The 45,168-nt window shown below is 46.6% G+C and carries 41 protein-coding genes; 8 read left to right on the top strand and 33 right to left on the bottom strand.

What is annotated here, in order from left to right; genetic code table 11:
* The 14 genes from tnpA to BUB35_RS08570 form a co-directional block, all read right to left on the bottom strand.
* The coding region (tnpA, locus tag BUB35_RS08650; protein ID WP_143158963.1) for an IS200/IS605 family transposase at positions 1 to 217 on the bottom strand (217 nt) is incomplete at its 3' end.
* A 181-nt stretch (positions 218 to 398) separates the two neighbouring features.
* Entirely contained in the window at positions 399 to 1,457 is a 1,059-nt protein-coding gene (gene mreB / locus BUB35_RS08645; protein ID WP_242949224.1) for a rod shape-determining protein MreB, read from the bottom strand.
* A gap of 104 nt (positions 1,458 to 1,561) precedes the next feature.
* A complete protein-coding gene (locus BUB35_RS08640; RefSeq protein WP_072850883.1) occupies positions 1,562 to 2,740 on the bottom strand; it encodes a S41 family peptidase in 1,179 nt (392 codons plus the stop codon).
* A gap of 133 nt (positions 2,741 to 2,873) precedes the next feature.
* On the bottom strand, positions 2,874 to 3,776 hold the full coding sequence (gene ftsX, locus BUB35_RS08635) for a permease-like cell division protein FtsX (protein WP_072850881.1): 903 nt from the start codon (positions 3,774 to 3,776) through the stop codon (positions 2,874 to 2,876).
* Positions 3,766 to 4,452, bottom strand: coding sequence for a cell division ATP-binding protein FtsE (ftsE, locus tag BUB35_RS08630; protein WP_072850879.1), 687 nt, complete (start codon positions 4,450 to 4,452; stop codon positions 3,766 to 3,768). The genes ftsX and ftsE overlap by 11 nt, the downstream gene beginning before the upstream one ends.
* Positions 4,453 to 4,833: 381 nt before the next feature.
* The gene (locus tag BUB35_RS08625; RefSeq protein ID WP_022254748.1) at positions 4,834 to 5,925 is read right to left on the bottom strand and encodes a PucR family transcriptional regulator; all 1,092 of its coding nucleotides are present in this window, start codon (positions 5,923 to 5,925) and stop codon (positions 4,834 to 4,836) included.
* 295 nt (positions 5,926 to 6,220) lie between these two features.
* On the bottom strand, positions 6,221 to 7,078 hold the full coding sequence (locus tag BUB35_RS08615; protein WP_072850875.1) for a YitT family protein: 858 nt from the start codon (positions 7,076 to 7,078) through the stop codon (positions 6,221 to 6,223).
* Between the two features lie 27 nt (positions 7,079 to 7,105).
* A complete protein-coding gene (locus tag BUB35_RS08610) occupies positions 7,106 to 7,837 on the bottom strand; it encodes a WecB/TagA/CpsF family glycosyltransferase (protein WP_072850873.1) in 732 nt (243 codons plus the stop codon).
* A 17-nt stretch (positions 7,838 to 7,854) separates the two neighbouring features.
* The gene (gene csaB, locus BUB35_RS18510) at positions 7,855 to 10,086 is read right to left on the bottom strand and encodes a polysaccharide pyruvyl transferase CsaB (protein ID WP_084730623.1); all 2,232 of its coding nucleotides are present in this window, start codon (positions 10,084 to 10,086) and stop codon (positions 7,855 to 7,857) included.
* A 14-nt stretch (positions 10,087 to 10,100) separates the two neighbouring features.
* A complete protein-coding gene (locus BUB35_RS08590; protein WP_022254744.1) occupies positions 10,101 to 10,577 on the bottom strand; it encodes a DUF4330 family protein in 477 nt (158 codons plus the stop codon).
* Position 10,578: 1 nt separating this feature from the next.
* Positions 10,579 to 11,076, bottom strand: coding sequence for a DUF4330 domain-containing protein (locus tag BUB35_RS08585; RefSeq protein WP_072850870.1), 498 nt, complete (start codon positions 11,074 to 11,076; stop codon positions 10,579 to 10,581).
* Entirely contained in the window at positions 11,076 to 12,188 is a 1,113-nt protein-coding gene (locus BUB35_RS08580; RefSeq protein ID WP_072850868.1) for a glycosyltransferase family 4 protein, read from the bottom strand. The genes BUB35_RS08585 and BUB35_RS08580 overlap by 1 nt, the downstream gene beginning before the upstream one ends.
* Positions 12,170 to 15,319 (bottom strand): murein biosynthesis integral membrane protein MurJ, encoded by a 3,150-nt coding sequence (gene murJ / locus BUB35_RS08575; RefSeq protein ID WP_072850866.1) that lies wholly within the window; start codon positions 15,317 to 15,319, stop codon positions 12,170 to 12,172. The genes BUB35_RS08580 and murJ overlap by 19 nt, the downstream gene beginning before the upstream one ends.
* Positions 15,320 to 15,490: 171 nt before the next feature.
* Positions 15,491 to 17,842: a phosphodiester glycosidase family protein gene (locus BUB35_RS08570; protein WP_072850865.1), complete on the bottom strand. Its 2,352-nt coding sequence runs from the start codon at positions 17,840 to 17,842 to the stop codon at positions 15,491 to 15,493.
* 255 nt (positions 17,843 to 18,097) lie between these two features.
* On the opposite strand from BUB35_RS08570, the gene BUB35_RS08565 reads away from it, so the two are divergent.
* Together BUB35_RS08565 and BUB35_RS08560 are read left to right on the top strand one after the other, a co-directional pair.
* A complete protein-coding gene (locus BUB35_RS08565) occupies positions 18,098 to 18,715 on the top strand; it encodes a LolA family protein (RefSeq protein ID WP_072850863.1) in 618 nt (205 codons plus the stop codon).
* Positions 18,716 to 18,819: 104 nt separating this feature from the next.
* Positions 18,820 to 19,197, top strand: coding sequence for a type II toxin-antitoxin system PemK/MazF family toxin (locus tag BUB35_RS08560; protein WP_072850861.1), 378 nt, complete (start codon positions 18,820 to 18,822; stop codon positions 19,195 to 19,197).
* 51 nt (positions 19,198 to 19,248) lie between these two features.
* On the opposite strand, the gene BUB35_RS19045 is transcribed toward BUB35_RS08560, so the two are convergent.
* The 4 genes from BUB35_RS19045 to BUB35_RS08545 are packed head-to-tail and all read right to left on the bottom strand — an operon-like array spanning position 19,249 to position 22,686.
* On the bottom strand, positions 19,249 to 19,422 hold the full coding sequence (locus BUB35_RS19045; RefSeq protein WP_159432877.1) for a hypothetical protein: 174 nt from the start codon (positions 19,420 to 19,422) through the stop codon (positions 19,249 to 19,251).
* 11 nt (positions 19,423 to 19,433) lie between these two features.
* Positions 19,434 to 20,069 (bottom strand): uridine kinase, encoded by a 636-nt coding sequence (gene udk, locus BUB35_RS08555; protein WP_072850860.1) that lies wholly within the window; start codon positions 20,067 to 20,069, stop codon positions 19,434 to 19,436.
* Between the two features lie 20 nt (positions 20,070 to 20,089).
* Positions 20,090 to 21,439 (bottom strand): LCP family protein, encoded by a 1,350-nt coding sequence (locus BUB35_RS08550; RefSeq protein ID WP_072850859.1) that lies wholly within the window; start codon positions 21,437 to 21,439, stop codon positions 20,090 to 20,092.
* Positions 21,440 to 21,447: 8 nt separating this feature from the next.
* Positions 21,448 to 22,686: an LCP family protein gene (locus BUB35_RS08545; protein WP_072850858.1), complete on the bottom strand. Its 1,239-nt coding sequence runs from the start codon at positions 22,684 to 22,686 to the stop codon at positions 21,448 to 21,450.
* Positions 22,687 to 23,074: 388 nt separating this feature from the next.
* Between BUB35_RS08545 and BUB35_RS08540 the strand changes: the two genes are divergently transcribed.
* The 5 genes from BUB35_RS08540 to BUB35_RS08520 all read left to right on the top strand — a co-directional run bounded on the left by BUB35_RS08540 (position 23,075) and on the right by BUB35_RS08520 (position 27,377).
* On the top strand, positions 23,075 to 24,958 hold the full coding sequence (locus BUB35_RS08540) for an LTA synthase family protein (protein ID WP_072850857.1): 1,884 nt from the start codon (positions 23,075 to 23,077) through the stop codon (positions 24,956 to 24,958).
* Positions 24,959 to 25,064: 106 nt separating this feature from the next.
* Positions 25,065 to 26,315 carry a glycerate kinase type-2 family protein gene (locus BUB35_RS08535; protein ID WP_072850856.1) on the top strand — a complete coding sequence of 417 codons (1,251 nt, stop codon included), beginning with the start codon at positions 25,065 to 25,067 and terminating at the stop codon, positions 26,313 to 26,315.
* A 118-nt stretch (positions 26,316 to 26,433) separates the two neighbouring features.
* Entirely contained in the window at positions 26,434 to 26,685 is a 252-nt protein-coding gene (locus BUB35_RS08530; protein WP_072850855.1) for a spore coat associated protein CotJA, read from the top strand.
* Complete coding sequence (locus tag BUB35_RS08525) at positions 26,670 to 26,954, top strand: spore coat protein CotJB (protein ID WP_054330141.1); 285 nt, start codon at positions 26,670 to 26,672, stop codon at positions 26,952 to 26,954. The genes BUB35_RS08530 and BUB35_RS08525 overlap by 16 nt, the downstream gene beginning before the upstream one ends.
* A complete protein-coding gene (locus BUB35_RS08520; RefSeq protein WP_072850854.1) occupies positions 26,955 to 27,377 on the top strand; it encodes a manganese catalase family protein in 423 nt (140 codons plus the stop codon).
* A 13-nt stretch (positions 27,378 to 27,390) separates the two neighbouring features.
* On the opposite strand, the gene BUB35_RS08515 is transcribed toward BUB35_RS08520, so the two are convergent.
* The 9 genes from BUB35_RS08515 to BUB35_RS08480 form a co-directional block, all read right to left on the bottom strand.
* Positions 27,391 to 28,950: a recombinase family protein gene (locus BUB35_RS08515; protein WP_072850853.1), complete on the bottom strand. Its 1,560-nt coding sequence runs from the start codon at positions 28,948 to 28,950 to the stop codon at positions 27,391 to 27,393.
* 69 nt (positions 28,951 to 29,019) lie between these two features.
* Positions 29,020 to 29,166 carry a hypothetical protein gene (locus BUB35_RS19235; RefSeq protein WP_015573956.1) on the bottom strand — a complete coding sequence of 49 codons (147 nt, stop codon included), beginning with the start codon at positions 29,164 to 29,166 and terminating at the stop codon, positions 29,020 to 29,022.
* 455 nt (positions 29,167 to 29,621) lie between these two features.
* Positions 29,622 to 29,879, bottom strand: a complete 258-nt coding sequence (locus BUB35_RS08510) for a helix-turn-helix domain-containing protein (RefSeq protein WP_015573957.1) — start codon at positions 29,877 to 29,879, stop codon at positions 29,622 to 29,624.
* The gene (locus BUB35_RS08505) at positions 29,860 to 30,300 is read right to left on the bottom strand and encodes an RNA polymerase sigma factor (RefSeq protein ID WP_072850852.1); all 441 of its coding nucleotides are present in this window, start codon (positions 30,298 to 30,300) and stop codon (positions 29,860 to 29,862) included. The genes BUB35_RS08510 and BUB35_RS08505 overlap by 20 nt, the downstream gene beginning before the upstream one ends.
* Before the next feature lie 869 nt (positions 30,301 to 31,169).
* On the bottom strand, positions 31,170 to 33,527 hold the full coding sequence (locus BUB35_RS08500) for an ABC transporter permease (RefSeq protein WP_072850851.1): 2,358 nt from the start codon (positions 33,525 to 33,527) through the stop codon (positions 31,170 to 31,172).
* Positions 33,511 to 34,206, bottom strand: coding sequence for an ABC transporter ATP-binding protein (locus BUB35_RS08495; RefSeq protein WP_015573959.1), 696 nt, complete (start codon positions 34,204 to 34,206; stop codon positions 33,511 to 33,513). Before BUB35_RS08495 ends, BUB35_RS08500 begins: the two co-directional genes overlap by 17 nt.
* A gap of 64 nt (positions 34,207 to 34,270) precedes the next feature.
* A complete protein-coding gene (locus BUB35_RS08490) occupies positions 34,271 to 35,500 on the bottom strand; it encodes a sensor histidine kinase (protein ID WP_015573960.1) in 1,230 nt (409 codons plus the stop codon).
* Entirely contained in the window at positions 35,497 to 36,195 is a 699-nt protein-coding gene (locus BUB35_RS08485) for a response regulator transcription factor (RefSeq protein ID WP_015573961.1), read from the bottom strand. Before BUB35_RS08485 ends, BUB35_RS08490 begins: the two co-directional genes overlap by 4 nt.
* Positions 36,188 to 36,367, bottom strand: coding sequence for a helix-turn-helix domain-containing protein (locus BUB35_RS08480; RefSeq protein WP_015573962.1), 180 nt, complete (start codon positions 36,365 to 36,367; stop codon positions 36,188 to 36,190). Before BUB35_RS08480 ends, BUB35_RS08485 begins: the two co-directional genes overlap by 8 nt.
* A 170-nt stretch (positions 36,368 to 36,537) precedes the next feature.
* On the opposite strand from BUB35_RS08480, the gene BUB35_RS08475 reads away from it, so the two are divergent.
* Positions 36,538 to 36,891, top strand: coding sequence for a helix-turn-helix domain-containing protein (locus BUB35_RS08475; protein ID WP_072850887.1), 354 nt, complete (start codon positions 36,538 to 36,540; stop codon positions 36,889 to 36,891).
* 175 nt (positions 36,892 to 37,066) lie between these two features.
* Here the strand turns inward: BUB35_RS08475 and BUB35_RS08470 are convergent, their stop codons facing one another.
* The 6 genes from BUB35_RS08470 to BUB35_RS08445 all read right to left on the bottom strand — a co-directional run.
* On the bottom strand, positions 37,067 to 39,172 hold the full coding sequence (locus BUB35_RS08470; RefSeq protein WP_200777586.1) for a DNA topoisomerase 3: 2,106 nt from the start codon (positions 39,170 to 39,172) through the stop codon (positions 37,067 to 37,069).
* 582 nt (positions 39,173 to 39,754) lie between these two features.
* Positions 39,755 to 40,495, bottom strand: a complete 741-nt coding sequence (locus BUB35_RS08465; protein WP_015573971.1) for a DUF4366 domain-containing protein — start codon at positions 40,493 to 40,495, stop codon at positions 39,755 to 39,757.
* Positions 40,485 to 40,742 carry a DUF4315 family protein gene (locus tag BUB35_RS08460; protein WP_015573972.1) on the bottom strand — a complete coding sequence of 86 codons (258 nt, stop codon included), beginning with the start codon at positions 40,740 to 40,742 and terminating at the stop codon, positions 40,485 to 40,487. The genes BUB35_RS08465 and BUB35_RS08460 overlap by 11 nt, the downstream gene beginning before the upstream one ends.
* Positions 40,743 to 40,772: 30 nt before the next feature.
* Positions 40,773 to 42,842, bottom strand: a complete 2,070-nt coding sequence (locus BUB35_RS08455) for a C40 family peptidase (protein ID WP_015573973.1) — start codon at positions 42,840 to 42,842, stop codon at positions 40,773 to 40,775.
* Positions 42,843 to 42,877: 35 nt separating this feature from the next.
* Positions 42,878 to 43,837: a DNA-methyltransferase gene (locus BUB35_RS08450; RefSeq protein ID WP_015573974.1), complete on the bottom strand. Its 960-nt coding sequence runs from the start codon at positions 43,835 to 43,837 to the stop codon at positions 42,878 to 42,880.
* Positions 43,834 to 45,168 (bottom strand): VirB4-like conjugal transfer ATPase, CD1110 family (locus tag BUB35_RS08445; RefSeq protein ID WP_200777585.1); only part of this gene is annotated, 1,335 nt, incomplete at its 5' end. The genes BUB35_RS08450 and BUB35_RS08445, both read right to left, overlap by 4 nt.

Raw genomic sequence — 45,168 nt, 5'->3', positions numbered from 1 at the left:
GATATGGTGGTATACTTACTAACATATGGATATGGTCTGGGCAAGCTTGTGCTTCAAGAATCTCAACTTTCTTTTCTTCGCACAATTTTCTAATTATTTGTCCTATATCTGCTCTTAATTCTTTGTATATCACTTTTCTTCTATATTTCGGTGCAAATACGATATGATATTGGCATCTGTATTTAGAATGTGCTGTATTTTTTATTTCATTTTTCATGTCAAAAACCTCCTGATTTGTTTTAGTAATGCGGTCGCCAAACCTTCATTCTAAAATTATAATCAGGAGGTTTTATATACTAAAGTATTTTATTTACCCCTAGTAGAACTAGGGGTTTTGTTAAGCTAAAGCACCCAAAAGAAAACAGACATATTCCATAAGGAATATGTCTGTTGAAATGTCATCTTTTCTTGATTTTATCAAGAAAACCGGAGATGATGCCAGGGCGTTCTTCGTCAGGACCATTGTCTGACATGAATTCAATATATCTGCCCGTACCAATGGCTACGCAGCTGACAGCATCTTCCGCCACCATGGCATGGATGCCTGTTCTGCTCTGGATCAGCTTATCCAGACCATAGAGCAGACTGCCGCCGCCAGTCATAACGATGCCTCTTTCATAAATATCCGCTGCCAGTTCAGGTGGTGTTTTCTCCAATACACTGTGAACCGCTTCCGCAATGGCTTCTACGGATTCTTCCAGTGCTTCCAGCATTTCATCGCTGGTTACGGTGATATTCTTAGGCAGACCAGTAATCAAGTTTCTGCCGCGGACATCCAGTGTCACTGGCATAGTTCTTTCAAAAGCGGTGCCGATCTTGATTTTCAGTTCTTCTGCTGTCCGTTCCCCAATGAGTACGTTATGTTTTTTACGCATATAACGAATGATGGCATCATCAAAGTTATCCCCGGCAATCTTCAGGGAATAGCTTACAACAGTACCACCCAGAGAAATAACCGCAATGTCTGTAGTACCGCCGCCGATATCTACCACCATGCTGCCGCATGCTCTGGAAATATCAATACCGGAACCAATGGCTGCTGCAATGGGTTCTTCAATGATGTGCACACGTCTTGCGCCTGCCTGTCTGGTGGCGTCCTCAACGGCACGTTTTTCTACTTCTGTTACGCTGCTTGGTACACAAACTGCAATGGTGGGCTTCACGAAAGAACGTTTGCCCAATGCTTTTTCAATGAAATACTGCAGCATTTTTTCTGTTACATCATAATTGGAAATAACACCTTCACGCAAAGGACGAATGGCAACGATATTGCCTGGCGTTCTGCCCAGCATACGTCTTGCCTCTTCGCCCACTGCAAGAATGGAATTGCTGTCTTTGTCAATGGCTACCACGGAAGGTTCCCGAATGACGATGCCCTGTCCCTTGATATAAACCAAAACCGTTGCCGTCCCCAGGTCGATTCCGATATTCTCGCCAAAACTCATAAAGTCTAACATATCGTTTCTCCTTCGTCTATCTGCTCATACTCTTCTTATCAGTATACCGAAAACAAAGCCTGTTGAAAAGCCGTTTTTCCGAAAAAATCTGTTTTTTTACAATATTATATGTTTTTTTCCGACAAAACTTCCACGGCTTTCTGCAGCTGTGTATCTGCCTCAGCGGGAATGTTTGTCTGCTGTGCATATTCTTCCGGCAGTTCCACCTCATAATCTGGTGTGATGCCTACCCCATGGATAGAAGTACCATTGGGTGTATAGTATTTCTGAATGGTCACATTCAAACCGGAACCATCGGGCAATGTAAAGAGCCGCTGTACCAGACCTTTGCCAAAAGTAGTTGTACCAATGAGTTCGCCTCTGCCTGTATCCTGGATAGCGCCTGCCAAAATTTCTGCTGCACTGGCACTATTTCCATTGACCAGCACCACCATAGGCACATCGTTATAAACATCATCGCAAAGAGTATCTTCTCTGTTTCCTTCCTTATCCATGGTGTAAACCATGATGCCTTCCGGCAGCAGTTCTTCCCCGATTTCATGGGCGGATTTTACCAGACCGCCGGTATTGTTCCGCAGATCCAGCACCAGTTTTTCCATGCCTTCTGCTTCCAGCGTATCCAGAGCCTCTTTGAACTGATTGTATGTATTTTCCCGGAAGTTCGTAATGGAAATATACCCAATATTGTCATCCATCATACACCAGGAAACGGTCTGCACCTGAATATCCTGTCTGGTCACTGTTTTTTCCAGCACTTCTCCTGTGCTTTCCCGGAAAATGGTCAACGTCACATCTGTTCCTTCTTCCCCTTTTACCAAAGCAGAAACATCTGCTGCCGTCTTGCCGGTGATGCTTTCGCCATCCACTTCTGTGATTTTATCTTCTGCCAGAATGCCAGCCGCTTCCGCAGGACCGCCCGGTGTCACGCTGCTGACAACAATGTAGCCATCATCGCCTGCGTAAATTTCTACGCCAATGCCTACAAAATGCCCGCTGTTCTTTTCCACCTGTTCTGCCAAACTGTCTGCGGAAAGATAGTATGTATAAGGGTCCCCTACACCGGCAACCAGTCCCGTATACATCAATTCTTCCGCCAGTTCTTTGTCATAATCCTCTACATAATACGTATCCAGCATTTCTTCGATCTGACGTATCTTTGCCGTATTGCTCATGCCAAAAGGCAGTGCAATATTCATCTGTGCCAAAAACTGTCCCCCAAAATAAATCACTGCCAGTAAAACAAAGGCAGCCCCGAAGCCCTTCCAAAAATCTTTTTTCTGCAAATGTCATCGCCTCGCTGTTTTATCTTCTTTTATCCTTATGTCATGTTTTTGGGAAATATCCTCTTAGAAAATACAAAACCCTGTGGACGAATGATGCATACACATTTTCGACCACAGGGATTTTTTGTTTTGGTTATACCTGCAAATGCTTACGGATGGAAGTCACACTGCCTACCACACCCAGCAAAATGCCAAAAATCAGCGCCGCAGGCAGGACGAATGAAAATACATCGCCAACCACACGGAAACGAACGAAGTTTTCTACAAACGGAATATGGTTGTAGAACAGGCTTACGGTTTTGCCATACATGGGCATCCCCACCAGCATAGGCAAAATCGCGCCGATCAGACCAATGATAATCCCTTCGATGATGAACGGCCAACGAATGAACCAGTCTGTCGCACCAACATATTTCATAATGTTGATTTCCACACGACGGTTCATAACGGAGATACGAATGGTGTTGATGATGATCATAACGGAGATCACACCCAGCACCAGCATAACCAGAATACCAGCTACCTGGAATACGTTGCTGACGCTCATGAGCATTTCAGACAAAGACTGTCCGTATTCTACCTTATCAACGCCTTCGATTTTCTGCAGTTCAGCCAATACGGCATCCTGAGATTCGATCTGATCCAGTTCCACCTGGAAAGAGTGGGACAGAGGGTTATTGGTATCGTCCAGACCAATGAAAATATCTTCATCAGCCCCCCACTGTTCTTTCAGCTGATCCAGCGCATCTGCTGGAGAAATATACGTTACATTCGTCACATGATCCAGTCCGGAAATGGTCGTTTTCATATTTTCGATGTCCTCACTGGTCAGGTCACCCTTCAGAAATACGGAGATCCCAATGGAATCTTCCATCTGATCCAGCATATACTGCAGATTGCTTACCACGCAGTAGGAAAAGGACATGATGGAAATACAGGCCGCTACCGCAATGATAGAAGCCACGGTCATCAGCAGATTCTTTTTCAGCCCGCTGAAACCTTCTTTCAAAAAATATCGGATTGTACTAGGCCTCATCGTCATACCCACCTTTTTCTATGTCTCTGATAATATGTCCGCGTTTCAAAGTAACCACGCGTTTCTGCATGGCATCTACAATATCCTTCGCATGTGTTGCCATAACGATGGTAGTGCCGCGTTTGTTGATATCATCCAACAGCTGCATAATGCCCCATGCTGTATCTGGGTCAAGGTTACCTGTAGGTTCGTCACAGATCAGGATAGGCGGATTGTTTACAATGGCTCTTGCCAGTGCTGTTCTCTGCTGTTCCCCACCAGAAAGCTGGTTGGGATAGCTTCTGCCCTTCTGTCCCAGACCTACCAGTGCCAGTACCGCAGGCACGTTTCTGCGGATGATGCGGCTGGGTGCCTCAATAACTCGCATAGCAAATGCTACATTTTCATACACGGTCTTGTTGGGCAGCAGACGGAAATCCTGGAATACTACCCCCAGATTACGACGCAGATAAGGAATCTGCCGTCTGGAAAGCTCATTGGTTTTTACCCGGTTGATGATGATTTCCCCGGAAGTGGGGTCCAGCTCCTTCAAGAGCAGTTTAATCAAAGTAGATTTACCGGAACCACTGGAGCCTACGATAAATACAAAATCGCCTTTTTTGATATGTAAATTCAGTCCCTCAACGCCTTTTGAGCCATTGGGGTATACTTTTGTTACATCGTTAAGTCGAATCAAAACGTATCTCCCTTTCTTTACAAAATTTGACGGAAAAACAGCCAAATCTCTCTTTTTCCGTCCCAAACACCATAAAATTATAGCATAAAACAGGTACCCTCACAAGGGCAAAACCTTTGGCAAATATGAATTTTCCGTTAATTTCAGCGGTTTTTACCAAAAAAACGCAAAAAGACCGCCTTCCGTTTTCCCCGAAAGACGGTCACTCATTCGCCCCTGTTTTCAGTTGTGAAAGGCACATTTCGTGCTTTTTCGATTATATCACAGAAAAAAAGCAGGAACAACCCAATTTCCCCCTCCAGATTCTTAAGAATCCATGAATGTTTTTTCCATAAAAAATCTCCCGCCATTGATTGGCAGGAGATTTCAATACTTCTTTTCTTAATAAGCCATTTTGTCCATGTACATCATGTACTTGCTTACCATCAGTGTGATTTTGAAGATAATGGCATCATCAAAGTTTCTCAGATCCAGACCTGTCATTTTCTGCAGTTTATCCAGCCGATATACCAATGTATTTCTGTGGATATACAGCTGACGGCTGGTTTCGGATACGTTCAGGTTGTTTTCAAAGAATTTGTTGACGGTTGCCAGTGTTTCATCGTCGAAATCATCCATGGTCAAACCATGCAGCACTTCTTTGATGAACATTCTGCAAAGAGGCAGAGGCAGCTGATAAATCAGACGACCGATGCCCAGTTTTTCATAGTTAACGATATATTTGTCTGTTTCAAAGATTTTGCCAACTTCCAGAGCCATTTTGGCTTCTTTGTAAGAACGGGATACGTCTTTCAGGTCGCCTACAACAGTACCGCTGGAAATGTAAACTTTGCTGTTTGTTTCTGTGTTCAGTGTTTCTTCGATAACTTTCGCAATGCGGTCGATTTCGTCAGTTGCTTCTTTGTCACGGAGTTCTTTTACCAGAATGATGCTGTGTTCATCCACTGCTGTTACGAAGTCTTTTGTTTTTGCAGGGAAAATGCCTCTGACGATTTCCACAACATTCATTTCTTTGTCAATGTTTGTTTCAATCAGGTATACGATTCTGCTTACATTATTTTCAATATGCAGTTTTTTCGCACGGCTGTAGATATCTACCAACAGCAGGTTATCCAGCAGCAGGTTTTTGATAAAGTTGTCTTTGTCGTATCTTTCTTTATAAGCCACCAGCAGACTCTGAATCTGGAACGCTGCAATCTTACCGATACGGTAGCCTTCTTCATCTTCGCCTTTAACCTGTACCACATATTCGGGTACGCCGTTATCATAAATCTTGAAATACTGATAACCCAGAATCAACTGACTTTCAGCCTGAGAGCCCACAAAATTTTCCACCGCGTCAATCTGGCGTCCAATCATGTTTTCTTCCGTGGTAGCAATGACCTTGCCTTCCTTCTCCACGACGCTCAATTCTTTTCTCGTAATGTTTTTCAGTCCATCAATGGTACTCTGTAAAATCTGATTGGAAATCATGCGCTATCACCTCAAATGAATTATTTTTTCTCCTATGTGTCGCCTGCCTTTGAACAGACAGGATTCCTGTCAAAAGTGCCGAAAAACAGTATCGCCCTGTGTTATTCAAATAGCCTAAATACATTTTATAACAAAATGCTGAAAAAAGAAAGAGAATTTGCAAAAAAAACATACAAATTCTCTTTCGACCTTATTTTTTCATAAAAAACACAGCCTTTTTTTATCTAAACTGTCTTGATTTTTGTTCACGGAATGCCCAAAAGCCTTTTTTCCGGCTTTTTCGGCTTCGTCTTTTTTACTTATGAAATTCCGTATCCCCCAAAACATCCCGCATATCTGACAAGAGAAAGTATGCCTTTCTGTCAATATTCATGATAAGACTTTTGACCAGAGAAAGGTCTTTTTGCGAAAAAACACAATACAGCACATTTTGCCCTTTTTCTGGACAATTTTCCATATCCAAAAGTGACATAACCCCTCTGCCCCTGAGAGCAGAAAGCCCTTCCGCCACGGCTTTGCCTTCTTCTGTCACAATAACTGCTGCCCGTACAGCACTGCCGCCTTCTGCCACACGATCCATAACCTTCTCCATAATGCCCACAGCAAGAATGGCATAGAGGGTATGGGTAGGACCAAAAGTCACCAATCCCAGCAATATGATGGAGCCATCCAGAAAAAGCACCAGCCTTGCCACAGAAACATGATGGAAAAACCCGTCATGAAGCAATGCCGCCACCAAATCCACGCCGCCTGTGGTCGCGCCGCCCCGCAGCACCAATCCCAGACCAGCCCCCATAAACACACCGCCATAAGCTGCCGCTGTCAGCAAATCCCCATGATACATAGGAAATCTTGCCGCAATGTAAAGCATCACAGAAAACAAAAGGGAAGTCAGTATGGTTTTCCCCAAAAACTGCCTTCCCTGTGCGTACCACGCCAAAAGAAACAGCGGCACATTCAGGGCTGTATTCACCAGCCACAGGGGAACAGCCGGACCGCCCAGCCTGCGGGATACATCATCCAGAATCATCCCCAGACCGGAAATCCCCCCTGCCACCAATTCCATAGGTTCCAGAAAATTCTGAACGCCTACAGCCAGCAGTGCCGTTCCTGCCAAAAGCATACCATATGCCGCATATTTCTTTTTCTCCATATTCTGTTCGCCGCCTTTTTCCCGAGATTATCTCTTTTTCTGTTTTCTCAGGACTGTCAGCGCAAATTTCGGCAGACGCATCATACGCCGCCATCTGGTGGGCTGTGTGATGAGGCGGTAGAACCATTCCAGACCTAATTTCCGGAACAGCTTCGGTGCCCGTTTCACATTGCCTGCCATAACGTCAAAACTGCCGCCAACGCCAATGGCAACCTTTGCACCCACTTCTTCCAGATGTTCGTAAATCCATTTTTCCTGTTTGGGTGCGCCCAGTCCTACCAATAGTATGGACGGAGAAAGACGTTTTATGTCTGCAATGATTTTCTTTTCTTCTTCTGCGTCAAAATAACCGTTATGTCCGCCGACAATCTTCAGACCGGGATAGACTTTTTTCATCTGTCTTGCGGCAGTGGAAGCCACGCCCGGTGCACCGCCGAAAAAGTATACACTTTCATTCTTTCCGGCAATGCGGCTGAAAATATTCTGTGTCAGGTCATAGCCTGCCACTCTTTCTGTCAGCAAAATTTCACTGTAGCGACTTGCCCATACAACGCCGATGCCGTCGGGCACTACCAGGTCCGCTTCCCGCAGAATCTTCATCAACTCTTTGTCATGCTGCGCCTCCATAACGATTTCCGGGTTGGGTGTGCAGATGTAATGCTGTTTATCATCTGCCAAAAATACCATGACCTTTTCCACAGCCTCTGCCATGGTCAAAGCGTCAAAAGGCACATCCAAAATCTGTGTCATTTTTCTCATAACTGCCCTTGTCCCCCTTATTTCCGTTTCTCCAGCAGGCGCATGAGGTATTTCTCATTGCGGTGTGCCATCTGGTTCAGGTGTTTTGCCTTTTCTTCCAGTTTTGCCACATAAGCCTGTTTGTTTTTCACAATATCATCAATGAGTCCCAGTGTATGGTCCATATCAAAGCTCTTCAGATCGCCGCCGCTGGGCATTTCCAGTTTTTCCAGATAGTATTCAATCTTCGGATCATATACAAAGCCCACCAGAGGCACATGCTGTCTTGCTGCAAAAATCAGTGTATGCAGACGCATGCTCAGAATAAAGTCTGCTGTGGAAATGATGCCCATGACTTCGCTGGGGGTATAGCTGCCCCGCAGGATATAAGCAGGCTGTTCCATTTTCTTCTGGACTTTCTCACTGATGGTAATATCGTTTGGCATTTGCATTGCCAAAAAGACGATATTCCGGTTATATTTTTCCACAATGGTATCGCAGAGTTTTGCGAATCGAGAAATGAATTTATCCATATCCCGCCAATTTCTTACAGAAACCACTACCAAAGGTTTATCCTGCGGAATACCTTCCTTATCCAGCAGACGGTATGCATCTTCTTTTGCAATGCCGTCCATAGTGAATACAGGGTCAGCGGTCACAAAGCATTTCTTCGAGTTCACACCCATGCTCAGCAATTCTTCGTAGGAATTTTCTTCTCTCAATGTAATGAGGTCAGCCTTGTTCACCACCTGTTTCACCAGTCTGCGGTTGCGCTTGCCGGAAACAGGACCAATGCCGTTGGCATAAAGCATGACTTTTTTCCGCATGAATTTCGCCGCCGCTGTAATGGAAAGGTAGTACATCAAAGAACGTGTGCTGGTGCTGTCCTGAAGCAGAGATCCGCCGCCGCTAAGGAGGGCGTCGCTCTGGTGGATGGCACAGAGCACATCCCGCACACCAAAACGATAAACGGCTTCAATGCCGTATTTTTCTCTTGTTTCCACTGGTTTGTTGGACAGTACCGTGATGTGGTAATTGTCCCCCAATTCCTGAATGTTCTTGTGCATAGAAAGCATGATAGCTTCGTCACCTGTGTTATTGAAGCCGTAATAGCCGCTCATAACCACATGATACTGTTTTTCGTGGCTTTCCTTCCAAGCTGCGTCATAAGCCTTTACACTATCCTGTGCCATTCTTGTCACAGAGTAATAACGGAAGATCACTTCTCTGCCGTAAGCGCCGGCTTTTTCTCTTTCTTCCGGTGTCATGTTGCAGAAAGCGTATACGGTATCTCTGTAGAGCTTGTCCTCTTCAGACATTTCGCATCCACGGCAGCAGAAGTTGTTTTCCTGTGCCATAGCCAGTTTATCTTCGCCAAACAGACCAATATAGCCTTCATTCCCCGCAACGATAACCGTCTTGCCGGCCGCCATAGCTTCCAGTGCCGCACGGCTCACACCGACAAATACGTCTGCCACAGAAACCAGTTCGTTGATATCCGTTCTTGCGCCAGTCATGGTGATGCATTCTCTGCCCAGCTTCTTGTTGACACCTTTGCTCTTTTCCAGCAGTTCGTCAAAGACATCGCCGCCGCCTACGATGATGATACGCAGACCGGGAATCTTTTCTGCCAGCTTTGGTGTAATCTCAATGAGCTGTCTTGCCACCATGGCACGGCTTTCATCCATACGGCTCACATAAACCAGTGTGGGTTCTTCCCCTGTCAGATGGAATTCCTGACGGACTTTGGTGCTGTCTGTTTCGGGAGAAAACTTGTCTGTGTCAATACCGTTGATAGTTACAAAAATATTTTCGCTGCGCACATGATAGTTGTCCATCAAATACTGCTTGATGTCCTCACTGACAGCAACCACTTTCTGACCCCAGTTGGTCAGATATTTCAGCCCCATCCCTGTGTAAAATACCCAGTGTGCAGAGGTGACAAATGTAAATTTCAGTTTCTTTTTCAGCATGCCGCAGATAAAGCCGGGGATTCTGGCATGAGAATGGACAATGTCCGGTTTTTCCTTGCGGATGATCTTTTTCAGAAGCATATAAGATTTCAACATTTTCATTACATTGCGCTGATTCATGGGCACTTTGTAATGACGGATCCCCGCTTCCGCCAGTTCCTGTTCGTAAACACCACCATTGGATGCAACGATGATGTCATAGCCCTGTTTTTTCAGTTCTTTGGAAAGTTCCACTACATGAGTTTCCGCACCGCCGATATCCAATCCCATCAGCGTCATCAATACTTTATATTTCATATTCGTCCCACCTGTCAAATATCAATTGAAGTTACTTTCATCTTGGGTTGCGCATATTTCGTATAAACTTCCATTTCGGAATTGGCTTTCAGTTCCACAGTGCCTTCTGCGAAGTAGCCGTCTTCCTTTTCAATGATATTGCCTTCCAGCGTCAGAGTAACCCCGTAATATTCGGGATATTCCACCAGAATGGTGTTGCCGCTGTTGTCAATGACGTTTTTCATCTTTGGCGCATACTGCACATCGGTAATGGTGCCGATGTAAGTATTTGTTTTTGCGTCGTACATGGTATCCCCCACATGCAGGGCATTGACTGTTGCCATACGCACATCGTCAATAAAGGCTGTATAAGTCACTTTGGATGCTTCTGCTGTTACGCCGGCAGATTCCTTCTGGTTGACAACGCCGAATTTGTATACCCCTACAGCAACCAGCGCCACCACAACCACCAGAATCAGCAAATCTATGATATTGGGTCGTCTTTTTGCCACATTACTCACCATCCCTTACTTCTACAATATAACCCTTGAAGGCGTATCCTTTGCCTTTCACATTTTGTTCCTTGCCGACCTTTACCACATTGCCCTCTACGGTAATGTCCTGATCGGTTTCTGTGCCGCTGCCTTCAATTTCCACATAAATATTGCAGTAGCCGGGTACCGGCAGCATTTCATACTTGTTTGTGGTACGATTGAAATTCACTTCCCGGAAAGGTTCTGTCCAGCAGCTTTTCACTGTTCCCAGATATGCGGAGCTGGTGCTGTCAAAGACCTTGCCCCCTTCTTCAGGGAAGTTTGCTGTTTCGTTCAAAACCTGTCTGCCTTCCACCACATAGGTGTATGTTTTGGTTTCTGCTGCAGCGCCGCCGCCGTTTTTTCCGCCGGCAACCCAGTACACACCGAATGCCACTGCCGCCAGCAGAACCAGAATGATCAAAATATCCAGACCGTTGAACAGACCGAATATCTTTCTGCTTTTTGTCTTTTCCATCACTTTCTTGCCTCCGCATACAGTTTTTCCATTTTTGCCGCCATCAATTCTGCTGTGAACATTTCTCTTGTCCACGCCATGGCTTTTTTGCTCATGCTTTCATACAGACTTCTGTCGGAAAGGATTTCCAGAATCCGTCTTGCCAGATCCTCGTCATCCCCTACTGCCACCAGATAGCCGTTTTCCCCGTGGCGCACCACTTCGCTGACGCCGCCGCTGTCTGTGCCCACGGCAGGCACCCCTGCGCTCATGGACTCAATAAGGGAAAGGCACAGGGCTTCTTCTTTAGATGTGATAACAGCCACATCCAGTGCCGCTTCCAGCCGTTCCACAGCGGAAACAAAGCCTGTGAACAAAATCTTTTCTGTCAGCCCCATCATTTTCACATCCGCCTTCAGCCGTTCCATCTGGCTGCCTGTGCCCACAATGAGGAATGTGATATCCTGCCGTTCTTTGCAGATGCGTTCTGCCGCCCGCAGGAAGGTATCATGGTCTTTCACTTCTTCCAGTCTGGCAACGATGCCCACAACTTTCTGACCTTCGGGCACACCGTATTCCGCCAGTACCGCCCTTTTTTCCTCCGGTGTCAGAGGGGAAAGCATTTCAATGCCATTGTAGATAGTCACAATCTGTTTCGGGTCTGTGCCGCCGGCAATCATGCTCTTTCTTACGGCTTTGCTCACGGCAATGACTCTGTCACTGTAACGATGGTTCACCATCCGTTTTGCCAGTCTTTTCATTGTGTTTCCGCTGACGTTTTCCATACAGTGTTTTGTATGGAAGATACGGGGCACACCTGCTTTTTTCGCTGCCATTCTGGCTGTCAGGCTGGCATGGGTATGCACCACATCGGGCTTGTCCTTGCGGAACAGTTCTGTCAGAGGTGCCAGTGCCTTTTTGTCATAAGAGCTGTCTGCCATGGCATCCATTTTGATGACGGGAATGTCCAGACTTTCCACCACAGGGCAAAGCTGGCTGTCCGCAGGCAGTACCACCCGTACATCGTATGTTTCCCGGTTGCAGTATTTCAGGTAGTTCAAAAGCCACCGTCCCGCGCCGCCGATATTGCGGTCTGTCAATACATGATAAATTTTCAGTTTTTCTTTCTCCATGATTTTTCTCCCAATCTCACGGCTGCCATACCGATGCCCAGTACACACCAGAACAGCAGCACAATGCTGTAATCAAACCAGATATGGTCTGTCATCCCCTGTAACAAAATACCTGCAAAGCCGCCGAATACTGCTGCCAGAATGAAGCGGTATCTTCTTGCAGCTCTTGCCATGGTGCTGTAAATCTTCTGGAAGAACAGCAGCACCAACGCCAAAAATACACTGAAGCCCACAATGCCCAGTTCGATGAATTCCTGTAAGAATAAATTATGGACATGGTAAGCATTTGCCGCTTCCAAAGAGAACAACGGATAAATCTCATTGAAGGCATCCACGCCGATACCTGTCACCCAGTAATGACGAATCATGTCAAAGCCCGCCTGATAAATGGACAGACGATACTGAGAAGACGAGTCGCTCATGGTAACGGAACTGAGCAGTCGTTCCCACAAACTACTTGGCAGTATGAAAGGCATTGCCAGCAGCGCTACAATCCCAATGGGAATGAGCCGCCGTTCTGCCAGCAGTACGAAAAGCCCTGCGGCAAACATGAGCCCCAGCATAGCTCCGCGGGAGTTGGTAGCCAGCAGACCCAGACATAAAATGCCAAAGCAGCCTGTGTAGAACAGTCTGCCTGCCCAGTTGCGGCATTTCCACATCATCCCTGCCGCCAAAGAGCCGATAACAATGAGATATTCCCCTAATACGTTGGGGTTATTGAATGTGGCATAAGCGCGTGTGGTGATGTCGAAGCTTTCGGCGTCTACCCATGCTTCGTCCATTTCCACGCCCACCACATATTGGAAAATGGCATACAGGGCAATGAGCACCCCTGTAGCAATCAAAACAAACAATACCAGATTCAGTTTTTCTTCTGTGTCAATGCAGTCTCTGCATACGAAGAACACAGAAAGGAATACCAGAAAAATGCCCATGACCATCACAGCTTTAGGGAAGTGATAACTGGTCAGCGCCCCATATACCACGCAGAGGGCAAAGAGCCCTACCAGCACCCCTACCAGAGCTGTCCGCTGCATACGAATGCGTCCCATCCATACGTTAATAACGTACAAGGCAAAGGTGCCTGCCGCCAGTACCGCCTGTAGCATAGTCGGCAGTATGGGAATGGCAACTGCCAGCGCGCAGATGCAAATGATGAGGAAATTCTGGTTACACAGCCGCAGGATGGCGCTTTCTGCCACCATGGTAGCCGCGAAGCCTTTTTCTTCCTGCACTGCCACAGCGCATCTTTTGGCAGGGCCATGAAGCAGATGGGGCAGCCGTCCCCTTGCGGAACGAATCCAATAGTCCCAGTTATGACGCAGGAATGTAAAGATACCGCTTTCCCAGAAAGCTCTGCCCACAGCCTGTCCTAGTCTGCGGTAAGCCCGGTAAGTCAAACTCTGAGACCAGATGCCCCAGAACCAGATCACAAAACCATGAATCAGGCGGAAGAAGAAGCTGTCCTCGATATAAAGAGAGATTTTGTCCGTCATACCCTCCCGTCCTTTCTGTTGTTGGGTATTTTCTTCGGATTTCTTTTCCGGTGTGCCCCCTGTGGGAGGATTGCCGCCGCCCCGGTGGAGGAATTTTCCTACCAGAGAGAACGCAAAACGACTTTCATCTACCCGCAGCACATAAGTCAGCACCATATATATGGCGATACCAATACAGGTAGGAACGCCCACCAGAATCACCCGTGGAATGAGCCCATCGCCCATTCTTGCTGCCAAGAAATGATAAGGCAGATATACACAGAACAGCATCACCAAAGCGGATACTGCCATTTTACACAAATCCGCCGCCAGTTTTTTATCCAGAATCCCCGGATACTGTTTGACTGTCGGCACAAACAGAATCAGCGCTGCCACTGTGGAAGACACAGCGGAAGCCAGCGCCAGACCACCCAGCCCTATGGGCTTCATGAGCAGCCAGCACAAAGCGGCATTGACACCGATGGAAATGATGCCAGCCACCAGAGGCATTTTTCCTTCCTGCTTTGCGTAGAACACACGGCTCAAAATGGTCTGCACACCATAGCCAATCATGCCCACCGCAAAGAAGCACAGAGCCGTTCCTGTCATTTCTGTTCCCAGGGCGTCAAAACTGCCTCTTTCGTAAATGAGTTTTACCAGTGGTTTGCTCAATACCATGAGCCCAACCATCATGGGAATCAGGAAAAACATCATAGACCGCAGGGTCACTCGTACGGTCTGTCCAAAGCCGTCCCCTTCTGCATCATCTGCCATACGGGAAAGTTTCGGGAAAATCAGATTGGCAATGGCTAGAACAAATACCCCAACAATAATGGTATATAAGTTGTTTGCATACTGTAATGTGGTTACCCCCATATCCAGATGGGAAGCAAACTGGTTATTGATAATCAGGTTGATGGGCTGAATCCATGTGCCTACCATAACAGGCAGCATGAGAATCAGAATCTTCCGTATGCCTTCATCCCGGAAACGAAAATCCGGGCGGTAGAAATACCCTTTTTTCATCATGGAAGGAATCTGGATGATGGCCTGCATAGCCCAACCAATGAGGAAAGCCACTGCCAGACCATATACACCAAAACGGTCATTCCAGAAAATATAATACAGGATGATCACGGCGTTAGAAGCCACACTCAAAGCCGCCGGCACGTTAAATTCATCCAAAGACTGCAAAATCCCCACGAAAGAAAAGGCAATGCCCGTAAAGAAAATGGTCGGGAACATCACATGGGACAGCTGTGCCGCCAGTGCTGCCGTTTCGTTGTCATAGCCTGCCGCAAAAAGCCATACAAACCGGCTGGAGAAAATCTCGCATACCACCGTCATGAGCAGTGTCACCAATCCCATAAGGGTAATGAAACGATTGGAAAGAGCAAATGCCTCTTTCTTCCCTTTTTTCTTCAGATATTCATTGAATATGGGAATGAAGCTGGCGGATATTGCCGAAGCGAATACCGCATCAAAAAAGGTTCGCGGCATCAAGCTGGCTGTGGTGAATGCCTCCGCCGCCATGCCGTTGCCGTAATTGGCTGCCAAAAGCTGATCTCGCACCAACCCCAGCACTTTTCCCACCAGAGTAATAAGCATCATAAAGCTGACCGCTTTCACGGCGCTGTTTTTTTTCTGAGTCGTCATTTTGTTTCTCCTGAAGTTTCTTTGATTTCTCTTTTTCTTTCCCCGAAACACAAGGAAAGGTGGATAGAGAATATCTACCCACCTTATACTACCGTATTCTTACTGATTTTACAAGAAACATGGGGGAATTTTAAGAAACTTCTTCTATTTTCCCACTGTTTTTCATGATTTTCAAACTTTCACAGGCTGATATGTCACGCCGTCATCTGCAATGCGGAATTTCAGCATATATACATTGCTGTTTGCTGTGCCGTCTGCTCTCCACAGGTCAGGCAGATTGATGTAACGCACACCGTCCTTTGTGGAAGCCCAGTAAGCATTGCCGCTGCAGGATACCACAAAGACTGTTTTGCCGTCTTCCACATATTTGTTCAGAATTGCGCGGAAGTAATCTGCTTCTGCTGCGGAAGGATAATCGGAAGGTGTTTTATCTGTGACAAAAATGATGGTGTCATTGCCTGCCGCTGCAATATCCTGTGTGAAACGTCCGTACTGAGAAGGATCTGTCTTACGGATACCCTGACTTGCTGCCAGCAGTACCACGGAAGCGCCATCTCTGTTCATGAAGCGGTAGCTGCCGTTCCATGTCAGGCTGTCCTGTACGGTCGGTGTGGTGATGTCACAAGGACCGCCGTAAACGGTCACATCTGCGCCGCTGTCAGCTGCAGAACGTACGCGGCTTCTCTGTGCGTTGTATGTTGTCGCATCTACCTTGCCAGTGCCGGTGTATTTCAGTTCACCAGTGATATTCAGATAGAATGCGCCGTCATTCTGTTTTGTTACAGTCTGCTGCAAAGGATCTGCGGCAGATGTGCTTGCAGGCGCTGTCACTTTGCTTGCACCGCCAACGGTGATGGTCACATAAGTGTCCTGACCTGCCCAGCTGCATTTCACATAAGTGGAGCCTTTTGCCTTTGCAGTAAAGGTGTTGCCGTTCATGGTACCGATAGCAGGATTTGCTACGGTGTAAGTTACGTCATTTGTAACTGCTCTGCCGAAGCCTTCTGTATCATAAGCGGTCACATAAATGTTTGTGGTGCCGCCTACGTTTTTGATGCTTGCATCAGGATATGTCGCTTTCAGTCTGGCTGTGGGATAGCAAGTCGCATTTGCCACTGCTGTCAAACCGTCGCCATAAGTTGCCACAACGGAGTATTCCCCTGTGGTGGTAGGCTGGAACAGATATCCATCCCATGTGCCTTCCACACCAACCACTTCAAAAGTTACATCTTCCGGTGCGATGTAAATGCGGTTTTTGTATTCATCCAGACCGTAAACCGTGAATTCCGCTGTTTTGCCGGGCTGTGTATGCTGGTTCACAGTTGTGATGCCGATTTCTTTGATTTCGCCTTTGGGTGCTGTCTGGAATACACCTACGGAAGCAATAACTTTTCTCTGCGCCCCGTCAGAAGGTGTGTTCTGCAGCTGAGGTGCCGCGTCGTCAACGGTCTGCACCACCATGGTGGAAGAACCGCCGCCGTCCAGATGCAATGCTTCATAAGCGCCGTATTCTTTCATGAGGGCTGCCATTTCGGAATGAGTTGCGCCAATGCTGTCCCCACGACCGTCAACAACCATCATGATGGCTTTGGTACCATCCTGAGAAACACCAAAAGCTGTTCTGGGCTGTCTGCCTGCGGCTACGATGTCAGTCGCAGGTGCTTCCTGACCGTCCAGCAGCAACAGTCCGCCGCCGCCGAAAGCTGTGTCGATCTGGTCAAAGTCGATGGTAGAGCTTACCTGTAATGTAACAGGGTCGCCTACTTTGAATACAGAAGCTGCATTTGTGTAATAATCGCCGCTCATGACGATGAGGTAGCCATTTTCAGGCACTTCCACAGTTTCCCCTTTCTGGGAAATGTATGTAATAGTGTTGTTCTGTACCACAAATTTCACCAGATTGTCAAAACGTTTGTCCAGATCCGCAGTGCTTGTAGCAGCCTCTCTGTTAAACAGTATAGGGAATACCATGCTGGTCACTTTGTTGATGGATGCCAGATCAATGGTCTTTGCGGAATTGGAGAACTTCACGGTTGTTTTGAAGTAAGTGAAGATGGAATTGCCGTTTTTATCCTTTACATACGTACCATACTGGTTTTTGTCCTGGTTGATGCTTGTCCCTGCAGAAACCAGTTCTCCGTCGCGTACAACAGGACCAAATCCTGCGGAATATGTACCTGCCATACCGAAGAAGTCACTGTTCACACCAGCAATGGCGCCGTTGTCTGTGAGCATTTTCTGTACGGTTTCTTTCAGACCATATTCTGTTTTGCTTTCCACTTCTTTCAGTTCCAGTGTGCTTTCTGTCAGGTCGATGGTCAGCACATAAATGTCCTGAATACCGTCTGTTGTCATGCGGCTGTTCTTTTCATATGTCACCCCTCTGGTGATGGTTTCCTGTGTTTTGTTTTCATAAACTGTCTGGGCAGCAAATACCGTTGTCACTCCTGCCGCAGTAAATGTCAGCGTTGCTGCCACAAAAGCAGCCAGCAACCGCTTGATGCCGTAGAATCTTTTTTTCATTTTCCCACGCACTCCCTTTCTCTCGATTCTGATGGTTGGACGCCTGCTTTTCACCTTTGTTCCATATTCTGGAGAAAAAAAGCAAAAAGTAACCGTCCAAACTGCGCATACATAAAGATTTTACCACAAAAACCAGCTTTTTTCTCGTCCCACGAAAAAACTTAATAAATTTGTAATCTTATGTAACCCAACTCTCATAGGCCTTCTGTCCCTTTCATAAACTGATAGAAAAGTCCAAATCAAAGGAGGTATTTTATGAAACGCCTGATATTGTATGTACTGGCGCTGTTTTGCTTTGCCTGCGGCTGCCAAAAGGAGGAAATCACACCCATGGCTGCCATCCAGCAAAAACTGACGGACATGGAAGGCTATTCCTGCCTAGCTACCCTTACCATCTATTCCAACAAAGGAGAAACTGTTTATGAAACCAAACAGGATTTCAAATCCACTGGAGAATACCGTATGGAAATGCTTTCTCCCGACTCCGCCAAAGGTAATTACACCGTCTTTGACGGCAAAACTGTCTGCCAGTATAATCCCCGTCTGAAAGAATCCGTTCAACGGGAAGTGCCCGAATCCCAGCGGCGCAATGAATTATTTCTAGGGCAATTCCTAAAAAACTATCTCCAGTCAGAAGGGGTTTCCGTGGAAACAGCCGCCATTGATGAAAGCCGCTGTACGGTGCTGGAAGCGGTCATTCCTGAAAACGGCAGCCAGCTTGCTTCTGAAAAACTGTGGGTAGACAACGAAAGTCTGCTGCCTGTCCGCCTTTCCCTCTACGATGCTGATGGGAAGGAGTGCTTGCGTCTGGATTACACCACTTTTACATACAACCCGCATTTTGACGAAAATTTATTTCGGATTCCTGCATAAAAATTGTCCCAGCGTGCCATACTCCCTTACGTCAGCGCAATACATAACCATGGTTTTGACGCAGTTCTGCCTGACGGATTTCTAACGGCGGAGGGTGTGATTCTATGACGATCAGACGAGGAGATATTTTTTATGCGGATTTAAGTCCCGTTGTGGGCAGTGAACAGGGAGGCGTGCGCCCTGTGCTCATCATACAGAATGACATGGGCAATAAATACAGCCCCACGGTCATTTGCGCAGCCATTACATCACGCATGAACAAGGCAAAACTGCCCACACATATTGCCCTTGCGGCAGCCAAATACGCCCTGCCCAAAGACTCCGTTGTGCTGCTGGAGCAGATCCGCACCATTGACAAACAGCGGCTGCGGGAAAAAGTTTGTCATCTGGATACGGAAATCATGGAGGCAGTGAACCAGAGCCTTTGCGTCAGTCTGGGGCTTATCTGCGGCGAAAAACGGGCAGAAGTGCCACGCGTTTGAAAACAAAAAAGCCGAAATCCTTACAATCCCAAGGATTCCGGCTTTCTTTTTTTATTTACGATTTCCAGTCAATGTGAGCCAGAGGAAATACAGCACCGCAAATAACAATGCAAAAGCGATGAATTTCATGATATTCACATGCCCTCTCTCTGCAATGATCTGGACTGCCGCACTGAAGAAAATGCCCCAGATGACAGACTTCTGTAAATTACCTTTCCAATCCATACTTCTGCTCCTTATTTCACATGGGTGCCATAAACATGACCATAAATCCGCTGAATCATCATGTCCAGCGCCACCACGTTCTGTCCGCCTTCCAGCACGATGATGTCAGCGCCCCGTTTGCTGGGTTCCACAAACTGTTCATGCATAGGCTTTACGGTCTGCAAATACTGGTCTACTACAGATTCCAGACTTCTGCCTCTTTCTTTTACATCCCGCAGGATACGACGCAGGATACGCACGTCTGCATCTGTATCTACAAACACCTTGATGTCCATCAGGTCACGAAGTTCCTTATTTTCAAAAATCAGAATCCCTTCGATGATGAGCACCTTTGTGGGATGGATTTCAACGGTTTTGTCAGAACGATTATGCACCGTAAAGTCATAAACAGGACACTGAATGCTCTTTCCTGCCCGCAGATCCCGAATATGTTCCATCATCAGGTCTGTATCAAAGGCATCTGGATGGTCATAATTGAGCAGACAACGCTCTTCATATGTCAGTTCATCATGTCTTTTGTAATAGTTGTCGTGATAAATGACTGTCACTTCATCCCCAAAGCGTTCTTTCAAGCGATTGGTCAGGGTTGTTTTCCCGCTGCCTGTACCGCCTGCAATGCCAATTACCATCATTTCTTCCGTTGCCATGGAATGCTCCTTTCTCAGCCTCAGCTTTCTCCTGTCCCCAAAATAATACGAATATCTACGCCCGTAGGCAGTTCATCCGGCGCTGTTTCCACTGCCGCATTGGCAAAATAGGAAACCAGATCGCTGCCTGTACCAGCTTCTTTTACTTGGATACGTGTTTTTTCCACTTGTTTTCCGTCATAAGTGGTAGGTTCCGTCACTGTATACCCATCCGCTGCCAGTTCGTCTGAAAATCTTCTTGCCAGACCATTCACATTGCCGCCGTTGCAGACCTCAATGGTCAGCCCTTTGCTGCTGCTTGCTGTCTGCCCTTCCGGCGTTGTCACATGCTCCTGATAGAAGATCTGATCCACCAGCAGAGAGGTTTCGTCAGGGTCATGGATGAAGTAAGACACATTGCCTACATACTGACCAGCCCCCGGCAATGTCTGCATGTTGATTTTATTCATGTCGATTTTCCCTATATAGTTGGCGTATTTCACCGCATCTGTCAGGGAAATGTCTGTCTGCACATCCTTATAAAGAATAGAGATATACTCCGGCAGATTTTTCAAAATGCTTTCAGAGCTGAGCACTTTTTCCGCCAGCGCTTTCAAGAACAGCTGCTGTACTTCAATACGTCCTTCGTCCCCTGTAGGATACTTTCTGAAACGTACCAGCTGTTCCGCCTGCTCGCCGTTGAGGGTCTGCAAGCCCGCATCCAGATGGATATACAAATCCTGTGCCGGGTCTTCGTAGTCCATATCCTGGGGCACGTCCACTTCTACGCCGCCTACAGTGTCTACAATCTTGCGGAACGCATCCAAGTCAATTTTGACATAGTGGTCGATGTTGATGCCCAACAGGTCTTCAATCTGCAATACCGTATTCTGGCAGCAGTTGTCTTCGTCGCTGTAAGAATGGATGGCATTGAGTTTTGTTACCTGATTATATACCCGTCCGGTTTCTTCATAGTTTTTCGCAACTTCATCACAGACAGATACCCTCGTGTCACGAGGCAGAGAAAGCAGATCCAGACTTTCGTTGGCGCTTTCATAATGGACCACGAACATAACGTCTGTACGCTTTCCTTCTTTATCCGTCCCAAAAACAGCCACATTCAGCTTGATATCCCGTCCCAGCATAGCATCCAGCAGATTCAGATTGGAACCGCTGCCCACATATCCGCCAAAGGGAGATTCGCCCGTCACTTTGTAATAAGCGAAGGCTGCGCCGCCTGATAGTATCAAAAATGCCATAACAATGGATACCACAATTTTGAAAAATGTACGTATGGGTCGAAAGGGCTTTCTTTTCTTCTGCGGCTTTTCATAAGACCCATCCCGCTTGCTGCTTCTGTGTCCGCTGCTGCGGCGTTGTTTTCCTCTCATGCTATTTATCACCCGTTCGTCTGGTTTGTCGTTTCTTCGTCTGTCAATCCATCTGTTTCTGTGCCGTCATCTGTCATATAGGCAGGTGGTTCTTTGCCGTAAATCCGGTAGTCTACCAATTCTTTGGTGCCTTCTTCGTCCATATCGAAATAAGCGCCGCCTTCACCGGGAATGGTGTCTGTTGTGATAGCAGCCGGATCGATTTCTTTGATATATCCTGCATATTTCAGGGCTGTTGCCACAGGCATGTCAGACTCTACTTTTTCCATGAAGATTTTGATGTAGCTGTCCAGATTGCTCATGATCTTATCGCTGCTGCAAACCTGTGAAATGAAGGCTTTCAAAAATTCCTGCTGCACTTCGATACGCTTCAGGTCTTTCTGGGCATATCCTTCACGGAAACGTACCAGCATTTCTGCCTTTTCCCCATCCAGCAGCTGCGGACCGGGATACAGGTCAATATACAGCCCCTGAGCAGGGTCGCTGTAATAAAGCCGTTCCTGTACATCAAATTCCACGCCGCCAACGGCGTCTACAATATCCTTAAAAGCATCCAGATCCACTTTCACATAATAGTCAATGTCGATTCCCAGAATTTCTTCCAGCATTGCTACGGAGAAGGTACTGCGATTGCCTTCACCTGCATAAGCATGTACTTCTGTCAGCTTGCACTGACCATATACACCGTTTGCCTGAGGGACTGTTCTGCCGTTTTTCTCCAGATAAGCGATCATATCATCGGTCATGACCACTCGAGTATCTCTTGGCACGGAAATCAGATGCACTTCTTTCGTGGTCAGGTTTAAGCTTGCTACTATATTCACGTCCGTTCGGAAACCGTCCCCGTCAGTTCCCAGCAGAGCAATATTCAGCAATTGGTCTTTTGCTTCCGTAGACACATCCGCAGATGCCACAAAATCGGATTTTTCCGCCTTGCCTTCCCAAAGCTTCAAAGATGCGTACAGTTTGGCTGCCCCAAAAGCCCCCGCAAGGATCACCACCAACAGTACACAAAGAATGATTTCCCCTCTTTTACGTCTGCGGCGCATTTCCATCTGCTTTTGATGGTTGCGCTGCATTCTGGCGCCTACTCTGCGGCGCTGCTCCTGCTGCATCCGCATCTCTTCTTCCGCATAGCGCTGTTCCCGCAGCCGCTCTGTCCGGCTGCCCCTTCTCTGCTCCTGTTCATACTGGGGATGCACAGGGCGTCTGCGTCTATGCTGATAATCTGTTCTGTTTTCTCCCATCTTTCATTTCTCCTAAATCCCGCAAAATTCTCTTTCTTTTCTTCATGGCATATCATCCATAATTTATTTATTATAACAAATTTGACAGCTTCTGACAATCGAAGGGCATTTCTTTACACTTTTTTGTCAGAAATTTGTCCAAATTTTTACAAATGTCTTACACCGCAAAAGGAACCTACGTCGTTTTTTTGCTATGCTTTGGGATTTTGCCCGCAAAACCCTTTTTATTATACACAATTTCCCACAGAAAAAAATGTGTATTTTTCTTAAAATTCCATTGAAAACCCTTCGATTTCTTTACTTTTTGCCGAAAATCCCGTATAATACCCAAATTGTAAAGGAATTGTTAAGCACAAATGAAAAAATAAAACATAAGGAGGTTTTGCCTGTGTTTTTCAATTGTTTTCAGCAAAAGGACGCACCCTTTTCCTGGAAAAAAACCATTCTGACGCTTCTGATCAGCGCCATTGTGGCAATGTGTCTGGTGTTTCTCATCACTACCCAGCATCCGCTGCATGTTGCCTATGAACTTCTGACACACCCTACCATGATTCTGTGGAACTTTCTGCCGGCACTGCTTGCAGTGTTTCTGGTATATTTTGTGACAGGACGACTGTTGTTTTCCTCCCTGCTGTTGCAGGTGGTATGGATTTTGTTTGCCGTCAGCGACAAAATCAAAGTTTCCATGCGGCAGGAACCCCTGCTGCCCACTGACCTGACACTGGTCAAGGAAGCTCTGACCATCGTCAAGACATTTCCCGTCTATATGCTGGCACTCATTGCTGTTGGCTTCATTGCTGCCATTGCCATATTGGTTTTCAGCTTCATCCGCAGCGAAAAACAGCGTCCGCCTATGGTTGCCCGTCTGATTGGCATTGTCTGCGTCATTCTGGCTGCATTTGGTCTGAACACATTGATTTACGCTGACAAAGATCTGTACGACGGTTATCCCGTTGTGGAAAACCCTTATTTCCAGGTAAATCAGTATAACACACGTGGTCTGGTCTATTCCTTCTTCCATCAGATCAACATCATGCGATTGGAAGCCCCAGCAGACTATGATAAAGCATCTTGTGATGATTTCATGAGCGCCCCCATCACCACCACAGTGGAAACATCGCCCAACATCATCATGATCATGGGCGAGGCATACTCCGATTTGAGTGAAAACAAACATATCAGCTTTGAAGGCTACACAGACCCCATGGCAAACTTCAAAGAACTCTGCGCCAAAGAAAACGCTGTCAGCGGTCATATTGCCGTTGCCAACTTCGGTGGCGGTACATCCAATACAGAATATGATGTGCTCACAGGGCTGCCTACTCGTTTTCTGGATACGGCACTGCCTTCTTATAACTTTATCCATCATGAAATCGACGCACTGCCTTATCGGCTGTCACAGATTGGTTATGAAACCACTTCCATTCATCCTGGTTACGCATGGTTCTATAACCGCCAGAACGTATACCCGGATTTAGGCTTTGAAACCTGCTATTTCCTGGAAGATTCCTTCGATCTGGCAACCCAAGGCATCGGCGGCTATGTAAACGAAGAAGCCACCATGGATAAAATTCTTTCTGTAATGGATGAGCATATCTCCTCATCCGATGCGCCTTTGTTCTCCTTTACTGTCACCATTCAGAACCACGGTCCTTACGAAAAAAAATATGGAACATTGGCACAGAATTTCTCCACAGACGTGGAATTGACAGAAACAGAAACTGATCTATTGACCCAGTATTTCTACGGCATGACCGATGCAGACGAAGAATTGGGACGACTGGTGGAATATGCGGAAAACAGCGAAGAACCCATCATTCTGGTATACTTCGGTGACCATCTGCCCGGCTTCTCCAACGGTATGGAATTCTTCGACCTGCTGGATTATCCCAAAGATGCCAACGGCACACCAGAAGAACAGACTGCCGTTTACGAAACACCTTTTGTCATCTGGGCAAACGACAGCGCTGCACAGCAGTGCGGTTTTGCAGAAAACGTCGATGCAGCCGCATTGCCGGAAAACAATCTCATCAGCTCCTTCTATCTGGGGGCATTGACCACAGAGCTGGCTGGCATGGAGGGACTTTCACCTCTTTATGACATGCTTAATGACATGCGGAAAGAATACCCTGTCCTTTCTGATATGTACCATGTAGACGCTCAGGGCAATTATGTGCAGGAATTGCCTGAGGATGTTCAGGAACAGTTGGATACCCTCATCCAACTGCAGTATTACATTCTCTTTGACCGCATACTGCCGGAACAGAAATAAAAATAAAAGCCGAGGATCTCTTGCTAAGAGATTTTTGGCTTTTTTGTTGTAGGAAAACCCCCGCCATGTTATACTGGCATCAATCATATACAGGGGAGGAATCTTTATGAACATTCTGCGTGAACACGCCCAGACCATCATTGATGATACATTGAAACAAGTACAGCCCCATGCCGCTGTACAGCGTGCTTTGGAAGGACGTACCTTTCCCGGAAAATGCATCGTCATTTCCATTGGCAAAGCCGCTTGGACCATGGCAAAAGCTGCTTCTGATTTATTAGGAAATACCATCGACCGTGGTGTTGTGCTGACCAAATATGACCATAGTCAAGGAGAAATCCCCGGTTTTGTCATCGCCGAAGGCGGACATCCTTTGGTAGATGAAAACTCCATTGCCGGAACAGAGAAAATCCTTGCTGCTGTGGAAAACCTCACAGAAAAAGATACCATCATCTTTTTGATTTCCGGTGGTGGCTCTGCATTATTTGAAAAGCCCGCTGGTTCTCTGACACTGGCAGATATGCAGAATGTAACAAATCAGCTTTTGGCATGCGGCGCGGAAATCACAGAAATCAATACCATCCGCAAGCATCTTTCCGCTGTAAAAGGCGGACGCTTTGCAAAACTTTGTGCGCCCGCTTCCATCATTGCCATTGCCCTCAGTGATATTCTGGGAGATTATCCCGATGCCATTGCTTCCGGTCCTGCCACCGCAGACACCTCCACCTGTGCCGATGCCATGGCAGTGGTGGAAAAATACCATCTGGATTTCCCTCCTGCCGTTTTAAAACAATTACAGGAAGAAACCCCTAAAAAAATCACCAACTGCGAAATGCAGATCACAGGCAGTGTATCCCAGCTTTGCACCTTTGCCGCAAAAGCAGCGGAAAAACTGGGATATACCCCACTGACCCTTTCCACCATGCTGGACTGCGAAGCCAGAGAAGCTGGTCGTTTCTTGGGCTCCATGGCAAAAACTCTGGAAAAAGGCAAAGGTCTTGTGAAAGGTCCCTGTGCCATCCTTTGCGGCGGCGAAACAGTGGTGCATCTGACTGGCAAAGGCAAAGGCGGCAGAAATCAGGAACTGGCACTTGCTGCTGCTCCCTATCTGGAAGGTATGAAAAACGCCCTTGTGGCTGCTGTAGGTTCTGATGGCACCGATGGTCCTACAGACGCAGCAGGTGGTATGGTTGATGGCAGCACCATGGCAGCTTTGCGGCAAGCAGGGCTTTCCGTTGATGCTGTTCTGGCAGAAAATGATGCTTATCATGCTTTGAAAGCCGTAGACAGCCTGATTTTCACTGGTCCCACAGGCACCAATGTAAATGACCTGTATTTCCTTCTGTTCCGTCCATAAAACTTAGTAAAGATAGCCGAAATCCTTTTTTCAGAATTTCGGCTATTCTGTTTTTTTCTTGCACCGACAGCTTTTCCCCTCCATAGGATACAAGAGAATAACATAAGGAGGCATCTCCATGAAAGAGATCGCATCGAATTTCCTGCCGGACACCTGCGAAACAGAAACCACTATGGACTGCAACGCATGTGTCATCAAAAAAGTCGGTCTGGCACAAGCTTTTGTTCCTAGTCAGCCCTACCAGACACCATCTTCTGCCGAACAAAGTTTGATTTGCGGCACCGCTTTTTCTGATCTTTCCATGCCCTATGTCCAGGGCAGCCATATCAAACGCAATGCAAAGGAGGTCACCTCATGGAACGCGAAATGATGCTCCAAAAACTCATGGAATTGGATTTTCTGGCTGTGGATTTAGGTTTGTATCTGAACACCCATCCCACAGAAACAGAAGCCATCAACGCCTATAACCAGACCATCGAAGCCGCAGACACCCTGCGGATGAAATTTGAAGCGGCTTATGGTCCTCTGTGCTCCTTCCGCAGCTATGCCGCTGATACAGAAAACTGGCAGTGGAAAAACGATCCATGGCCTTGGCAGACAACAGCAAACCCCTCTATGGCTGGAAAGGAGTGCATGTAAATGTGGATTTATGAAAAGAAACTACAGTTTCCTGTAAAAATCACCCGCCCCGATGCCCGCATGGCAAAAATCATGATTGAGCAGTATGGCGGTTGCGATGGGGAATGGGGCGCTGCCCATCGGTATTTGAGCCAGCGCTATTCCATGGTAACACCGGAAGCCAAAGCCACACTCAATGACATTGCCACAGAAGAATTGGGGCATGCAGAAATCATGGGCACCATCGTCCGCCAGCTTATGCAGGGTCTGACCAAAGACCAGATTATCGAAGGCGGTCTGGAGGCATACTATGTGAACCACGGCTTTGGGGTATATCCCTGCTCTGCCGCTGGTGTGCCCTTCTCTGCAGCTGCATTCCAGTCCAAAGGCGATCCCATCACAGATTTGTATGAGGATATGGCAGCAGATGGTGCAATCATATAAGAACAACTTTTGATTAAAAGTTCCAGTGAATTTCAATCGGAACGTCCCTTGTTCCCGGAATACGCTTGCCGACAGATATATAGTCAATCAGTATTTCCACGATTTCGCGGGTAAGGTGTTCCAGGTTGGAATATTGTTCGATAATTTGACGGCGGTTATCGCCCACCGCAATTTTTTCCTCGATTTCGGCTAACTGCTTTTCTCCGTCAGCAATTACACGTTCCAGTCGGTCGCGCTCCGTAGTAAAGTCCTTTGACATTTCCACATAATCGCTTTCAGATATTAAGCCCTTGACCTTATCCATGTAAAGTTCCCGGATACCTTTGGAAAACTCTGCAACCTTTTTCTCATAGACGGCTATATCAGAGAGCAGACGTTTTTTCTGTCCCTGCAAGTTATCACAAAATTCTATGTTCTGTTCTAACTCGTCCTTATCAAGATACTCGGCTGCCAGTTTGTTAATCTCGTCGATAACCATTCTTTCCAGTTTATCAACAGAGATAAAGGAACCGATACAAGCGTCCTTTGCCACATGGCGGTTAGAGCATTGTAGATAGTGCTTATTGTGATTCTTAGAAGAACGCATAGTATAACCGCAGTTTGCACAACGGGCTTTTCTTGCGAATAAACCGATTGTCCCCACATCAAAGGGCTTTGCCCTCTGTGCGATTAACGCCTGCACCTTATCCCATAGCTCCCGGTCAATAATCGGCTCATGCGTTCCCTCAACGATATACCACTCACTTTTTGGACGGGGCTTGTTCTGCTTTGTCTTATAAGAAATGCTCCCATACTTGCCCTGTACCATATTGCCGATATAGATTTCATTTATCAGCATATCGGAAATAGCAAAGTATTTCCAGAGGGTACTGTTTTTCGTTTTCGGCTGTTGATAACGCAAGCCGTGTAGACGCTTATATTCTGTTGGATTTGGTATGCCCCTGTCATTGAGCATACGGGCGATTGCAGTTTTTCCGTAACCTTGTGAAAATAAGGTAAAAACTTCACGGACAACGGCTGCGGCTTCTTCGTCGATTATCAAATGCCCTTTCTGGTCTGGGTCTTTCTTATACCCATAAAGGGCAAATGCACCGATATGAAAACCGTTTTTCCGTCTGTTCGTCAAGACGCTGCGGATATTTTCAGACATATCCTCCAAGTACCATTCATTGACAAGCCCGTTAATCTGCCTGGACTTTTTATTTCCCTTGTTTGCGGTATCTGCATTGTCAACAATACTGATAAAACGAATACCCCATATCGGGAATAAACCGTGAATGTACTTTTCCACTAATTCAAGTTCGCGGGTAAACCGTGATTGTGTCTTACAGAGGATAATATCAAATCTGTGTTGCTCCGCGTCTTTCAGCAGGCGGTTAAATTCCGGTCGCCGTCTGTCAGAGCCGGTATAGTCGTCGTCGCTGTAAATGTTGTAAAGTTCCCACCCCTGTTCCATAGCATATTGCAGCAGCATGGCCTTTTGGTTCTGAATGCTGTTGCTGTCGTCAGTTTCAAACTGCTTGTTTCTATCTTCTTCGGATAAGCGGCAATAGATAGCTACTTTCATATTCATATCTCCTTAGAGATAGGAACAAGCTGCTTTCTACATAAATTATACCATGCAGAAAACAGCTTGTCATTGTTATTTCGTAAGGCGAACCGCCTTATTTTTTTCTATTCTATTTATCATTTCAACCCACTTTTTTGTGAATTGAGCTTTTGAAGTCGTGCTTTCGCCGCTTTTGAAAACACTCCTGCAAAGTATCTGGTTTTTATCCGTATTTGCCATGATTAGCCCCCTTTCCAAGACTGGCTAATACACTATATGAATAGTGGCAAGTCCACTATTACAACATACAAAGGGGGCTTACCGGACGGCTGTTAGCATAGCTCCACGGGACTTTCACCCCTCCGGCGGTCTGCCGAAGCTCTACCCGTTGCCTGCGACGCTTTGAACGCTCGGACTACGGCGGTAAAGGAGTATCATTGTACCGATATATGGATTATGGCGGCAGAGTTGCTACGTCTGCTTTGGAACGCTGATATTTCCCGCTCGGTTTGTCCCTCCTTTCGTCGTCGCGTATCAGCCCAACGGCTCCCCATATATCGAATGTATCCGATTTGCCCTATGCTGCGCCGCCGTTATCTTGCGCCGCTTTCTTTGTCAAGGTGCCGGAAGTGGCTATGCTGCGTCAGCTATGGAACGGAAAAGGGGGAGTAAAGCGTTCCGCTGCTGATTTGCAGTTATTCGGCTTTAAAAGCCAGAACAGCCAACATCAGTTTTGCTTGCAGCCGTTCGCGAATATCCTCGTCCACGCCAAAATAGACGTTTCCGCGCTCGTCGTACAGCTTCCGCATGGAAAGGCGGGCTATGTAGCCGCTGAAATGCTGCAAGACCATTTTCATAGCGTCCGGGTCGCCCTTCGTCGCTGCCAGAATGACAGGATAGGGTACAAGGGCTTTATCCGTAAAACCGGACTGATTACCATTCGTCCCATTCATCAGCATTTTCCTCCAGATATTTTCTTAACAGCTCAAAAGAGCTTGTCCGGCGATACTGTATTGTGCTTCTTGACGTATTGAACAACTTTGCAATCTCGGTATCGTTCATTCCCTCAAAGTAGTACAGCAGTACAGCCTTGCGCTTTTCTTCCGGCAAAGTACGGATTGCTTCAAGAAGCAGTTTTGGTGTGATTTTCTTCCCGCCCCTTTCGTAGCTCGGTTCGCTATCTTCCTTTTTGAAATACTCGTCAAAGGAATGAAGCTGCCGCGCTTCTTCTAAGGTCATGTCGGAAAAGGTTACTTCCTTTTCCTTGTGCTTATGAAGCTCCTTATGAGCGTCACACGCTTCATTGTGCAATACCGTGTTACAGTATCTTTGAAAAGCACATTGTTTCTGAAATTCCCTGCGATTAGGTTCCACATTCTCACCTCCTTTCTCGAATGAAAGGTTGGTGGTGTCCCCCTTTTCGCGGGGTAATACTGGCGTTTTTGAAAAACGCCGAACGTTTTCAAAAATTTTTTGTAAAAATTTTTGAGCAAATCAAAACCACTAGTAAACTAGTGGTTTGATCAACCCCTAGAAGGGGTATTACGTGCCAACCCCTAAAAGGGGCATCGAAAAATATCATCGCATTTATTTGCACTGCAACCTGTAAACAGGTACTATAATTGAGAATACAGTATGTTAATTTAATATTGCATATCTATCCTTCATTTGATAATTAGTAAATCCATAGTAATTATCATTCAAAAAAAATATACTAAAGTATTTTATTTACCCCTAGTAGAACTAGGGGTTTTGTTAAGCTAAAGCACCCAACAAAATACGCCTGTCTGCAAGGCGCAGACAGGCGCAAAGGAAATATTAAAAGTATTTAGATGATTTGAAAGTTCATATTTAAGGGTGGAATATTCCCCGGCGGTGACCGGGCTTTTTTTGATGTGTAGAAGTTTGTGGAATTTTGTCGATACGCTCTATGCAACATGGCGGCTACCTCCTAAAGCCGCCATTTCTACATGGCTAAGGGTCGTCGTAGGTTTATGATAGACAAAAAGAAACGGCGGCTCTGAAAATCAAAGCCGCCGGATTTAGAAATGCACGCGAAAATATGTCTGCTGTGCGACGGCTTTTTTCTTTTGCCGTCGTCCGGCAGATAATGAACAAATATTTTGTTTTGCTTTATTCTATCAATGTCAGCTTACTTTAAGATGAATTTTAGCTTACGGATTTGTAAGGTAGAAAAAGAGAGGACAGTTTTTGAAGCTGCCCTCTCAAGAGATTATGAAAGATTATTGTGCGCTAATATTTTCTACAATAGACATTTTACGAAGTCTTTTAACTGGTCTATATACTGCAACTATAATTGAAAAAAACATAATCGCAGCAATAATTCCCAGTTCATTCCAGGGAATATTCCATGTATCACCCCAATTATAGGTTATCATCATTCCAAATAAGAGCTTATGAAAAGCCAGCCCGAAAATGCTTCCTACTACGGTTCCCATAACCGTATAAGTCGCTGCTTCTGCTATTACCATTTTGGCAAGTTGTTTTGTGCTTACCCCAATAGCCCGAAATGCTCCATATTGCTTTGTTCTTGCTGCAACACTCAATGCAATGCTATTTATAATGTTAAATATAGTAATCAAAACAACTACCACTAAAAATCCATAAAGGAATAAGCACATACAATAATAAATTCCCCTTGTGCTTTCATTTCCCATACGTTCATCGGAAAATGTGAAATCATTTCCTATCATTTGATGAAGGGCATTAACATCTGTATCAGTTGCATTTTTATCTAGCTGTATATCAATTACTGTGTACTCATTTTGCCCTGTTATTTTTTGAAATGTATTTTCAGAACAAATCAGAATACCATTACTCGTTGTATTAAATGGACAATCAGATAATATTCCGACAATTTGGATTTCTGTAGATTTTTCCCCAATCCTGCAATTTACTGTATCTCCTACCTCAATATTATTCTCTGGACTATATACAATTAGCCCGGTATTGACTTCATTTTGCACAACTTTGATAGAACCTTGCAACAAGTAATCTTTCGCCCAATCAAATTGTTTTTGTTCGTATGAGATTATATCTAATGTAACGCTATCATCATTTACTGTTGTCGGTACATCATAAGAAAACATTCGACCATAAGCAGCGTTGACTATCGGATTTTTTTCTAATTTTTCAAGTATTGAATTATCAATAGAACAAGTATTTTGAGGACTTATAATTGATATGTCGGCAGTCCAAGGGCGTAATGGTGTTAAAGTATGATTTGTAAAAGCTATTGCAACCACGAACGACAAAAAAAGAACGATACTTATAGAAAAAGAAAGTACCATTAAAATAAAGTTTTTCTTGCTTGATATTGCATGATAAATGCCAAGTGACGTTTCCACTTTAAATATTTTTGTATTTACAGCTTTTCGGACTGGACGCAGATTAAAGGCGTTTCCGGAAACAGCCATCAGCGGTGAAACTTTTGCAGCTTTTTTGGCAGGAGAATGAGCTGCAAGCAAAACTGTCAATAAACCTATTACAATTCCGGCCACAATACTGGGTAGACTAAAACTAAAAGTAGGAATAGCTCCAAAATATTCTGGACTAAGCACACGCAAAACAGCACATAAAACCCATACGACAACAATACCCATTGCGACACCAACTGGGATAGCAAAACGACACCAACTAAGAGCTTCTTTGTTTACCAATTTCATTACCTGCTTTGGTGTTGCACCAATACAGCGTATTAGTCCAAAAAATTCAGTTCGTTGCATTACATTACTATTTAGGCTGCTTGCTATCATAATTATACCTGCGAACATAACTAATAAAAATAAGATAATCGCCGACATATAAATCTGAACCATAAAAGAATTAGAACTTTGTCCCAATAAACCAAGTAATTTTGTATTTTCAGAAACTTGTTCATCAGAAAGATGACATTTCTCTTTTAAATTATTGATTGTATTTTGTATATTCTTTAAGTCTGAAAATTGAACACATAATATACTGTTATAGTCTGCTAATTCATCACTCATTTCAGTAGGATAAATTTCTCGAAAAGCAGAAGTTGTCATAAAAAAACCATACGAATCTTCACTCATTGTTTTTGAAGCGTCATTACAAAAACCGGAAATTTCATAGTGAAGTTCGGTACCGTCTGGTGTATTTATTGCCACCGTATCTCCAATTTGCAACCCTAAATATTCTTTTGCGTTAAGTGTAATCATAACCTGTTGATTATTCTGGGGAAAATTGCCTTCCTCAATAATATCTACCATTAGTTTTGTCATGTATTCTTCATCACAACCAACGATTACAGCATTCTTTCCTTCAAAAGTATAACCTTCATCACCTCTGAAATTCAAAACACCATAGCGGGCAGCAGCTTGTATATCTGGACGCCTTGAAATTAGTGTTGCTTCCTCGTCAGTAATATCTTTAATGCCAATATGAAAATTACCTCCGTCTATTTGAGCCTGCAATATTTGGCTACGAATAAACATATCAGCCATTCCAAAAATTGTTGTTACCAAAAATACAGCTAAAATAATGCAAAAAATAGACATTCTATTCTGTTTCCGATGTACTCTCGCAGAGATAGGGACAAGTTCAAGATAATGTTTCATTTGCAATCCCTCCTAAATCTGTAAGAACACCGTCACTTACTTGAAATACTCTATCTACGGAAGCTGTTAAATTCTTATTATGTGTAATAATTAAAATCGTCTGCTGATAATGCCGAGAAGCCGTTGTCAGCATATCCATAACGTCCTGGCTATTTTTGCTGTCTAGGTTTCCTGTCGGTTCATCTGCTAAAATTAGTTTTGGCTGTGTTATCAATGCCCTTCCAATAGCTACTCGTTGCTGCTGTCCTCCGGATAACTGGCTCGGTAAATGCTTGCGGCGTTCGGTCAGTCCAAGCAAATCAAGAATTTCATTTACCCTTTTCTGGTCTGGCTCTCGGTAGTCCAGCAACAGCGGGAACACAATATTCTGCTCTACATTCAACTCAGATACAAGCTGAAAAGACTGGAAGATAAAACCGATATTTCGTCGTCTGTAAATTGTTCGTTTTTCTTCTTTCATGGAAAACAGGTTTTGTCCGTCGATAAAAATGGAACCAGAAGTCGGTGTATCTAAGGCACCGATACAGTTAAGCAAGGTACTTTTTCCAGAACCAGATTCGCCTATAACAGCAGCAAATTCCCCTTTTTCAAGGGAAAAGGACACATTCTTCAAGGCTTGAACTTCTGCTTCGCCTTTTCCATAAGTTTTACACAAATTTTCAACTCTTAAAATCTCCATAATATTGATAACCTCCTTTTCTCAAAGGATAGCAGAGGCAGCTTACAACCCGGTGAATTTAACCTTACGATTTCGTAAGGAAAGAAACGGAAAAGGTGGTTCCCTCATGTAAAACACTTTGAACAGAAATAAGCCCACCTTGTCCTTCTATAATAGATTTTGCAAGAGGTAATCCTAATCCAATTCCTGGAGTATTAAGAGAATATTTGCTGCGGTAAAAGCGTTTGAAAATATGGTGTATATCTTCCGGTGCGATACCGCTTCCATTATCGTAAACTAAAATCCTTAACATAGTTGGCGTACTTTCCCAAGTAATCTCTATTACTCCTCCTGCTTCTGTGTGGTCTAACGCATTTTTTACAAGATTTCCAATCGCTTCGCTTGTCCAATCCATATCGCAAATTACAGTTTGATTAGGGGTGCCTTGTACAATAAGTTGCTTTTTCTCCTGTGTAGCCCTTGTAGTAAGTTCACTAATAGCATTTTTAATCAGTTCTTGTACGGAACAGGCACGTTTATCAAAAAGAATATTCCCCGTGTCTAAACGTGTAATTTTAAGCATAGATAAAATGAGCTGTTCCATTCGTTTTAAAGCAATTCCGATTTTTTGTGAAAACTCTTTTACTGTATTAGTATTATCCGGCTCGGATTCTATGATTTCCTGATACATCATCAAAGCTGCCAACGGCGTTTTTAACTGATGTGAAATATCTGAAATTGTGCTTTTCAGAAATTCCTTTGTCTTATGTTCGGTTTCGTTTTTGGCTTGAAGCATAGTAGCAAGCTGCTCAACAGAAGCAAATAAATGAAAAATTTCCCCTTCGCTGTCTTGTGGCAAATGGCAAGAATAGTCATTGTTAATGTAGTTGTCTATGATTTTTTCTGCCCGCTGATATAACTTATTCCTAATCCGCAGGAAAGAAATAATTCCAATTAACAAAACTATTATCATGCAAGTGCAGCTTCCAAAAAACATAAGCCAAAACTGATTTTGAAATTGAGAAAAATGAGGAAGCGTACTTCCTATTGTATATGAGGTAATTCCCAAATAATTTGATAATTCTATTCCGGCCACACTTGTATCTGTGGAAAAAATCGCATTAGCAATTATTTCTTTTGATATTCCTTGTTCCAATAAAGCAGATATAATAGCCCTATTGTGTTCCAGATACATAGATTTTGAAGCAGTTATTTGAGCTTGACAAAACCACGCGCCCACGCAAAAAATCAGAGCAATATATAGCACGATAAAAATTGAAAAAAATTTAACTTGCCTGTCACGGAATATACTCATGCTTCCACCTCTTTCCATTGATAGCCAAATCCGCGAACAGTGATTAAATGCTGCGGGTGTGAAGCGTCGATTTCGACTTTTTCACGGAGCCGACGGATATAAACGGACAAAGTATTATCGTCAACAAAATTTCCTGTCCCGTCCCACAAATCATTTAGAATAATATCTCTTGAAACAACACGGTTTGCATTGCGTACTAACAGACAGAGCAGGCGGTATTCCGCATTTGTTAATTCTAATATTCTGCCATTCAATAATACACGGCTTGCCAGTAGGTCAATAGATATATCGCCACATTTCAGAATGTTTGTTTTATCTTGTGAAGATACTCCTGCACGACGCAGCAAAGCACGAATACGGGAGCATAGTTCTCCTAATTTAAAAGGTTTCGTAACATAATCGTCCCCGCCACAATCCAAGCCCCGGATTACATTGACTTCTTCATCGGACGCGGTGAGGAAGATAATCGGGATTTGTGTATTTTGCTTTCTAACCTTTTCGCAGACATCAAATCCCGTTCCGTCTGGAAGCGTCACGTCAAGAATGAGTAAATCGTACTTATTTATATCCGTTAAAGAATTTTTTGCTTCTTCAACAGTACGGGCAATATCAACATGAAATCCGTTTTTATTTAAAGAGTATTGTAAACCGTCGATTAAGCTAATATCATCTTCCAGTAGTAATAGATTATTCATGCTTAAACTCCTTTCTCCTTGCGTCAGCGGGCTTTTCGGCTTCCTTTGGTATCAGCCACATATAGCCAATTTTTGAAACACCGGATATGCGGTTTTCTTCGCATAGCTTTTGTACCCGTCTTTCTGAAATTCCCCATTTCCGGGCTGCTTCGGGGCATGACATATATTCCATAACTTAAACCGTCCTTTCACATAATCTATCAATCTATATTATATGCGGAGAGCCGAACAAAAGCAATAAACAGTCTGTGAATATTGAGAAGTATTTAAGTTCATAATAGGAATTGTGTAAGCATATCCAACAGAAAAGAGGAACAGTAAAATGTAACTGGGTGAATGAATATGGCTAAAAGACCAGTACCAAAATATGATTTCAAGGCTTTTGGAGCAGCAATAAAGGCAGCGCGAACGGACAGAAAAGAGAGCCGTAAGAAAGTATGCGACGAAATGTTTATTTCTCCCCGCTACCTTGCGAATATAGAGAACAACGGGCAACACCCCAGTTTGCAGATTTTCTTTGAGCTTATGCTCCGTTACAATATATCCGTAGACCAATTTCTTTCAGATAAGCCTGCCGAAAAGAACACGCAGCGGCGGCAGCTTGACGCGCTGCTCGACGGCATAAGCGATATGGGGATTCGGATTGTAACAGCCACCGCAAAAGAGATAGCGGAAGTCGAAAAAGAGGACGAATGAGAATGTCCCGCAAAATTGAATATGGATTTTAGGAAGCGTTGTAATCTTTGCAGATTGCAGCGTTTTTCTTTTGCGTAAGTTTGGCAAAATCAAGGTTTCTTCCGTAGTAGGGGTAAAGGGAGAAAGTTTCTTAGCAAGCATAGGAAAGGGGTACCCCTTTCCTATGCTTGCTGCGTTACTTTCGTTTCTTCGGAAGCTCCACCCGGTAATTGACGTACTTCCCGCCCGTATCTGCCAAAAGGACGGTTCCTTCATAGGTCTTGCCTGTTTTCGGGGAATAGAGCTTCTTCACGGCTGCCTTGCCGTCCTTTAGGAGCGCGGCGGCGATTTTCGGGGAGAAACCCACGTTCCTTTCCTCAAAGAAACGGTCGTTCTTCCACATGGTAAAGCTGCACTCTTTGTTAGAACAGTAATAATTTTTCTTTCCCTCATAGACCGGGGAGCCGCAGCGGGGGCATTTGCCAAGCTCGGCACGTTCCGGCTTGAACAGGTCTTTTTTCTCGTCGGAAAGGAATGGATAGGATTTCACAAGCCCCTTTGCCATTTCCTCGATACCGCCCATAAATGCGTCCGGGTCTGCTTTTCCCTTTGCTATCTGGGTCAGGTTGTTTTCCCATTCGGCGGTCAGCTTCGGGGAAGTGAGGGCTTCCGGCAGGACGCATACAAGGTTGATACCGTCTTTTGTGGGGATAAGCTGTTTTCCCCTGCGCTCCACAAAACCGCCCTTGACTAATTTCTCAATAACGGCGGCGCGGGTCGCAGGCGTTCCAAGCCCCCGGCGTTCCGCGTCCGGGTCGGTTTCCTCATTCCCGGCGCGTTCCATAGCGGAGAGCAGGGACGCTTCGTTATGTGGCTTCGGCGGTGTGGTGTCATGCTCCGTTACTTTTGCCGTGGGGCGGTCAAAAATCTGCCCCTCGCTAAAGGAGAGCGTACCGGGGAGAAGCCCGTTTTCCTCGCTGTCCTCCGGGTCAGGTTTTGTTTTGAGGGTCGCCCGGTAGCGGCGTTCCAAGCCTTTCCACCCGTCGGAAAGTACCGTCCTTGCCTTTGCGGTAAAGATCTGTCCGGCACATTCAAAAACCGCCGTGACCGCTTCAAAGGTGTGCGGTTCGGCGGCAGCCATGAGAAGCCTTGCTCCGGCAAGGGTAAGGATATTCCGTTCCGTTTCCGGCAGCCCGGAAAGGTCAGTCTTTGCAAGCTCCATAGTGGGAATGATTGCGTGGTGGTCGGACACCTTTTTGCTGTTTAAAAGCCGGGAAACTTCCGGCGTGAGGGCAACGCCCTCCATAAATGGGAGCTTCCCGCATAGCATTGCAAGGATACCCGCCGCCGTATCGCCCATATCGTCGGTCAGAAACGCGCTGTCCGTTCTCGGATAAGTAAGGAGCCGCTTTTCATAGAGGGTTTGTGCAAGGTCAAGGGTCTGCTTTGCGGTATAGCCGAAAATCCGGTTCGCTTCCCGCTGTAAGGAAGTGAGGTCAAAGAGCTTCGGCGGGGCTGCGGTTTTCTGCTCTTTCACGACAGAAATACACACGGCTTGCGACGCTTCGCAGACTGTTTTCAGTTCCCGCGCTTCATCAGCGGCAGGGAGCCGTTCGCTTACGGCTTCCGCGCCGGAAAGCATGAGCCGCACATGATAGTATTTTTCTTTCTTGAAGGTGGTAATGGCAGCGTCCCGGTCAACAAGCATTTTTAAGGTCGGGGTCTGGACGCGCCCCACATTCAAGGTGTGGTTGTAAAGGCAGGAGAAAAGGCGGGTGGCGTTGATACCGATAATCCAGTCAGCCTTTGCCCTGCAAAGGGCAGAAGCAAAAAGAGGGTCATAGTCCCGCCCGTCCTTCAAGTGGGAGAAGCCGTCCCGAATAGCTTCGTCCTCCATTGAGGAAATCCAAAGGCGGCGCATGGGCTTTTCGCAGCCTGCGGTGTTGTAGACAAAGCGGAAAATCAATTCCCCCTCGCGCCCTGCGTCGCAGGCGTTGACGACCTCGGAAACGTCGTCCCGGTGCATAAGGTCTTTGAGGGTGTCAAACTGCACTTTCTTGTCGGCGGCAACAGTGTATTTCCATTCCTGCGGCAGAATGGGTAAGCTGTCATAGCTCCATTTCTTGTACTGTTCCCCATAGGCGGCAGCTTCCGCAAGCCCGATGAGGTGTCCGACACACCAGGAAACAAGATAGCCGTTCCCCTCGATAAAGCCGTCCTTTTTCTCCCTTGCGCCAAGGACAGCGGCGATAGACTGCGCCACACTGGGCTTTTCAGCGATTACTAAGATATGTGAAGTCAATAAAAGTCCTCCTTTCGGATAAAAGAAAAGAGCAACCGATTTCTCGATTGCCCTTGATTGTAACCATGTTGAATAGTATGGATATAAATGCAAAAATCTTTCTTATTATTCTTCAATGACCTGTATATATTGAATATTACATTTAGGAATAATATATCTATATCCAGATTTCTTAACTATACAAATTGTGGATTTTGAGTTTTCATAAACCTCCAAAATTGTAGAATATAAAGAATTGCTTTCAGTTATTTTAATGTCGTTTACCAAATCGTCAATTACTATTTCAATAATTGAATCCACATTACTGGAAGTATATATATTTGCTTTCAATTCAAATCCCCTTTCTAAATGTTATATCATTTACAGATTATAGCATATGAAGCATTGTAAATCCACATAGTCAGCGTTCCGGCTATCTGTCTTTTTCTATCTTTCTGATACAATACCCAATACAGGGGGACTGCCCCCGATAGGGGCAGCCCTCGCAACGCGGGGAAAAGGAAGCGGGCGGGGATTTATCCCGCTTTCCGCCCGCCGGTTTCTGTATCATCATTTTTTCATAGGGGCTGCCTGTAAACAGGGTCATACTTCCTTATCCTCCTGTTCCTCGTCGGTTTCCTCCCCGTCGTCTGCTTTCCCCGGCTGTTCTTCCTCGGTTTCCTCGTCCTCGTCGTAATCATCAAAGTCATAATCGCTGAGGTCGTCGCTTCCCTTTGCCGCGTCTTTCTTCGGTTTCAGCACTTTAAAATAATAGAACGCCGCGCCGCCTGCTCCGGCAAGCACAAGGACGATAAGCAATAGCCCCATGCTGCCGCCGCTTTCTTCCTCCTGCGGGGCTTCCGGTTCCTCCGGCTCCGGTTCGGTTTCCACGCCCGCACACTGGGTACGGTCAGCAGAGCATACGGGGCAGTTTATATTTACGGCTCCGGTTTCGCATTTCTCCGTACAGGTGCAGACAGCAGGCGTTTCCTCCGTTTCCCCGTCCTCCAAAAGTGCGGAAAGGTCTGCGTCGTCTACCTGATTGAGGAAATGGACAGTATTTTCCCCCTCGTCGTCCCGGTCAATGAGGATATAAAAATAGTTCCCGGCTTTGGTCGTTACTGTGATAAGCTGCTTGTTCCCGCCGAAATCGTCTACAAGGGTGGCGTTCCCCTCCGGTGTGAGGGGTTCGGCTTCCTGCGGTTCTTCATAAACAACGCCGCTGTCGTCGGTTGCGTCGGGCGTTTCCTCCGGGGTCTGTGCAAAAGCGGTAACGGAAAAGCCGCCCATAAGGAGCAGGGCGGCGCAAAAAGCAGTCAGTGTCCGTGTGATTTTATTCTTCATGTTCCGTGTCCTCCTGTCCGTCGTCATAATCCTGCGCGGCTTCCATGCCCGGAATACCGCCGTCTTTCAGCATAGCGTGAAGCTCCTGCGGGGTCAGCTTCATAGCCCGCACAAGCTGTACGATTTGCAGGTTTTCCGCTTCGGTTTTCTGTGCTTCCAAGCCTTTCAGTTTGTTCTGGTACTCTGTGATTTTCTCGCGGGTTTTCTGGATTTCCCGGTCGATACGTTCAATCTTGTTCATAGCCATAATTCAAAACTCCTTTCATTTTTGGTCGGTTTACCAGTTCATCAGCCCGTACCCTTTGATACACTGATAATTAAGGTCGTAGCTTTTTATCTTGCAGGCGTCGCCGGAATTGCCCTCCACGGTGTAGACGCGGCTCCCGTCTGTGCCTATGACAATGCCTACATGGTCTGCGCTGCCGTCTAAATCCCAGTCAAAAAAGATAGCGTCGCCGGGGGCGATATTCTCATAGCCCCTCGCGCCCCATTGCCCGCGCGACTGGAACCACGGGACACCCTGCGACTGGCAGGCGGCAAATTTCGGTTCGCTCACACCCGCCTGACTGTAGCACCAGCTCACAAAGCAGGCGCACCATTCAACACGGGAATTGAAGCCGTACCAGCTCCAATAGGGATAGCCGCCCACGTTGCCGACTTGCTGCTTCGCAAGGTCTACAAGGGCGGTGTTTCCGGGGCGTGTGCCGTTTACAAACTGTACGCCGCTTAAATCCTCCGACGCGGAAGTGTCCGGGGAACCGCCGCCGAAAATCAACGGCTTGTTGCCGCTTGTTTCCATGTAGACGCGGAACATTTCAAGCTGCTCCGGGGTCAGGAGTTCTTCCGCAAGTGAGGATATGGGCTTGTTCGTCAGCTCCACATTGAGGATATAATACTCATACGGCACTTGAACCGTATAGGTTTCCTCATGCTCGTTGCCGTCCTCGTCCGTCCATGTATCAGTACGTTCTTCCTCCCGGTAGCGGATTTCCACTTCCTCGGTCAGCGTCAGGGTGTACTGCAAGCCGAAAATGCGCTCGATTTCTGCCTGTGCGCTTTCCAGGGTGTAGCTCTGCAAAAGGGCGGTCAGATAGGACGCCAATTCATGGGGGTTATGCCCGATTGTGTCAAGGTCGTAGCGGTATTCATCATATCCGGGGTGGGTGCGCTCGATATTGTCTATCTCGCTTTGCAGCTCATTTTCCATAGCGGCATAGCTGTTTTCCACCGCCACAAGGTCGCTGTCCTCTGATGTGTAGGAAGTCCCGACAACGCCGTTTATCGTCCCGGAAAACATAGCCGAACAGGACGACAGCCCCGCAAAGACAAGGATAATCAGGAGCAGCGCGGCAATGGCGATACAAACGCCTGCCGGGTGCCTTGCCACAAACGCTACGGTCTGCCTTGTTTTCTCGGCGGCTTTGGCTGCCGCTTTCCGGGTGTTCTCCGCTGCGGCTCTGATACCCTTTGCGCTGCCTGCCCTTGCCGCCTTTGCATACTGCTTTTTTATCTGCTGTTTCTGCCAGAAACGGGAAAGGGGATTGCTTGTAAGCTGCGGGTTATCGTACAGCGTCTTGTGGTACTGGAAATTCACATTCGCCTTTGCCGCCGCTCTTTCTGCCTTTTCCGCTTTCCGGTAGGGTTTGAGCTTGTGGCTGCGGTAGCCCTGTTTCACTTTCCGCGCCCCATACTTCACGCCTTTTTCTGCCAGTTCTTCGGATTTGTGCGCGCCCTCCACGCCGGAATTGTCCTTTTCTACGGAATGTACCTTGTTATGGACGAAAATACCCGCTTCCTGCGCGGGGCGGGACAGCGGGTTTCTGTGAACTTTGCTTCCGGGCATGGGCTTTTCCCGTTCCTCAAAGCATAAGCGGGTCTTTGCCTTTCCGGTGGCTTCATCAAAAGTGCGTTCCTTTATAAGTTTTTTCTGCTTCGGGATAGCTGCCTTTGCCGCGTCCAGACGGTCGGCTGCCCGGTTGGATTTTTCAATGTATTTTTCCAGTTCCGGGGTGGAAAGTTCTTCTTCGGTAAACTGCAAGCGGGACGACTTCGTTTGTGCCGCCGCTTCCTCCTGTGCTTTCCTTGCCGCTTTTTTGCTTGCCTTGCGGGTATGGGCTGCGTCGATACGCTCCATGACGCGCTCGGCGGCTGCCGTGTCCTGCTTTGGGGCAGTTCCCGGCGCATGGGACAAGGGAGAGGACGGGGAAGCCGCCCCTTGAAGCTGCGCCGCGTCCTGTGCGGCTTGCTGCTCCGGCGTTTTCTGGAAATCCGCTTCCTGTATGCGCTTGCTGATACGTTCGCTTTCTCCCGTGGTCTGGTTCTGCTCGGTCAGCCCGTCACGGGTCATTTTCTGCGTGATTTTATCGCGGGGCTTATACTGTTTTATGTCTTTCCACCTCCAATCCGCGCCCTTGCAAGGGCGCAATACTCTGCGTTAATCTCAATGCCGACATAGTGGCGGTCAAGGCTTTTCGCCGCAAGCCCGGTCGTGCCGCTCCCGAAAAAGGGGTCAAGCACAACTCCGCCTTTCGGACAGCCCGCCAGTATGCACGTTTCCGCTAACTTCGGGGGAAACGCGGCAAAATGCCCGCCTTTATAGGGGACGGTGTTGATAGTCCAAACGTCCCGGCGGTTCCTTGTGGTCGGCATGAGCGCGTCGTCATAGTAGCCGCCGCTCCTTGCCCTGTTCAGCCCCTGCACTTTTCCCTGTCCGGGGATTTCAGCGGCGTATTTGCTGTTCGCGCTGCGCCCCAGTCGGTACCGCGCCGCCGTTTTCGGGGAAATGGGTTCGGCTATGGCTGCCGCGTCATAGTAGTATTTCTTTTCTTTCGTCAGCAGGAAGATATGTTCATAGCAGCGGGTCGGGCGGTCTTTGCAGCTTTCCGGCATGGGGTTTTCTTTCTGCCAGATAATATCGCTCCGCAGATACCACCCGTCCGAGCGCAGGGAAAAGGCTAAGAGCCACGGGATACCGATTAAATCTTTTTGCTTGATACCCGCCGCTTTTCGTGCGATTGATACGCTTTGCCCGTTCCTGCCTTTCGGGTTTTTCGGGTCGGTAGAGCTGCCTTTGCTTCCAGTGCCGCAGTAAGTGTCTGCGATATTCAGCCAGAGCGTCCCGTCCGGGCGCAGCACCCTCCGCAGCTCCCGGAAAATCACGGTCAACCGCCGGATATATTCCTCCGGCGTGTCCTCGCGCCCTATCTGCATGGTAAGCCCGTAATCGCGCAGCGCGTAGTAGGGCGGGCTTGTCACGGCACAATGGACGCTTTCAGAGGGAAGTTCCCGCAGGGCATACAGCGCGTCCCGGTTGATAATGGTGTCTGTCGTCAGCCCGTTCATGCTTCCCCCACTTCCTCCGGCTTCGTCGTCATTACCTTGTAAAGCTCCGTGTCCTTCGGGAAGCGGTCTACAAAAGGCAGCACCACGTTCCCGTAGAAGATAAGCCCCTCGCCCGCTTCGGTGTGGGTCACATACTTCATCTGCTGCGGGGAAATGCCTAACTGTCCTGCAAGGATAGCCCGGTCGCCCTGTGCCTGATTGAGCATGAGGACAAAATCGCTGTTCTCAAAGATATTCTCCACTTCGCGGGAAGCAAGCAGGTCTTTGACGTTCTGGGTAATGGCGGTCGGAATGCCGCCCCACTTACGGAAACGCTTCCAAATCTCCACGGAATAGGCGGCGGTCTGTTCTTCTTTCAAAAGCAAGTGAAATTCGTCCATGTAGTAGCGCGTCGCTTTTTTCTCTGCCCGGTTGACCGTCACGCGGTTCCATACCTGGTCTTGCACAATGAGCATACCTAACTTTTTGAGCTGTTTCCCAAGCTGCTTAATGTCAAAGCAGACAAGGCGGTTGGAAAGCTCCACGTTCGTCCTGTGGTTGAACACGTTAAGACTGCCGGAAACGTAAAGCTCCAACGCCGCCGCAATCCGCGCCGCTTCCGGCTCCGGCTGCTTCAAAAGTTCATTGTAAAGGTCGCCAAGGACAGGCATTTTCGCCGGGTCGGGGTCGGCAAGAAACGGTCGGTACACATTCCGTACAGCCCGGTCAATGACGGTCTTATCGACAGGCTGCAAGCCCTCCTTGCCGCCGATAACAAGCTCGCAGAGGGAAAGGATAAAGTCGCTTTTTAAGGCAAGGGGGTTGTCGTCCTCGGAATAGTTGAGGTTTATATCCATAGGGTTTACATACTGTGGCTTGCCGTCCATGCCTTTCCCCGCCGGGGAGAGCCGCACCACCTGTCCGTTGAGCCGCTGCACAAGGGAAAAATACTCGGCTTCCGGGTCGCAGATGATAATATCGTCGTCCGTAATGAGAAACGCATTTGTCATTTCCCGCTTTGCCGCAAAGGATTTCCCGCTTCCCGGCGTCCCAAGGATAAGCCCGTTCGGGTTTTTGAGCTGCTTCCGGTCGCAGAGTATCATGTTGTTAGAAAGCGCGTTCAGCCCGTAGTAAAGGGCTTCCCCGGTCTGGAAAAGCTCCTGCGTGATAAAGGGGATAAAGATTGCGGTACTGCTCGTCGTCAAGCCCCTCTGGATAGGGACAAGGTTCTCGCCCAGAGGGACGCTGCTCATCAAGCCTGCTTCCTGCTGATAGTCAAGCCGGGTAAGGGCGCAGTTATATTTCTGTGCGATACCCGCCGCCGCGAACACGTCATTTTCCAGTTTCCGCTT

The organism is Anaerotignum lactatifermentans DSM 14214, from assembly GCF_900142265.1.
GTDB classification, from domain to species: domain Bacteria; phylum Bacillota; class Clostridia; order Lachnospirales; family Anaerotignaceae; genus Anaerotignum; species Anaerotignum lactatifermentans.
The sequence above is the reverse complement of the archived record's forward strand: the minus strand, read 5'-3'. Positions and strand labels throughout refer to the sequence as shown.

Excerpts from the sequence above, each read along its gene's own strand:
- mreB (WP_242949224.1), bottom strand. The coding sequence starts at position 1,457 with ATGTTAGACTTTATGAGTTTTGGCGAGAATATCGGAATCGACCTGGGG.
- ftsX (WP_072850881.1), bottom strand. The coding sequence starts at position 3,776 with ATGAGGCCTAGTACAATCCGATATTTTTTGAAAGAAGGTTTCAGCGGG.
- BUB35_RS08625 (WP_022254748.1), bottom strand. The coding sequence starts at position 5,925 with ATGATTTCCAATCAGATTTTACAGAGTACCATTGATGGACTGAAAAAC.
- BUB35_RS08615 (WP_072850875.1), bottom strand. The coding sequence starts at position 7,078 with ATGGAGAAAAAGAAATATGCGGCATATGGTATGCTTTTGGCAGGAACG.
- BUB35_RS08610 (WP_072850873.1), bottom strand. The coding sequence starts at position 7,837 with ATGAGAAAAATGACACAGATTTTGGATGTGCCTTTTGACGCTTTGACC.
- csaB (WP_084730623.1), bottom strand. The coding sequence starts at position 10,086 with ATGAAATATAAAGTATTGATGACGCTGATGGGATTGGATATCGGCGGT.
- BUB35_RS08585 (WP_072850870.1), bottom strand. The coding sequence starts at position 11,076 with ATGGAAAAGACAAAAAGCAGAAAGATATTCGGTCTGTTCAACGGTCTG.
- BUB35_RS08580 (WP_072850868.1), bottom strand. The coding sequence starts at position 12,188 with ATGGAGAAAGAAAAACTGAAAATTTATCATGTATTGACAGACCGCAAT.
- murJ (WP_072850866.1), bottom strand. The coding sequence starts at position 15,319 with ATGACGACTCAGAAAAAAAACAGCGCCGTGAAAGCGGTCAGCTTTATG.
- BUB35_RS08570 (WP_072850865.1), bottom strand. The coding sequence starts at position 17,842 with ATGAAAAAAAGATTCTACGGCATCAAGCGGTTGCTGGCTGCTTTTGTG.
- BUB35_RS08565 (WP_072850863.1), top strand. The coding sequence starts at position 18,098 with ATGAAACGCCTGATATTGTATGTACTGGCGCTGTTTTGCTTTGCCTGC.
- BUB35_RS08560 (WP_072850861.1), top strand. The coding sequence starts at position 18,820 with ATGACGATCAGACGAGGAGATATTTTTTATGCGGATTTAAGTCCCGTT.
- BUB35_RS19045 (WP_159432877.1), bottom strand. The coding sequence starts at position 19,422 with ATGGATTGGAAAGGTAATTTACAGAAGTCTGTCATCTGGGGCATTTTC.
- udk (WP_072850860.1), bottom strand. The coding sequence starts at position 20,069 with ATGGCAACGGAAGAAATGATGGTAATTGGCATTGCAGGCGGTACAGGC.
- BUB35_RS08550 (WP_072850859.1), bottom strand. The coding sequence starts at position 21,439 with ATGAGAGGAAAACAACGCCGCAGCAGCGGACACAGAAGCAGCAAGCGG.
- BUB35_RS08545 (WP_072850858.1), bottom strand. The coding sequence starts at position 22,686 with ATGGGAGAAAACAGAACAGATTATCAGCATAGACGCAGACGCCCTGTG.
- BUB35_RS08535 (WP_072850856.1), top strand. The coding sequence starts at position 25,065 with ATGAACATTCTGCGTGAACACGCCCAGACCATCATTGATGATACATTG.
- BUB35_RS08530 (WP_072850855.1), top strand. The coding sequence starts at position 26,434 with ATGAAAGAGATCGCATCGAATTTCCTGCCGGACACCTGCGAAACAGAA.
- BUB35_RS08525 (WP_054330141.1), top strand. The coding sequence starts at position 26,670 with ATGGAACGCGAAATGATGCTCCAAAAACTCATGGAATTGGATTTTCTG.
- BUB35_RS08520 (WP_072850854.1), top strand. The coding sequence starts at position 26,955 with ATGTGGATTTATGAAAAGAAACTACAGTTTCCTGTAAAAATCACCCGC.
- BUB35_RS08515 (WP_072850853.1), bottom strand. The coding sequence starts at position 28,950 with ATGAATATGAAAGTAGCTATCTATTGCCGCTTATCCGAAGAAGATAGA.
- BUB35_RS19235 (WP_015573956.1), bottom strand. The coding sequence starts at position 29,166 with ATGGCAAATACGGATAAAAACCAGATACTTTGCAGGAGTGTTTTCAAA.
- BUB35_RS08510 (WP_015573957.1), bottom strand. The coding sequence starts at position 29,879 with ATGAATGGGACGAATGGTAATCAGTCCGGTTTTACGGATAAAGCCCTT.
- BUB35_RS08500 (WP_072850851.1), bottom strand. The coding sequence starts at position 33,527 with ATGAAACATTATCTTGAACTTGTCCCTATCTCTGCGAGAGTACATCGG.
- BUB35_RS08495 (WP_015573959.1), bottom strand. The coding sequence starts at position 34,206 with ATGGAGATTTTAAGAGTTGAAAATTTGTGTAAAACTTATGGAAAAGGC.
- BUB35_RS08490 (WP_015573960.1), bottom strand. The coding sequence starts at position 35,500 with ATGAGTATATTCCGTGACAGGCAAGTTAAATTTTTTTCAATTTTTATC.
- BUB35_RS08485 (WP_015573961.1), bottom strand. The coding sequence starts at position 36,195 with ATGAATAATCTATTACTACTGGAAGATGATATTAGCTTAATCGACGGT.
- BUB35_RS08480 (WP_015573962.1), bottom strand. The coding sequence starts at position 36,367 with ATGGAATATATGTCATGCCCCGAAGCAGCCCGGAAATGGGGAATTTCA.
- BUB35_RS08475 (WP_072850887.1), top strand. The coding sequence starts at position 36,538 with ATGGCTAAAAGACCAGTACCAAAATATGATTTCAAGGCTTTTGGAGCA.
- BUB35_RS08465 (WP_015573971.1), bottom strand. The coding sequence starts at position 40,495 with ATGAAGAATAAAATCACACGGACACTGACTGCTTTTTGCGCCGCCCTG.
- BUB35_RS08460 (WP_015573972.1), bottom strand. The coding sequence starts at position 40,742 with ATGGCTATGAACAAGATTGAACGTATCGACCGGGAAATCCAGAAAACC.
- BUB35_RS08455 (WP_015573973.1), bottom strand. The coding sequence starts at position 42,842 with ATGACCCGTGACGGGCTGACCGAGCAGAACCAGACCACGGGAGAAAGC.
- BUB35_RS08450 (WP_015573974.1), bottom strand. The coding sequence starts at position 43,837 with ATGAACGGGCTGACGACAGACACCATTATCAACCGGGACGCGCTGTAT.